General features: G+C 66.7%; 49 protein-coding genes, 1 tRNA gene and 1 other RNA gene (2 of these 51 running past the window's edge). 31 read left to right on the top strand and 20 right to left on the bottom strand.

All coding sequences use genetic code 11. The features are described from left to right. Both C0541_RS09260 and C0541_RS09255 read right to left on the bottom strand, forming a co-directional pair. Positions 1 to 1115, bottom strand: the 5' portion of a protein-coding gene (locus C0541_RS09260; protein WP_193725902.1) for an endonuclease/exonuclease/phosphatase family protein. 115 nt of this gene lie to the left of the window's left edge; 1115 of the gene's 1230 nt are visible here — the first part of the coding sequence; its start codon is at positions 1113 to 1115; the stop codon falls past the left edge of the window. Positions 1116 to 1167: 52 nt separating this feature from the next. Then, the gene (locus C0541_RS09255; protein WP_161960005.1) at positions 1168 to 2082 is read right to left on the bottom strand and encodes an arginyltransferase; all 915 of its coding nucleotides are present in this window, start codon (positions 2080 to 2082) and stop codon (positions 1168 to 1170) included. Between C0541_RS09255 and C0541_RS09250 the strand changes: the two genes are divergently transcribed. Next, positions 1973 to 2710, top strand: a complete 738-nt coding sequence (locus C0541_RS09250) for an EF-hand domain-containing protein (protein WP_429001340.1) — start codon at positions 1973 to 1975, stop codon at positions 2708 to 2710. The two genes, C0541_RS09255 and C0541_RS09250, sit on opposite strands and share 110 nt — an antisense overlap. Positions 2711 to 2906: 196 nt before the next feature. On the opposite strand, the gene C0541_RS09245 is transcribed toward C0541_RS09250, so the two are convergent. From C0541_RS09245 to C0541_RS09230, 4 genes are all read right to left on the bottom strand, one after another. After that, a complete protein-coding gene (locus C0541_RS09245; RefSeq protein ID WP_115047785.1) occupies positions 2907 to 4100 on the bottom strand; it encodes an RNA polymerase sigma factor in 1194 nt (397 codons plus the stop codon). A gap of 120 nt (positions 4101 to 4220) precedes the next feature. Next, positions 4221 to 4733 carry a pathogenicity-like protein gene (locus tag C0541_RS09240; protein ID WP_115047783.1) on the bottom strand — a complete coding sequence of 171 codons (513 nt, stop codon included), beginning with the start codon at positions 4731 to 4733 and terminating at the stop codon, positions 4221 to 4223. Between the two features lie 145 nt (positions 4734 to 4878). After that, positions 4879 to 5793, bottom strand: coding sequence for an acyl-CoA thioesterase II (gene tesB, locus C0541_RS09235; protein ID WP_115047781.1), 915 nt, complete (start codon positions 5791 to 5793; stop codon positions 4879 to 4881). A gap of 71 nt (positions 5794 to 5864) precedes the next feature. After that, positions 5865 to 6635, bottom strand: a complete 771-nt coding sequence (locus C0541_RS09230; protein WP_115047779.1) for an enoyl-CoA hydratase/isomerase family protein — start codon at positions 6633 to 6635, stop codon at positions 5865 to 5867. 65 nt (positions 6636 to 6700) lie between these two features. On the opposite strand from C0541_RS09230, the gene C0541_RS09225 reads away from it, so the two are divergent. Next, positions 6701 to 7129 (top strand): copper chaperone PCu(A)C, encoded by a 429-nt coding sequence (locus tag C0541_RS09225; protein ID WP_115048179.1) that lies wholly within the window; start codon positions 6701 to 6703, stop codon positions 7127 to 7129. A 251-nt stretch (positions 7130 to 7380) separates the two neighbouring features. Here C0541_RS09225 and C0541_RS09220 read toward each other — a convergent pair whose 3' ends face one another. Both C0541_RS09220 and uvrA read right to left on the bottom strand, forming a co-directional pair. Further along, positions 7381 to 7788, bottom strand: coding sequence for an acyl-CoA thioesterase (locus C0541_RS09220; protein ID WP_115047777.1), 408 nt, complete (start codon positions 7786 to 7788; stop codon positions 7381 to 7383). Next, positions 7788 to 10754 carry an excinuclease ABC subunit UvrA gene (gene uvrA, locus C0541_RS09215; RefSeq protein ID WP_115047776.1) on the bottom strand — a complete coding sequence of 989 codons (2967 nt, stop codon included), beginning with the start codon at positions 10752 to 10754 and terminating at the stop codon, positions 7788 to 7790. Before uvrA ends, C0541_RS09220 begins: the two co-directional genes overlap by 1 nt. Positions 10755 to 11091: 337 nt before the next feature. On the opposite strand from uvrA, the gene rplU reads away from it, so the two are divergent. The 3 genes from rplU (at position 11092) to obgE (ending at position 12977) form a co-directional block, all read left to right on the top strand. Beyond that, positions 11092 to 11412, top strand: a complete 321-nt coding sequence (rplU, locus tag C0541_RS09210; RefSeq protein ID WP_104563208.1) for a 50S ribosomal protein L21 — start codon at positions 11092 to 11094, stop codon at positions 11410 to 11412. 12 nt (positions 11413 to 11424) lie between these two features. Beyond that, a complete protein-coding gene (gene rpmA / locus C0541_RS09205; protein WP_003484326.1) occupies positions 11425 to 11685 on the top strand; it encodes a 50S ribosomal protein L27 in 261 nt (86 codons plus the stop codon). Between the two features lie 242 nt (positions 11686 to 11927). Further along, positions 11928 to 12977 carry a GTPase ObgE gene (gene obgE, locus C0541_RS09200; protein WP_104582439.1) on the top strand — a complete coding sequence of 350 codons (1050 nt, stop codon included), beginning with the start codon at positions 11928 to 11930 and terminating at the stop codon, positions 12975 to 12977. A gap of 91 nt (positions 12978 to 13068) precedes the next feature. On the opposite strand, the gene rpsT is transcribed toward obgE, so the two are convergent. Next, positions 13069 to 13338: a 30S ribosomal protein S20 gene (gene rpsT, locus C0541_RS09195; RefSeq protein ID WP_002807888.1), complete on the bottom strand. Its 270-nt coding sequence runs from the start codon at positions 13336 to 13338 to the stop codon at positions 13069 to 13071. A 116-nt stretch (positions 13339 to 13454) separates the two neighbouring features. Between rpsT and murJ the strand changes: the two genes are divergently transcribed. The 13 genes from murJ (at position 13455) to C0541_RS09130 (ending at position 29932) form a co-directional block, all read left to right on the top strand. Further along, a complete protein-coding gene (gene murJ, locus C0541_RS09190; protein ID WP_115047774.1) occupies positions 13455 to 15047 on the top strand; it encodes a murein biosynthesis integral membrane protein MurJ in 1593 nt (530 codons plus the stop codon). Between the two features lie 218 nt (positions 15048 to 15265). Continuing rightward, the gene (locus tag C0541_RS09185; RefSeq protein WP_115047772.1) at positions 15266 to 16276 is read left to right on the top strand and encodes a bifunctional riboflavin kinase/FAD synthetase; all 1011 of its coding nucleotides are present in this window, start codon (positions 15266 to 15268) and stop codon (positions 16274 to 16276) included. A gap of 6 nt (positions 16277 to 16282) precedes the next feature. Next, positions 16283 to 19114 (top strand): isoleucine--tRNA ligase, encoded by a 2832-nt coding sequence (gene ileS / locus C0541_RS09180; protein WP_115047770.1) that lies wholly within the window; start codon positions 16283 to 16285, stop codon positions 19112 to 19114. A 308-nt stretch (positions 19115 to 19422) separates the two neighbouring features. Beyond that, complete coding sequence (gene lspA, locus C0541_RS09175; protein WP_115047768.1) at positions 19423 to 19935, top strand: signal peptidase II; 513 nt, start codon at positions 19423 to 19425, stop codon at positions 19933 to 19935. A gap of 77 nt (positions 19936 to 20012) precedes the next feature. Beyond that, entirely contained in the window at positions 20013 to 20963 is a 951-nt protein-coding gene (gene ispH, locus C0541_RS09170; protein WP_115047766.1) for a 4-hydroxy-3-methylbut-2-enyl diphosphate reductase, read from the top strand. 168 nt (positions 20964 to 21131) lie between these two features. Beyond that, positions 21132 to 21207: transfer RNA gene (locus tag C0541_RS09165), tRNA-Thr, on the top strand. Positions 21208 to 21552: 345 nt separating this feature from the next. After that, complete coding sequence (gene cyoA, locus C0541_RS09160; RefSeq protein ID WP_115047764.1) at positions 21553 to 22488, top strand: ubiquinol oxidase subunit II; 936 nt, start codon at positions 21553 to 21555, stop codon at positions 22486 to 22488. Continuing rightward, positions 22488 to 24488, top strand: coding sequence for a cytochrome o ubiquinol oxidase subunit I (cyoB, locus tag C0541_RS09155; protein ID WP_115047762.1), 2001 nt, complete (start codon positions 22488 to 22490; stop codon positions 24486 to 24488). The genes cyoA and cyoB overlap by 1 nt, the downstream gene beginning before the upstream one ends. Then, the gene (gene cyoC, locus C0541_RS09150; RefSeq protein ID WP_193725901.1) at positions 24485 to 25117 is read left to right on the top strand and encodes a cytochrome o ubiquinol oxidase subunit III; all 633 of its coding nucleotides are present in this window, start codon (positions 24485 to 24487) and stop codon (positions 25115 to 25117) included. The genes cyoB and cyoC overlap by 4 nt, the downstream gene beginning before the upstream one ends. Further along, a complete protein-coding gene (cyoD, locus tag C0541_RS09145) occupies positions 25117 to 25452 on the top strand; it encodes a cytochrome o ubiquinol oxidase subunit IV (RefSeq protein ID WP_029219432.1) in 336 nt (111 codons plus the stop codon). Before cyoC ends, cyoD begins: the two co-directional genes overlap by 1 nt. A 187-nt stretch (positions 25453 to 25639) precedes the next feature. Further along, positions 25640 to 27520: a M61 family metallopeptidase gene (locus C0541_RS09140; protein WP_161959983.1), complete on the top strand. Its 1881-nt coding sequence runs from the start codon at positions 25640 to 25642 to the stop codon at positions 27518 to 27520. Positions 27521 to 27852: 332 nt separating this feature from the next. Next, entirely contained in the window at positions 27853 to 29244 is a 1392-nt protein-coding gene (gene radA, locus C0541_RS09135; protein WP_115047760.1) for a DNA repair protein RadA, read from the top strand. A gap of 301 nt (positions 29245 to 29545) precedes the next feature. Continuing rightward, positions 29546 to 29932, top strand: a complete 387-nt coding sequence (locus C0541_RS09130; RefSeq protein ID WP_115047758.1) for a DUF805 domain-containing protein — start codon at positions 29546 to 29548, stop codon at positions 29930 to 29932. Positions 29933 to 30345: 413 nt separating this feature from the next. Here the strand turns inward: C0541_RS09130 and C0541_RS09125 are convergent, their stop codons facing one another. After that, positions 30346 to 31131 (bottom strand): response regulator transcription factor, encoded by a 786-nt coding sequence (locus tag C0541_RS09125; RefSeq protein ID WP_115048172.1) that lies wholly within the window; start codon positions 31129 to 31131, stop codon positions 30346 to 30348. A gap of 469 nt (positions 31132 to 31600) precedes the next feature. Further along, positions 31601 to 31933, bottom strand: a complete 333-nt coding sequence (locus tag C0541_RS20720; protein WP_153064975.1) for a hypothetical protein — start codon at positions 31931 to 31933, stop codon at positions 31601 to 31603. A 96-nt stretch (positions 31934 to 32029) separates the two neighbouring features. On the opposite strand from C0541_RS20720, the gene C0541_RS09120 reads away from it, so the two are divergent. The 10 genes from C0541_RS09120 to C0541_RS09075 all read left to right on the top strand — a co-directional run bounded on the left by C0541_RS09120 (position 32030) and on the right by C0541_RS09075 (position 46802). Next, positions 32030 to 33385, top strand: a complete 1356-nt coding sequence (locus tag C0541_RS09120) for a helix-turn-helix transcriptional regulator (protein ID WP_193725910.1) — start codon at positions 32030 to 32032, stop codon at positions 33383 to 33385. 211 nt (positions 33386 to 33596) lie between these two features. Next, the gene (locus C0541_RS09115) at positions 33597 to 35465 is read left to right on the top strand and encodes an ATP-binding protein (RefSeq protein ID WP_161959982.1); all 1869 of its coding nucleotides are present in this window, start codon (positions 33597 to 33599) and stop codon (positions 35463 to 35465) included. A gap of 24 nt (positions 35466 to 35489) precedes the next feature. Continuing rightward, positions 35490 to 37814 (top strand): tetratricopeptide repeat protein, encoded by a 2325-nt coding sequence (locus C0541_RS09110; protein ID WP_115047752.1) that lies wholly within the window; start codon positions 35490 to 35492, stop codon positions 37812 to 37814. 801 nt (positions 37815 to 38615) lie between these two features. Continuing rightward, complete coding sequence (locus tag C0541_RS09105) at positions 38616 to 39458, top strand: STAS domain-containing protein (protein ID WP_115047750.1); 843 nt, start codon at positions 38616 to 38618, stop codon at positions 39456 to 39458. A gap of 1 nt (position 39459) precedes the next feature. Next, the gene (locus tag C0541_RS09100; protein WP_115047748.1) at positions 39460 to 39822 is read left to right on the top strand and encodes an STAS domain-containing protein; all 363 of its coding nucleotides are present in this window, start codon (positions 39460 to 39462) and stop codon (positions 39820 to 39822) included. Continuing rightward, the gene (locus tag C0541_RS09095; RefSeq protein WP_104538234.1) at positions 39819 to 40214 is read left to right on the top strand and encodes an ATP-binding protein; all 396 of its coding nucleotides are present in this window, start codon (positions 39819 to 39821) and stop codon (positions 40212 to 40214) included. The genes C0541_RS09100 and C0541_RS09095 overlap by 4 nt, the downstream gene beginning before the upstream one ends. After that, on the top strand, positions 40205 to 41221 hold the full coding sequence (locus tag C0541_RS09090; protein ID WP_115047747.1) for an ATP-binding protein: 1017 nt from the start codon (positions 40205 to 40207) through the stop codon (positions 41219 to 41221). The genes C0541_RS09095 and C0541_RS09090 overlap by 10 nt, the downstream gene beginning before the upstream one ends. Continuing rightward, the gene (locus C0541_RS09085; RefSeq protein WP_115047745.1) at positions 41218 to 42093 is read left to right on the top strand and encodes a sensor histidine kinase; all 876 of its coding nucleotides are present in this window, start codon (positions 41218 to 41220) and stop codon (positions 42091 to 42093) included. Before C0541_RS09090 ends, C0541_RS09085 begins: the two co-directional genes overlap by 4 nt. Beyond that, positions 42083 to 44041, top strand: coding sequence for a response regulator (locus C0541_RS09080; protein WP_193725900.1), 1959 nt, complete (start codon positions 42083 to 42085; stop codon positions 44039 to 44041). Before C0541_RS09085 ends, C0541_RS09080 begins: the two co-directional genes overlap by 11 nt. Positions 44042 to 44432: 391 nt before the next feature. Next, on the top strand, positions 44433 to 46802 hold the full coding sequence (locus C0541_RS09075) for a TonB-dependent receptor (RefSeq protein ID WP_115047740.1): 2370 nt from the start codon (positions 44433 to 44435) through the stop codon (positions 46800 to 46802). A gap of 4 nt (positions 46803 to 46806) precedes the next feature. Here the strand turns inward: C0541_RS09075 and C0541_RS09070 are convergent. From C0541_RS09070 to C0541_RS09040, 7 genes are all read right to left on the bottom strand, one after another. Beyond that, positions 46807 to 46882, bottom strand: a non-coding RNA gene (locus tag C0541_RS09070) — sX9 sRNA. A 215-nt stretch (positions 46883 to 47097) separates the two neighbouring features. After that, the gene (trxC, locus tag C0541_RS09065) at positions 47098 to 47544 is read right to left on the bottom strand and encodes a thioredoxin TrxC (protein ID WP_115047738.1); all 447 of its coding nucleotides are present in this window, start codon (positions 47542 to 47544) and stop codon (positions 47098 to 47100) included. Positions 47545 to 47721: 177 nt separating this feature from the next. Continuing rightward, positions 47722 to 48087 (bottom strand): DUF1428 domain-containing protein, encoded by a 366-nt coding sequence (locus C0541_RS09060; RefSeq protein ID WP_115047736.1) that lies wholly within the window; start codon positions 48085 to 48087, stop codon positions 47722 to 47724. Between the two features lie 390 nt (positions 48088 to 48477). Beyond that, a complete protein-coding gene (locus tag C0541_RS09055; RefSeq protein WP_115047734.1) occupies positions 48478 to 49608 on the bottom strand; it encodes a hybrid sensor histidine kinase/response regulator in 1131 nt (376 codons plus the stop codon). Continuing rightward, a complete protein-coding gene (locus C0541_RS09050; RefSeq protein ID WP_115047733.1) occupies positions 49605 to 50192 on the bottom strand; it encodes a chemotaxis protein CheB in 588 nt (195 codons plus the stop codon). Before C0541_RS09050 ends, C0541_RS09055 begins: the two co-directional genes overlap by 4 nt. Beyond that, positions 50189 to 51040 carry a CheR family methyltransferase gene (locus C0541_RS09045; RefSeq protein ID WP_193725899.1) on the bottom strand — a complete coding sequence of 284 codons (852 nt, stop codon included), beginning with the start codon at positions 51038 to 51040 and terminating at the stop codon, positions 50189 to 50191. Before C0541_RS09045 ends, C0541_RS09050 begins: the two co-directional genes overlap by 4 nt. Next, positions 51013 to 54177: a response regulator gene (locus C0541_RS09040; RefSeq protein WP_115047729.1), complete on the bottom strand. Its 3165-nt coding sequence runs from the start codon at positions 54175 to 54177 to the stop codon at positions 51013 to 51015. Before C0541_RS09040 ends, C0541_RS09045 begins: the two co-directional genes overlap by 28 nt. A gap of 156 nt (positions 54178 to 54333) precedes the next feature. Between C0541_RS09040 and C0541_RS09035 the strand changes: the two genes are divergently transcribed. Both C0541_RS09035 and C0541_RS09030 read left to right on the top strand, forming a co-directional pair. Continuing rightward, on the top strand, positions 54334 to 55497 hold the full coding sequence (locus tag C0541_RS09035; RefSeq protein WP_115047727.1) for an ATP-binding protein: 1164 nt from the start codon (positions 54334 to 54336) through the stop codon (positions 55495 to 55497). Continuing rightward, positions 55490 to 55858, top strand: coding sequence for a response regulator (locus C0541_RS09030; RefSeq protein ID WP_115047725.1), 369 nt, complete (start codon positions 55490 to 55492; stop codon positions 55856 to 55858). Before C0541_RS09035 ends, C0541_RS09030 begins: the two co-directional genes overlap by 8 nt. An 86-nt stretch (positions 55859 to 55944) precedes the next feature. Here the strand turns inward: C0541_RS09030 and C0541_RS09025 are convergent, their stop codons facing one another. After that, on the bottom strand, positions 55945 to 56220 hold the full coding sequence (locus C0541_RS09025; RefSeq protein ID WP_115047723.1) for a DUF2798 domain-containing protein: 276 nt from the start codon (positions 56218 to 56220) through the stop codon (positions 55945 to 55947). A 135-nt stretch (positions 56221 to 56355) separates the two neighbouring features. On the opposite strand from C0541_RS09025, the gene C0541_RS09020 reads away from it, so the two are divergent. Continuing rightward, a complete protein-coding gene (locus tag C0541_RS09020) occupies positions 56356 to 57327 on the top strand; it encodes a LysR family transcriptional regulator (protein WP_115047721.1) in 972 nt (323 codons plus the stop codon). Positions 57328 to 57556: 229 nt separating this feature from the next. Here C0541_RS09020 and C0541_RS09015 read toward each other — a convergent pair whose 3' ends face one another. Further along, positions 57557 to 57671, bottom strand: the 3' end of a protein-coding gene (locus tag C0541_RS09015; protein ID WP_161959981.1) for an alpha-N-arabinofuranosidase. The gene runs 1475 nt beyond the window's last position; 115 of the gene's 1590 nt are visible here — the last part of the coding sequence; its start codon lies off the right edge, out of view — the gene reads right to left on this strand; the stop codon is at positions 57557 to 57559.

Genomic DNA, 57671 nt, shown 5'->3' with positions numbered 1-57671 from the left:
TGGCGCGAGGGCAGCACGTAGTCCAGCCGCATCGTGCCCGCCTGCGGCCCGAAGTCGCCGGTGACCTGGTGCGCATCGCCCTTGTGCGCGATGCCGTGCGCGGCGTACTCGGCGGTTTTCTCCGGGCCGCCCGCACTGTGCGGCGCCGGGTACTGCAGCACCCGCGGGTGCGTGACCAATGCACGGATCGCATCGTGCCGGCCGGCACCATCGACCGGATCGTTATTGAGATCGCCGAGAATGACGAAGCGCGCATCGGCGGGAAGTCCGCCGCAGCGGCCCTGGTCGTCGCACAGCCAGCTGGCGTCCTTGGGATTGTCCAGGTACTCGCGCCATAGCCGCAGCTCGTCATGGTTGCGTGCGACGTTGCGCTTTTCGGCGCCATCGAAGACCGGCGGGGTGGGATGCGACACCAGCGCATGCACCACTCCCAGCGGCGTGCGCACCGGCACGTCCCAATGCGATTTGGACGACAGCCGCAGCTGCGCCCAGACCGCATCGCGATGGAACGCCTGTTTGCTGGATGGGTCGATCGGCCGCAGCGCACCCGGCAGCGCGCTCCATTTCAGCAACTGGAAACTGCGCACCGCCTGCGCATCGATCGGGTAGCGCGACAGCACCAGCATGCCGTACTGGCCGGGATGCAATCCGTAGCCCCAGGCATCATTGCCCTGGCGGCGGCCGGCGCCGCCGACGCTGCCGTTGTTGTCCAGATCCAGGCCGCTCGGCACGCCGGTGTTGACCGGGGCCAGATAGCGGTACGGATAGCGCAGCGCCTCGCCGCCGCCCGGCTGGGCAACCTGCAGATAGCGCTGCTGGAACAGGTCGGCGGCGCGGTGCTCGGGGTCGAAGTCGAACTCGTTGAGCAGCACCAGATCCGGGCGTACCCGCTGCAGCACCGCGGCGATCTTGCGCGCATGTGCGCTGTCGCCCTGCAGCTCGCGGACCAGGCCGCCGGCCTGGTCCGAATACAGCGAGGTGTTGTAGGTGGCGATGCGCAGCCGGGCCGGCGCGGAGGTGGCAGTTGCTCCGGCGCTGGTCTCGGTGGAGGTCGCGTGCTGTGCGCATGCGGCGCACAGCGCGGCTAGCGCAAGCAGGAAAAGAGGTTTGATCATCGCGGCATTCTCGCATGTGCAAGACGACAGGCCGATGTCGCCCTGGCGTGTTTCAACGCTCCGCCGCGGGGGCGGGGAGCCCGCGCCATTGGCGGCCGTCGTAGGCTTCCAGCGCGCTGAAGCGCCGCTTGTAGTTCATCTTGGCATGGCCGTCGATCCAGTAGCCCAGATACACATGCGCGCGGCGCTCGCGTTGCGCCCACTGGATCTGCTGCAGGATCGCGAAGGTGCCCAGGCTGCGCGCAGTGGCATCCGCTGCGTAGAACGTATACACCGCCGACAACGCATGCTCGGTGACGTCGGTGACCGCCACGGCGAGCAGTCGCCCCGGCGCGTGCGCCACGGCGGGTTCGCGAATTTCCAGGAAGCGTCCATGCGACCAGCCGCCGATCAGGAACTGGTCGAATTCGGTGGCGCCATGTTCGTCCATGCCGCCGCCGGGGTGGCGGTGCCTGAGGTATTGCCGATATAGCGCGAGTTGTTCGTCGGTGCGTTCGGCGGCAACCACGCGCACCACCAGGTCCTGGTTGCGCGCCAGGCAACGGCGCTGGCTGCGATCGGGGCGGAACGCATCCACCGCGATGCGCACCGGCACGCAGGCGCGGCAATGTTCGCAATGCGGGCGGTAGACCAGATCGCCGGAGCGGCGGAATCCCCATGCCAGTGCCTGCGGATAGATCGCGCCCAGGCGCGGATCGTGCGGATCCAGCACCAGGTCGCGCGCGCGGCGGTCGGACCAGTAGCCACAGGCATGCTCGCCGGTCTGGAACAGGCGCAGGTCGTCATGGGTGTCGGCGTGGATGGCCATGGCGTCAGGATAGCGCCTGCGCGTCGCAACAGCGGCGACTGTCCGCCGGATGAATACGCCCGGTCGCCACGTCAACGCATGCGCCGATGGCTCGTTGATGTGGGTGTTGGTGGCAGCGCACGGTGGATCCGGATGCGCCACCCACGCGATGCGGCCCATGCAGGTGCCGCGTGTGGTTCCCACATCCCAGGAGTTTCTCATGACGTCTCGCAAACCGTTTCTCGCACTGGCCGTGCTGGCTGCCCTGTCCACCGGCGCGGTGTTCGCCGCCCCGCCTGCCGCCGGCGATGCGCCGCGTCCTGCCAGGCTGGACAAGAACGGCGATGGCGTGATCGATCGCAGCGAAGCCGCCGCCGACCCCAAGCTGGCCGCCCAGTTCGACACGCTGGATACCAACAAGGACGGCAAGCTGTCGCGCGATGAGCGCCCGCATCATCGTGGTCCGGGCCGTGCTGGGCGCGGCGAATGGCTGAGCAAGTTCGACACCAACAAGGATGGCCGTATCAGCCGCGAAGAAGCCAAGGCCGACCCCAAGTTCGCTGCCCGCTTCGATGAGATGGACGTCAACAAGGACGGCTTTATCGATAAGGCCGACCGTGAACTGCGCATGCAGCAGCATCGCGACGCGTGGTTTGCCAAGGTCGACACCGACAAGGACGGCAAGCTGAGCAAGGCCGAGTTCGATGCCGCATCCAGGCAGCGTGGCGAGCATGGCCCGCGTGGTCCGGGCGAGCATGGCGAGCACGGCAAGCGTCCGATGCCGGCCAAGCCTGCTGCGGGCAACTGAGTTCATCCCGTCGCGGCAGCGTTATCCGGTCGCAGTGCTGCGACCGGGGGCAGTACCCGCGTCATCTGCAGCATGTAGACAGCATCACGCAACAAGGCGCCGATCGACCGACGGCCTCCTGCGCAAGCAGGGGGCCGTTTTTTGTTGATTGGAGATGTTCGCCATTGGTGCCTGCGGTGGTGACCTCATGCCGGGATCAAAGCATCCCCAGCTGCATGTAGTGCCGCACGATGGGCAGCATGACGGCCGCCGTGCTCACCAGCATCGCACCCGGGCTGAACATGCAGCGATACAGCAGCGGTGCCCGCGTGGCGCCGCGTCGTTGCGCATCGCGTTCCAGCATCGGGCGCATGACGCGTGGCAGCACCCGGATGGATTGATAGTTGAGTACCGCCATGCCTGCGCAGAGCATCAGCAGCGATGCCCAGATGCCCGCGTCCAGATGTTTCAACAGCAGCGTGCTACCCACCACCAGCACCGAGGTCAGCGTGGTGACGTGCAGGTAACGCCGAATCGCGGCGGCCTCGGCGGCGGTCTGCGCAAAGCGCAGCAGATACCAGCACGACCAGTACGTGCCGACGCCGGCAACCAGCACGGCGCCAGCGGCGAACAGCGCCGGCATGCCCAGCCAGAGGCTCAGCGCACCGGCAGCGCTGCCTCCACCCAATGCCGAGCCGGTCAGCCCGCTCACGCCTAACTTGCCCGCGCCACCCATGCCGGTCATCACCATGGCCGCGCTCGCCGTCCCCGGCGCGGCCAGCAGGGTCGCCGAGGTCACCGCAGTGGCAAAGGCCACACTGGGCGCGCTGCCACGCGCGAATTCGCCGAACCGGCGCAGCAGCTCGCCGCGCACGCTGGCACGTGCCCGCGACAGGCGCTTGCGCACGGCCGCATCGCTCAGGCCAAGCAGCGAGGCAACCTGCTGCGAACTCTGGCCTTCGCGGTAGAACAGCAGCAGCGTCTCGCGGCTTTCCTCGGGCAATGCCGAAATGATGTCGAGCGCGGCGACTTCTTCTTCCACCTGCAGCAACTGGTCGGCGGGCGAGGGGGCCGGGTCGGCGGCCATGGCGATCGCAAGCTCGGCCGCTTCACCGCTGAGCGCGCGATGCCGGTTGGCGCGCAGCCAGTCGCGCGCCAGGTTGCGGGTGATCTGCCGCAGCCAGGGCAGGAAACTGGCTGGCTGATGCAATTGCGCCAGTCGCTGCCAGGCGCGCAGGAAGGCTTCCTGGGCGATGTCTTCGCTGGCGGCGATATCGCGGGTGATCGCCAGCGCGATTGCGGTCACCGTGTTCTGGCAGGCGCGCACGATGCGGCCGTACGCCTGCTGGCAGCCGGCGGCGGCGACCGGCAATTCGCGTTGCAGCATCAACTCCAGCGTGTCGGTGTGCATCGGCGTAATCCATGTCCTGGTCCCGGCATGACGCATGCCGGCGCCGGATGTGACCGGAGGGATGGGGGGGCGCGCCGACTGCAGCGTCGGCTGCCCGCGTTGTACCCCGGCTGGCTGCGCTCAGCGCGCCGGCTGGATCCGCACGCGCACTTCTTCGTCCTCTGCGGCTGGCGGCGCCGTGTTGCCGGCAGGCGCCTGCTGCGCTGCCGGCTGTGCCACCGGCCTGGCTGCATCGGGCGCATTGCGATGGCGCAGCACCACGAACATGGCGACCGCGCCGATCACCAGCAGCAGTACCAGCCGGATGCGCCAGGCCCAGCTGCGCGCGTTGGTGCTGGAGCCGTTTTCGCCGTCGCGGAAGGTGTATTCCACATTCGGCAGATCGCGGCGGGTGGTGTCGAGCAGGCGTGCGTCGCGCAGCAGATCGCGGGCGCGCGGCTGATCGTCGGCATGCACGATCCACACCGTGGGGTAGGCCTGCGCGTTGCCCTGTTCGAGGTAGCTGAACTGGCCGCTGCGTTTGCTCTCGTAGGAGCGGCCGTTGCTCATGCGCACGTCGATGCCGGCGTTGCGCAGGAGATCGGCCACGCCTTCGGCGGTTTCGATACGTTGACTGCTGAAGATCTTGCGCATGCTTAAGGGGTGCCGGCGATCGCCGAACAGGGCGCACTGCGAAGGCGCGTGTCCGAGCGGAAGAAGAAAGGTGGGGGCATCGATCCACCCCGCAAGGTGGAAACGGCAATCGGCATGCCGGCGCGCGGCGAACCCGGTGAAGACATCAACATGGCGTGTCGTTTGCCGGCACGGCGATCGCGCTGCCCTCGGGCACCACGCGGATCAGGCCTTCCTGCGTGGTGCTGGCGACCAGCACGCCATCGCGGGTGAAGAACTGCCCGCGCGCCAGGCCACGCGAGCCCTGTGCGGTGGGGCTGTCGAGCGAATACAGCAGCCAGTCGTCGGTGCGGAACGGGCGGTGGAACCACAGCGCGTGATCGAGCGAGGCCATCTGCACGTTCGGCGTGTAGTAGCTGATGCCGTGCGGAAACGTGGAGGTGCCCAGCAGCTGAAAATCCGAGGCGTACGCCAGCAAGGCCTGGTGCAGGCCGACGTCATCGCCGACCGGGTCGCTCAGGCGCAGCCACATCTGCTGGAACGGCGGCCGCTTGGGCGGCCTGAGTTCGTCGCGCGGGAAGACGTGGCGGAACTCGAACGGGCCGCCACGCGACAGCCAGCGCTGCACCTTGGCAGGCAGTTTCTCCAGCACCTCCGCGGCCAGCGGCCGGGTCGGCTCGATGTCCTCGGGCGGCGGCACCACCGGCATCACCGACTGATGCTCGGCGCCGTCCTCGCACTGCTGGAACGAGGCCGCGCAGAAAAAGATCACCTTGCCGTGCTGGATCGCAGTGACCCGGCGCACCGAGAAGCTGCCGCCATCGCGGGTGCGGTCGACATCGTAGACGATCGGGTGGTCGATATTGCCGGCGCGCAGGAAGTAGGCGTGCAGCGAGTGCGCCTGGCGGCCGTTGTCCACGGTGGCCTGCGCGGCCGCCAGCGCCTGGCCCAGCACCTGCCCGCCGAACACGTACTTGGTGCCGATATCGCGGCTCTGGCCGCGAAACAGGTTGTCTTCCAGGCGCTCCAGCGACAGCAGGCTGATCAGTTCGGAGACGACGGGTTCGGCAGTGGCGGACAAGGGGCTGGCCTGGGCGTGCGACGGAACGCGATTATAGCGGCCGCCCCGTGCGCGCCGTGCCGGGAGCCGGCTCAGGCCTTCTGCAGCCGCGCGACCAGGCCCTGCAGGGCAGCCTGCGCATCGGGTGCGTACCAGCCGTCGACAAAGCGCTCCAGCTGGATCAGCTCCGGCGCCAGCGCCGCGCGCAGATCGGCGCGTGCAATCGCGCGCGTGGTCAGCATCGGCTGGCGCGGCAGCTGCTGCAGCTCCTGCAGCCAAGCCACCGCGCGGGCGGTGACCAGGTCGCCATCGACCAGTTCGTCGACCAGGCCGAGCGTGACCGCCTGTTCGGCAGGCAGCAACTGGCCGGAGATCAGCAGGCGCTCGGCGCGGTGCGCACCGACCACGCGGCGCAACAGGCGCTGGATGCCTTCCGGTGCGGCCAGGCCCACCTGCACCTCGTTCAAGCCGATCGCATAGGGCCTGGCGGTATCGGCGCTGCGCGCCATCACCCGGTAGTCGCAGCACAGCGCCAGCACGCAGCCGCCGGCCGGCGCATGCCCGCCGATGGCCGCCACCACCGGCACGCGGCTGTTGGCCAGCGCCTGCGCGGCCTCGAAGAACGCCGTCCAGCTGGCCAGCAACGCGGCGCGGTCGGTGCCGTGCGCCAGCAGGTGCGGCACGTCCATGCCACCGGAAAAGATCCGCTCGCTGCCCGACAGCACGATACCGTCGGTCTCCTCGCCGGCCTGCTGCACCGCAACGCTCAGCGCCTGGCACAGCGCGCTGTCCAGCGCGTTGACCGGCGGGCGCGCCAGACGGATTTCGCGGAGACGGCCATGGTCTAAGATCTGGATGCTCATTCGGGGCTCCTGGAGGTTGGGTCATGATAGACGGCAGTCGAGGCAGGCGGCGCATGCAGGGGCGCCTGCTGCTGGGTGCGTTGCTGATGCTGGCAGGTGCGGGCGCCGGCGCGCAGTGCCTGCCCGAGTTCAAGGACGGCTGGATCCGCATTCCGCCGCCGGGTGGCATGGGCATGGCAGCGGGATTCGGGCAGTTCCACAACGGCTGTGCGCAGCCATTGAAGGTGACCGCGGCCAGCAGCAGTGCGTTTGCCGATGTGTCCATCCACGAGACCACGCAGACCAATGGTGTCAGCCGCATGCGCGCGGTGCCGGAGCTGGCATTGCCGGCCGGCAGGTCGGTGCCGCTTGCACCGGGCGGCCTGCATCTGATGCTGATGGAAGCGCGTGCGCCGCTGCAGGAAGGCGCGCAGGTGCCGGTAACCTTCATCCTGCAGGATGGCCGCCAGATCAAGACGACGCTGCAGGCGCGCAAGCGCGCGCCGGGGGCGTAACCGCGCGCGGTGCGTGGCTGAGTCGGGGCTGCAGGTCCTTGCGCGCCCACCGCGCGATGTTGCCGATCAAGCGCGATGCGTCGTGGCAAGCAGGGCTGCCACTTCACTGTGTCGGTCCGGTCCCGATCGCGCTGCCTGTCGGTGGTATCGCGCAGCGGCATGACAGGATCGCCGCAAACAAAAACGGCGGCTCCCGTAAGAGCCGCCGCCATCGTCCGGCGCTGGGAGATCCAGCGCGTCACTGCCAATCCTCAGCTGCTGGCAGCGCGTACCGCATCCGGCAGCGACGCGCTCTTGCCGGTCTGCGTGTCGATCCACACCACCACCACGTTGCCGTCCGAATACAGCACGCTCGCGTCCTTCTGGTCGAGGATGCGATGACCGATGGTGATGCTGCTGCTGCCCAGGCGTTCGACGAACAGTTCCACCAGGATGTCGTTCGGCCACACCAGCGGGCGCTTGTAGCTGACATTGGTGGCCGCAACCACCGGCGCGATGCGGTCGGTCATCGCCACGCCTTCAACGCCCAGCATCCAGCGCACGCGCGCTTCCTCCAGGTACGAAATGTACTTGGCGTTGTTGACATGGCCCATGCTGTCCATGTCGCGCCAGCGCACGCTGATCGGGATGCGTGCCAATACCTTGTGCTCTTCGCTCATCAGCTTGCCTTCTTCTTCGCGGTGTTCTTGGTGGCGGACTTGGCGACTTTCGCCACCTTCTCCGGTTTGACCTTGCGTGGCGGACGCGCATCGGGCTTGTTGGCCATCGCCGCCGGCCGGGTCTCGCGCGCCTTCACCGACGGCAGCATCTTGGCCAGGAACTGTCCGGTGTAGGACGCCTTGTGCGCAGCCACGTCTTCCGGCGTGCCGGAGACCAGGATGCTGCCGCCGCGATGGCCGCCTTCCGGGCCCAGGTCCACGATCCAGTCGGCGGTCTTGATCACGTCCAGGTTGTGTTCGATCACCACCACCGTGTTGCCTTCGTCGCGCAGCTTGTGCAGCACGCCGAGCAGCGCTTCGATGTCGTGGAAGTGCAGGCCGGTGGTCGGCTCGTCGAGGATGTACAGGGTGCGTCCGGTATCGCGACGCGACAGCTCCTTGGACAACTTGACGCGTTGCGCCTCACCGCCGGACAGCGTGGTCGCGCTTTGCCCCAGTTTGATGTAACTCAGGCCCACATCCACCAGCGTTTCCAGCTTGCGTGCGATCGACGGCACCGGCTCGAACAGCCGCAGCGCATCTTCGACGGTCATCTGCAGCACGTCGCTGATGTTGAAGCCCTTGTAGCGGATCTCCAGCGTCTCGCGGTTGTAGCGCTTGCCGTGGCAGACATCGCAGGGCACGTAGACGTCGGGCAGGAAGTGCATCTCCACCTTGATCAGGCCATCGCCCTGGCAGGCCTCGCAGCGCCCGCCGCGCACGTTGAAGCTGAAGCGGCCCGGCGAATAGCCGCGCGCGCGCGCTTCCGGCACCTGCGCGAACAACTCGCGCAACGGCGTGAACATGCCGGTGTAGGTGGCCGGATTGGAACGCGGCGTGCGTCCGATCGGCGACTGGTCGATATCCACGACCTTGTCGAACAGATCCAGGTTCTCCACTTCGCGATGCGGTGCCACCGCATGCGAGGCGCCGTTGATCTCGTTGGCGGCCAGCGTGAACAGGGTGTCGTTGATCAGCGTGGACTTGCCCGAGCCGGACACGCCGGTGATGCAGGTCAGCAGCCCGGCCGGAATGTCCAGGTCGACATTCTTCAGGTTGTTGCCGGTGGCCCCGCGCAGATGCAGCATCATCTTCGGGTTGGGCTTGTGGCGCTGCTTGGGGATCTCGATGCGGCGCTTGCCGGACAGGTACTGGCCGGTCAGCGAGCCGGGCGCATCCAGGATGTCCTGCAGCGTGCCCTGCGCGCAGATTTCGCCGCCGTGCACGCCGGCACCGGGGCCGATATCCAGCACGTAATCGGCCAGGCGGATCGCATCCTCGTCATGCTCGACGACGATGACGGTATTGCCCAGGTCGCGCAGCCGCGTCAGCGTGCCGAGCAGGCGTTCGTTGTCGCGCTGATGCAGGCCGATCGACGGCTCGTCCAGCACGTACATCACCCCGACCAGGCCGGCACCGATCTGGCTGGCCAGGCGAATGCGCTGCGCCTCGCCGCCGGACAGGGTGTCGGCCTTGCGTTCCAGGGTCAGGTAATCCAGGCCGACATCGACCAGGAAGCCCAGCCGCTCGCCGATCTCCTTGACGATCTTGCCGGCGATCTCGCCGCGCCAGCCCGGCAGCGACAAGCCACGGAAAAAGCTCAGTGCCTCGTTGACCGGCAGCACCACCAGTTCGGGCAGCGGGCGGTCGGCGACGAACACGTTGCGCGCGGCACGATTCAGCCGCGTGCCGTTGCAGGCCGGGCAGGGCTGCTGGCTGACGTACTTGCTCAGCTCCTCGCGCACGGCCGGCGATTCGGTTTCGCGGTAACGGCGTTCCAGGTTCGGCAGGATGCCTTCGAAACGGTGCTTGCGCGTGGTGCGTCCGCCCGCGTCGGTGAAGTAGGTAAAGCTGATCACCTCATCGCCACTGCCGAACAGCACCGCCTGGCGCACCTTGGCCGGCAGCGAATTCCACACCGCATCCACGTCGAACTTGTAGTGCTTGGCCAGCGAGGCGATCAGCTGGAAATAATAGGCGTTGCGTCGATCCCAGCCACGCACCGCGCCGGCCGACAGCGACAGCTCCGGATGCACCACGACGCGATCCGGGTCGAAGAACTCGGCCACGCCCAGGCCATCGCAGCTCGGGCAGGCGCCCACCGGTGCGTTGAACGAAAACAGCCGCGGCTCCAGCTCCGGCAGCGAGTAATCGCAGACCGGGCAGCTGTACTTGGACGAGAACAGATGCGGCGCGGCGGCCGCATCGTCCAGCGACTGCACCGCGACCATGCCTTCGCCGAGCTTGAGCGCGGTCTCGAAGCTTTCCGCCAGCCGTTGCTTGATGTCCTCGCGCGGCCGGAAGCGGTCGATCACCGCCTCGATGGTGTGCTTCTGGCGCAGCGCCAACGGTGGCACCGCATCGATCTCGTACAGCTCGCCATCCACGCGCACCCGCACGAAGCCCTGCGCGCGCAGTTGCTCGAACACCTGCGCATGCTCGCCCTTGCGGTCGCGGATCACCGGCGCCAGCAGCATGTAGCGCTGCTCCTGGTCCTGGGTGAGCATGTGGTCGACCATCTGGCTGACGGTCTGCGCCTCCAGCGGGAAACCATGATCGGGGCAACGCGGCTGGCCGACACGCGCGTACAGCAGGCGCAGGTAGTCGTAGATCTCGGTGATGGTGCCGACGGTGGAGCGCGGGTTGTGCGAGGTCGATTTCTGTTCGATCGAAATCGCCGGGGACAGGCCTTCGATGTGGTCCAGGTCCGGCTTTTCCATCACGCTGAGGAACTGGCGCGCATACGCCGACAGCGACTCGACGTAGCGGCGCTGGCCCTCCGCATAGATGGTGTCGAACGCCAGCGACGACTTGCCCGAGCCGGACAGGCCGGTGATCACGATCAGTTTGTCGCGAGGCAGGTCGAGGTCGATGTTCTTGAGGTTGTGCGTCCGCGCGCCGCGGATGCGGATGAAATCCATCGCCATGGGGGATCCGATGTCGGGCCGGCGAACCGGCAGTGGTGCGAGCGTGCTCAGCAGGAATGAGTGGCAGTCGATCAGCCTACCCGCCGACCTAGGTGAGGGCAATTGCCCCAAATGCCAGTCTGACCGGGCGCCTGTGGCGGCCGGATGATGCGTTGCACGGATGGATCGGCGATGTGCTGCGCGCCCCTGCCGCCCGCGGAGAGGCGCGGGGGCTGAGGGCCGTCACCGGCCGGCAGCCACAGGTTGACCCCGGACCCGGCCAGCCCGTACAATCCCGCTCCTGTCTGCCCTAGGGCACGTCAGTGCGACCATAATAACTACAGAGGAAAACCTGGTCATGTACGCAGTTCTGGTAACCGGCGGTAAGCAATACCGCGTCGCGCAGGGCGAAACGCTCCGCGTGGAAAAGCTCGAAGTCGAAGCAGGCAACGAGATCACCTTCGACACCGTCCTGATGCTGGGCGATAGCGATGGCATCAAGCTGGGCGATGCGCTGAAGGGCGCCTCGGTCACCGCCAAGGTCGTGGCCCATGGCCGCGCCGACAAGGTGCGCATCATCAAGTTCCGTCGCCGCAAGCACCACATGAAGCGTCAGGGACACCGTCAGCACTACACCGAAATCGAGATCACCGGCATCGCCGGTGGCGACAAGAAGTAAGGAGAACCAGTCATGGCACATAAAAAGGGCGTAGGTTCCTCGCGCAACGGTCGCGATTCCAACCCGAAGTACCTCGGCGTGAAGATCTTCGGTGGCCAGGCCATCGACGCCGGCAACATCATCGTGCGTCAGCGCGGCACCCAGTTCCACCCGGGCGCCGGCGTCGGCCTGGGTCGTGACCACACGCTGTTCGCGCTGGTCGACGGCAAGGTGGAGTTCTCCACCAAGGGCCCGAAGAAGCGTCGCACCGTCAGCGTGGTTGCCGAGGCGTAATCGCCCGCTCCATGCAGGCCAGTCCGCCAGGCATCGCTGCCCGGCGGACGAGACGGAAAGCCCCGCTTTTGCGGGGTTTTTCGTTTGACGGCCGGGAGTGGGGAATCGGGAATCGGAAGGCCGGCTCCAGGTTTCTTCTCGCTCTTTGCTGTCTTGCTGGTGAGTGCGCTCGCCGGCAGGGGGTAGGCTGGTTTCTTTGGCCGATTCCCTATTCCCCATTCCCAATTCCCGGTTGCAAGCTCATGAAGTTAGTCGACGAAGCAGAAATCCTGGTCAGTGCCGGCAATGGCGGCAATGGCTGTGTCGGCTTTCGCCGCGAGAAGTTCATCCCGCTCGGCGGGCCCGATGGCGGCGACGGCGGTAACGGCGGCAGCGTATGGATCGTGGCCGACGAAAACGTCAATACGCTGGTCGACTTCCGGCATGAGCGCACCTTCAAGGCGCAGCGCGGCGAGAACGGCATGGGTCGCCAGGCCTACGGCAAGGGCGGCGAAGACCGCATCATCGTGGTGCCGGTCGGCACCGTGGTGATGAACGTGCAGACCGACGAAGTCATCGGCGACCTGACCCAGCATGGCGATCGCCTGCTGGTGGCCAAGGGTGGCAAGGGTGGCCTGGGCAACATGCATTTCAAGAGCTCGGTCAACCGTGCGCCGCGCCAGTCCACCACCGGTGAAGAGGGCGAGGAGCGCCTGCTCAAGCTGGAGCTGAAGCTGCTGGCCGACGTCGGACTGCTGGGCTTTCCCAACGCGGGCAAGAGCACGCTGATCCGTGCGGTGTCCTCGGCGACCCCGAAGGTGGCCGATTACCCGTTCACCACCCTGTATCCGAATCTGGGCGTGGTCAGTGTCGAGGCATATCGCAGCTTCGTCATTGCCGACGTGCCGGGCCTGATCGAGGGCGCGGCCGACGGTGCCGGGCTGGGGACGCAGTTCCTGCGCCACCTGCAGCGCACCCGTCTGCTGCTGCATCTGGTGGACATCTCGCCGATGGATGGTGGTGTGGAGGCCTCGCCGGTGGATCAGGTGCGCACCATCGAGCGCGAGCTGGAACGTCACGATCCCGAACTGCTGAAGAAGCCGCGCTGGCTGGTGCTCAACAAGGCCGACCTGATGTTCGAGGACGAGGCGCGCGCCGCAGCCGAGACGATCGTGGCCGAACTGGGCTGGACCGCGCCGTGGTATCTGGTCTCGGCGCTGGGTCGCGATGGCACCTTCCCGATCATGAAGGACGTCATGGCGTTCTTCGACCGTCAGCGCGAGGACGAGCTCGAGGCACGCAATGCCGGCTGAGCGCCTGCGCAGGCACACAAAAAACCCGGCCAAGGCCGGGTTTTTCTATGCCACCGCAGGCCAGGCCTGCGGTGATGCCGACACGGCGCGCTTACGCGGCCTTGATGGCCTTGATGCGAGCGGTCAGACGGCTCTTGTGACGCGCAGCCTTGTTCTTGTGAATCAGGCCACGGGCGCTGAAACGGTCGAGGATGGGCTGGGCAACGGCGAAAGCAGCTTCGGCGCCTGCAGCATCGTTGGCGTCAAGGGCCTTGATCACCTTCTTGACGGCGGTGCGCAGCATCGAACGCTGGCCCGTGTTGCGCTCATTGCGCACAACGGTCTGCTTGGCGCGCTTCTTGGCGGACTTGATATTGGCCACGGTGGTGGGTTCCTGAAAAATCGGTGTAGTGGAAAAAGCAAGCGGGAAAGTATGATGGGCTTAGTTATGTACGTCAAGTCAGTTGTCAAGAGGGAGGCTGCGTGAGCAAGCCCGGCATGTTGAGAGGCCTGCTCTCATTCAGCAGTATGACCATGGTGTCGCGGGTATTGGGGCTGATCCGCGACCAGGCGATCTCCACCACCTTCGGCGCCAATGCAGTCACCGACGCGTTCTGGGTGGCGTTCCGGATCCCCAATTTCCTGCGTCGGCTGTTTGCCGAGGGCTCGTTCGCCACCGCCTTCGTGCCGGTGTTCACCGAAGTCAAGGAAACCCGCCCGCATGCGGACCTGCGCGAGCTGATGGCGCGGGTGTCCGGCACGCTTGGGGGCATGCTGCTGGTGATCACCGCGCTGGGGCTGATCTTCACCCCGCAGCTGGCATCGGTGTTTTCCGATGGCGCGGCCACCGATCCGGACAAGTACGGCCTGTTGGTGGATCTGCTGCGGCTGACGTTTCCGTTTCTGCTGTTCGTGTCGTTGACCGCGCTGGCGGGCGGGGCGCTCAACAGCTTCCAGCGATTTGCGATTCCGGCACTGACGCCGGTGATCCTCAACCTGTGCATGATCGCCGGTGCCCTGTGGCTGGCGCCGCGGCTGGAAGTACCGATCCTGGCGTTGGGCTGGGCGGTGCTGGTGGCCGGTGCGCTGCAGTTGCTGTTTCAGCTGCCGGCCCTGAAGGGCATCGACCTGCTGACACTGCCGCGCTGGGGCTGGACGCATCCGGACGTGCGCAAGGTGCTGACCCTGATGATCCCGACCCTGTTCGGCTCGTCGATCGCGCAGATCAACCTGATGCTGGACACGGTCATCGCCGCGCGCCTGGCCGACGGCTCGCAGTCGTGGCTGTCACTGGCCGACCGCTTTCTGGAGCTGCCGCTGGGCGTGTTCGGGGTGGCATTGGGCACGGTGATCCTGCCGGCGCTGGCGCGCCATCACGTCAAGACCGACCGCAGCGCGTTTTCCGGCGCGCTGGACTGGGGGTTCCGCACCACGCTGTTGATCGCAGTGCCGGCGATGCTCGGCTTGCTGCTGCTGGCCGAGCCGCTGGTGGCGACCTTGTTCCAGTACCGCCAGTTCACTGCCTTCGACACGCGGATGACCGCGATGTCGGTCTATGGCCTGAGCTTCGGCCTGCCGGCCTACGCCATGCTCAAGGTGCTGCTGCCGGCGTTCTACGCCCGCCAGGACACCCGTACCCCGGTGCGGGCCGGCGTGGCGGCGTTGATCGCCAACATGGTGTTCAACTTCGCGTTGCTGGCGGTGGTCTACCAGGTCATGGTGCCGCCCGAGCTCAAGGCGCAGGGCGTGATGCAGGCGCTGGGCAAGCAGCCGGGCCTGCATCTGGCGCTGGGCATTGCCAGCGCGCTGTCGAGTTACCTCAACCTGGGCTTGCTGTGGTACTGGCTGGGCAAGTCCGGCGTCTACCAGCGCCGGCCGGGGTGGACCGGCTATGCGCTGCGCCTGCTGCTGGCGTGCGCGGCGATGGTGGCGGTGCTGTTGAGCCTGCTGTGGTGGCTGCCATCGTTCACCGTGATGGACAAGTGGGATCGCATCGGCTGGCTGGCGGTGCTGGTCGGTAGCGGCGGGGCGACCTATCTGATGGCGCAGGTGGCGCTGGGGTTGCGGCCGCGGCATCTGCGCGAAGGCTAGTCGCCCGCCAGGCCGGCCGGGCGGGTGCAGAGCCATTGGTCAGACGGTGGGAGTTGACGCCAGGCCGGGCGGGCGCGCAATCGCCTGCCCGCTTCCGGGACGCAGCTGGCGCGGCACCGGCCGGGCGGCGCCCATGCGGGTTGACAGGCACGGCTATACTTGCGCGTTATGCATCAACGAGGGCCGGCCGGCAGGCCGGCATCTGTTTGGATCGAGGAATGAGCAGGCTGTTTAGAGACGTCGAGGGCGGGGCGCTGTTCCCGCACGGAAGCGTGGTCTGCATCGGCGCCTTCGATGGCCTGCACCTGGGGCATCGGGCATTGGTGCAGCACGCGGTCGCGCGCGCGCGCGCGCTGGGCGTGCCGGCGGTGGCGGTGAGCTTCGAGCCGCTGCCGCGCGAATTTTTCGCCCCGGCCGCGCCGCCGCCGCGGTTGACCCTGGCCCGCGCCAAGATCGAAGGGCTGCACGGCTTCGGTGCCGACAGCGTGGGCATGATCCGGTTCGACGGCCGCCTGTCGGCGATGAGCGCCGAGGACTTCGTGCGGCTGGGCCTGGTCGGCCGGTTGTGCGCCAGGGAGGTCTGGATCGGCCCGGAGTTCCGTTTCGGCCATCGGCGTGGTGGCGATATCGGTCTGCTGCGCACGCTCGGTGCGCACTACGGGTTTGAAGCAGGCGAAATCGCGCCGGTGCATCTGCATGGCGAGCGCATCTCGGCCACGCGCATCCGCGAGCTGCTGGGTGCCGGCGAGTTCGCCCACGCCGGGCAATTGCTTGGCCGGCCATATGCCATCGGCGGGCGAGTGGTGCGCGGCAAGCAGCTTGGACGCACGCTGGGCTATCCGACCGCCAATCTGCGGTTTCCGCGCACGCCGGCGCTGTCGGGCATTTACGCGACCTGGGTGCATGGTGTGGCCGAGCGGCCGTGGCCGTCGGTCTCCAGCTTCGGCACGCGGCCGACGGTGGCCGGCGTGGAGCCGCTGCTGGAAGCGCACCTGTTCGACTTCCAGGGCGATCTGTATGGCCGGCATATCGCGGTCGAATTCGTCGCCAAGCTGCGCGACGAAGAAAAGTTCGACGGCCTGGACGCGTTGACCGTTCAGATGCATCGCGATGCCGAACAGGCACGCGACGTATTGAACAATCACGCGGGCTCGGCACAACCTGCGAGTCCCTCGCACCTGTCTGCATACGTCCATGCAGGCACCTCAGACAACGCAGCGCAACGGTAGAGACCTGTGACCCAAGACTACAAAGCCACGCTCCATCTGCCCGCGACGGACTTCCCGATGCGCGGCGACCTGCCCAAGCGCGAGCCGGCGATGCTGGAGCGCTGGGAGCGCGAGGGGCTGTATGCGCAGCTGCGCGCCAATGCGGCCGGGCGCCCGCTGTTCGTGCTGCACGACGGCCCGCCGTATGCCAATGGCCAGATCCATCTGGGCCATGCGGTCAACAAGATCCTCAAGGACATCATCGTCAAGTCCAAGTACCTGGCTGGCTTCGATGCGCCCTACATCCCGGGTTGGGACTGCCACGGCCTGCCGATCGAGATCGCGATCGAGAAGAAGTACGGCAAGGTCGGCGTCAAGCTGGACGCTGCCGAGTTTCGCCAGAAGTGCCGCGAATACGCCACCGAGCAGATCGACCTGCAGCGGCGCGACTTCAAGCGCCTGGGCGTGATCGGCGACTGGGACAACCCGTACAGGACGCTGGATTTCCGCTTCGAAGCCAACGAGATCCGCGCGCTGGCCAAGGTGGTCGACAACGGCCATCTGACCCGTGGCGTCAAGCCGGTGCACTGGTGCTTCGACTGTGGCTCGGCGCTGGCCGAGGCCGAGATCGAATACGCCGACAAGGTGTCGCCGACGGTGGATATCGCCTATTCGGCGCGCGATCCGGCGGCCGTGGCTGCTGCATTCGGCGCGAGCCTGCCGGCGGGCGTGGGCGTGGCGGTGCCGATCTGGACCACCACCCCGTGGACGCTGCCGGCGTCGCTGGCGGTGAGCCTGGGCGCGGACCTGGACTACGTGCTGGTCGAAGGCCCGGCCGATCGCGGCCAGCCGCGCTGGCTGGTGGTGGCCGAGGCCCTGGCCGGCAAGGCGCTGGCGCGCTACGGCGTGGACACGGTGGTGGTGCACGGGCATGCCAAGGGTGCGGCGCTGGAGCAGATGCTGCTGAACCACCCGTTCTATGCCGAGCGCGAAATCCCGCTGTTGCTGGGCGACCACGTGTCGGCCGAGGACGGTACCGGCGCGGTGCACACCGCACCGGGCCACGGCCAGGAGGACTACCAGGTCTCCAGGCAGTACGGCCTGCTCGAGCGTTACGGCGCTGCGCAGATCAACCCGGTGGACGGGCGCGGTGTGTACCTGCCGTCGACGCCGCCGCTGGGCGAGACCGTGCTGGCCGGGCTGCACATCTGGAAGGCCAACGACATCCTCATCGAGGCGCTGCGCGACACCGGCGTGCTGCTGGCGGCCAGCAAGATGGAGCACAGCTATCCGCATTGCTGGCGCCACAAGACGCCGATCGCATTCCGCGCCACGCCGCAGTGGTTCATCTCGATGGAGCAGGCCAACCTGCGCGCCGATGCGCTCAAGGCGATCGACAACGTGCACTGGTATCCGTCCTGGGGCCAGGCACGCATCGCCGGCATGGTCGACGGGCGTCCGGACTGGACGATTTCGCGCCAGCGCACCTGGGGCGTGCCGATCGCCTTGTTCGTGCATCGCGAAACCGGCGAGCCGCATCCGCGCAGCACCGAGTTGCTGCGCCAGGTCGCCGACCGGGTGGAACTGGGCGGCGTGGACGTGTGGTACACGCTGGACGCGGCCGAATTGCTGGGTGACGAGGCCGCCGACTACGACAAGATCACCGACATCCTGGATGTGTGGTTCGACTCCGGCGTGACCCATGAGGCAGTGCTGGTGGATCGCGGCCTGCCCAAGCCGGCCGACCTGTACCTGGAAGGCTCGGATCAGCACCGTGGCTGGTTCCAGTCCTCGCTGCTGACCGGCGTGGCGATGGACAAGGCGGCACCGTACAGGCAGTGCCTGACCCACGGCTTCACCGTGGACGAGCACGGCCGCAAGATGTCCAAGTCGTTGGGCAACGGCATCGAGCCGCAGGACATCATGAAGACCCTGGGCGCGGACATCCTGCGCCTGTGGATCGCCTCGGCCGATTACAGCAACGAGATGTCGCTGTCGCAGGAGATCCTCAAGCGCAATGCCGACGCGTACCGTCGCCTGCGCAATACCGCGCGCTTTTTGCTCGGCAACCTGCATGGCTTCGATCCGCTGCAGCATCTGGTGGCGCTGGACGAGATGGTGCTACTGGACCGCTGGATCGTGCATCGCGCGCACGAACTGCAGGAGAAGATCGTCGCCGCGTACGCGCGCTACGACTTTGCCGAGATCGTGCAGACGCTGCTGAATTTCTGCAGCGTGGACCTGGGTTCGCTGTATCTGGACGTGACCAAGGACCGTCTGTACACGATGGCCGAGGATGCACGCGGCCGCCGTTCGGCGCAGAGCGCGATGTACCACGTGGCCGAGGCGTTCGTGCGCTGGATCGCACCGGTGCTGAGCTTCACCGCCGAAGAGCTGTGGGGCTATCTGCCAGGCAAGCATGCCGACAACGTGCTGTTCGCCACCTGGTACGACGGCCTGGCGCCGCTGCCGGCCGATGCCGCGCTGACCGGTGCGGATGTGGACAAGCTGCTGGCCTTGCGCGAGCAGGTGGCCAAGGTGCTGGAGCCGATGCGTGCCAATGGCGCGATCGGTGCGGCGCTGGAAGCGGAGATCACCGTGGCTGCCGATGCACAGACTGCCGCGCGTTGGCAGCCGCTGGCCGAGGAGCTGCGTTTCCTGTTCATCAGTGGCGATGTCACCGTCACTGCGGCTAGCACCGACGACATCTTCGTCAGCGCGCAGCCGACCAGCAAGGCCAAGTGCGTGCGCTGCTGGCACCACCAGGCCAGCGTGGGCAGCGATCCGCGTCATCCGGAACTGTGCAGCCGCTGCGTCAGCAATATCGAAGGCCCCGGCGAGGAGCGTCGCTGGTTCTGATGGGGTACGCATGATCGCGCGTGGCGGGCCGGTCCTGCCACGCGTGATCGAGACCCGGATGGGCCGGGCGTGCGCCTGCGCGCGACCTCATCGGCAGGCACCGCTGCCGTAGATGGCCCTGGCGCCGCACTCCCTGGCTTGCTGAAGCGTGGCGCACGCGGCAATGCGGGGCAGGGCGGCCGGCTCGGACGTCCATGCCATCCTTGCCCGCCTGTCTTCCAGCTTTTGTTCTGCCAACCGCCATCCCAACGCCATCCAGGCATCTTCTCCGGCGTCGGAGAAGTCACCACCAACTGCGATCTTTCGACATGAGTCAACGTCCCAAACCCTCCGCCCTGATCTGGTTGCTGCTGTCGGCACTGGTGGTCGGGCTGGACCAGTGGAGCAAGGCCTGGGTGCTGTCCAGCCTGCCCGAGTACACCCCGGTGCCGGTGGTCGACGGTTTCTGGAACTGGTACCGCACCTACAACACCGGCGCCGCCTTCAGCTTCCTGAGCGATGCCGGCGGCTGGCAGCTGTGGTTCTTCACTGCGCTGGCGATAGGTATCAGTGGGCTGCTGGCGTTCTGGCTGTCGCGCACCGCGCGCGGCGAGTGGCGCAGCGCGCTGCCGTATGCACTGGTGATCGGCGGGGCGATCGGCAACGTGATCGACCGCCTGATGCACGGCCACGTGGTCGATTTCATCCAGTGGTACATCGGCAGCCACACCTGGCCGGCGTTCAACATTGCCGACTCGGCGATCGTCGGCGGCGCCATTGGCATCGCGGTGTTCGGCCTGTTCGACAGGTCCGGCAAGCGGGAGGCAGGGATCCGCAAGTAGGAATCGACGCTGAAGTCGCGGCGTACCGGCATCGCCCGGTCCCGTCCTCCATTCCCCATTCCCGTAGAATGCCCGCCATGGATGTCCTGCTCGCCAATCCCCGTGGTTTCTGTGCCGGTGTCGACCGTGCGATCGAGATCGTCAAGCGCGCGATCGAAACGCTGGGCGCGCCGATCTACGTGCGCCATGAAGTGGTGCACAACCGTTTCGTGGTCGACGACCTCAAGCAGCGCGGCGCGGTCTTCGTCGAAGAACTGGACGAGGTGCCCGACAACGCCACGGTGATCTTCAGCGCACACGGCGTCTCGCAGGCAGTGCGCCAGGAGGCCGAGCGTCGCGGGCTGAAGGTGTTCGACGCGACCTGCCCGCTGGTGACCAAGGTGCATTTCGAGGTGGCGCGGCACTGCCGGGCCGGCCGCGACGTGGTGCTGATCGGCCATGCCGGGCATCCGGAAGTGGAAGGCACGATGGGGCAGTGGAGCCGCGAGCGCGGGTCGGGCACGATCTATCTGGTCGAGGACATCGAGCAGGTCGCCACGCTGCAGATCCGCCAGCCGGACAATCTTGCCTACACCACCCAGACCACGCTGTCGGTGGACGACACCATGGGCATCATCGAGGCGCTGCGCGCACGCTATCCGGCCATGCAGGGGCCGCGCCACGACGACATCTGCTACGCCACCCAGAACCGCCAGGACGCGGTGCGCGACCTGGCGCGCCAATGCGATCTGGTGCTGGTGGTCGGTTCGCCCAACAGCTCCAATTCCAATCGCCTGAGCGAGCTGGCCCGGCGTGACGGGGTGGAGTCCTACCTGATCGACAACGCCAGCGAGATCGACCCGGCCTGGATCGTCGGCAAGCAGCACATCGGCCTGACCGCCGGCGCCTCCGCGCCGCAGGTGCTGGTCGATGGCGTGCTGGCGCGGTTGCACGAGCTGGGCGCCGACGGTGTGTCCGAGCTGGAAGGCGAGCCGGAATCGATGGTGTTCGCGCTGCCCAAGGAACTGCGGTTGCGCCTGGTCAGCTGAAGCGGGCGCTCCGGCCTGGTTGAGCCGGCGTCGGGTGCCTGCGGCATGGCTGGACGTTTCGCACACCTGCAGTTGGACGTCCGCCGGCCGCCGCCCCGGCCCGACGCGCAGTCCGCCACCCGCTGGCGATTGACCGGGCACCGGCTCCACTCCTACAATTCACGGCTCGCCGGAATAGCTCAGTTGGTAGAGCGGCGCATTCGTAATGCGTAGGTCGTAGGTTCGATTCCTATTTCCGGCACCATCGCTTCAGCACTGGGTCGACCATTGGTCGGCCCAGTTGCGTTTTGGGCCGATGCCCGCGCGCTGCGGCGCCGGCGCAGCCACGCGCCGCAGATCACGCCGGCCGCCGCTGCCGCCATCTCGCCCTGCGCGGCGCTGCGACAACATGTCGCACAGTTTTGCGCGCATTAATTGCGGCAGATCATTGCCGATGGGTTTCGTGCAGGTGCAGCAAAGTCTAAAATCAGGGAGCTAACTCGTGTCTTCGGTCTGCGTGGCCGCCTTCCGTCAGGAAGCGTGCCGTCAGGACGCGTCCCACCTGGATACGACGAACGAGGCTGGCGTTCCTTCGCACTTGGATCGACCGATGATTCCGTTGAAACATCTCGGGCGTGTACTTCGTCCAGGCCTGATGCTGCCGTTCCTGCTGTTGGCAGGCTGCAACTCGGCCATTCTCAATCCGAAAGGCCAGATCGGCCACGACGAGAAGCAGCTGCTGATCACCTCGGTGGTGCTGATGCTGATCGTGGTCATCCCGGTGATCGTGATGACGATTGCGTTCGCGTGGAAGTACCGCGCGTCCAACACGAAGGCGCGCTACGAGCCGGACTGGTCGCACTCCACCGCCATCGAAGTGGTGGTGTGGTCGATTCCGTGCGTGATCATCCTGGTGCTGGCGGTGCTGACCTGGCGCTCCTCGCACGCGCTGGACCCGTACCGGCCGCTGGATTCTGAGGTCAAGCCGATCACCATCGAGGCGGTGTCGCTGGACTGGAAGTGGATGTTCATCTACCCGGACCAGAACATCGCCACGGTCAACGAGATCGCCTTCCCGGTACATACGCCGCTGAACTTCAAGATCACCTCCGACACGGTGATGAACTCGTTCTTCATCCCGCACCTGGGCACGATGATCTACGCGATGGCCGGCATGGAAACCAAGCTGCATCTGGTGGCCAACGAGCCGGGCGAATACTTCGGCCTGTCGACCAACTACAGCGGTCACGGCTTCTCGAAGATGAGCTTCAAGGCGCATGCCGTCGACCAGGCCGGCTTCGAGGCATGGGTGGCCAAGGTCAAGGCATCGCCGACCGCGTTGAACGCCGCCGAGTACCAGGTGCTGGCCGCCAACCGCAACGACAAGGAACAGTATCCGGTCACCTACTACTCGTCGGTGCAGGACGGCATGTTCCGCTCGCTCGTCGACAAATACATGAATGGTCCGGGCCATAACAAAGGCCACGGCGACCATCAGGCAACGGCTGCCGAGCCGGTTGCCATGTGCACTTCTGGAGACAAGTGATGCTAGGCAAACTTACGATCGAGGCGGTTCCGTACCACGAGCCGATCATCATGGTCGCACTCGGTGGCGCCGGCCTGCTCGGCCTGCTCATCGCGGGCGCCATCACCAAGTACAAGCTGTGGAGCTACCTGTGGAACGAGTGGTTCACCTCGGTGGACCACAAGCGCATCGGTGTGATGTACATCATCGTGGCGCTGGTCATGTTGCTGCGCGGCTTTGCCGATGCGGCGATGATGCGCACCCAGCAGGCGTTGGCAGGTAACGGCGGCGAAGGTGTGCTGCCGCCGCACCATTACGACCAGATCTTCACCGCGCACGGCGTGATCATGATCTTCTTCATGGCCATGCCGTTCATGACCGGCCTGTTGAACCTGATCGTGCCGCTGCAGATCGGTGCGCGCGACGTGGCGTTCCCGTTCCTGAACTCGCTGAGCTTCTGGCTGTTCGTGGGCGGTGCGGCGCTGATCAACATCTCGCTGGGCGTCGGCGAATTCGCGCAGACCGGCTGGCTGGCCTATCCGCCGTTGTCGGGGCTGGAATACAGTCCGGGCGTCGGCGTGGACTACTACATCTGGGCGTTGCAGATCTCCGGATTGGGCACGTTGCTGACCGGCGTGAACTTCTTCGTGACGATCATGCGGATGCGCGCGCCGGGCATGACCCTGATGCGCATGCCGATCTTCACCTGGACCGCGTTGATCACCAACATCCTGATCATCGCGGCGTTCCCGATCCTGACCGTGGCGCTGGCGCTGCTGGGTGCCGACCGTTACCTGGGCACGCACTTCTTCACCAACGACGGTGGCGGCAACGCCATGATGTACGTCAACCTGATCTGGATCTGGGGTCACCCGGAAGTCTATATCCTGATCCTGCCGGCGTTCGGCATCTTCTCCGAATTGATCGCTACCTACAGCCGCAAGCGCCTGTTCGGCTACACCTCGATGGTCTACGCCACCTCGTGCATCGGCGTGCTGTCGTTCGTGGTGTGGTTGCACCACTTCTTCACCATGGGCTCGGGTGCCAACGTCAATGCCTTCTTCGGCATCACGACGATGATCATCTCGATCCCGACCGGCGTGAAGATCTTCAACTGGCTGTTCACCATGTTCCGCGGTCGCGTGCACATGACCTCGCCGGTGCTGTGGACGATCGGCTTCATCATCACCTTTACCATCGGTGGCATGACCGGCGTGATGCTGGCGATCCCGGCCGTGGACTTCGTGCTGCACAACAGCCTGTTCCTGATCGCCCACTTCCATAACGTGATCATCGGCGGCGTGGTGTTCGGCTACCTGGCCGGCCTGACCTACTGGTTCCCGAAGGCGTTCGGCTTCAAGCTCAACGAGAAGCTGGGCAAGGCCTCGTTCTGGTGCTGGATCATCGGTTTCTTCGTGGCCTTCATGCCGCTGTACGTGCTCGGCTTCATGGGCATGACCCGTCGCATGAACACCTACAACCATCCTGAGTGGGCGCCGTGGCTGTACGTCGCCGCGGTGGGCGCTGCGATCATCGGCCTGGGCATCTTCCTGAACCTGGTGCAGATCGGCTACAGCGTGTGGAAGCGCAAGGAGCACATGGACCACACCGGCGATCCGTGGGATGGCCGTACGCTGGAATGGGCCACCTCGTCGCCGCCGCCGTTCTACAACTTCGCCGTGCTGCCGCACATCGACGACCGCGACCAGTTCTGGGCCGACAAGCAGAACGGCAAGGGCTGGGTGCGTCCGTCCAAGTACGAGCCGATCCACATGCCGCGCAACACCGGTGCAGGCGTCTACATGGGTGCTTTCAGCGTGCTGCTGGGCTTTGGCCTGATCTGGCACATCTGGTGGCTGGCCATCGTCGGCCTGGTCGGCATGATCGGCAGCTTCATCGCACGGACCTTCGATAACGACATCGACTACTGGGTGCCGGCCGAAGAAGTGGAGCGCATCGAGAACGCGCGCTTTGCCCTGCTCGAACAGCAACAGGCGGCGCAGGCCGCGAAGGTGGTATGACCATGGCTTCCTCGACCACGCTTGACCACGCCGCCCACGCGGGCGGCCACGATCACGACCACGCGCATCACGACGCCGGTGGCAACACCGTCTTCGGGTTCTGGGTCTACCTGATGAGCGACTGCCTGCTGTTCGCCGGCCTGTTCGCCACCTATGCGGTGCTGTCCGGCGCCACGGTGGACGGGCCGACCGCCAAGGAGCTGTTCGACCTGAAGTTCGTGCTGGTGGAAACCTTCCTGCTGTTGTTCAGCAGCCTGAGCTTCGGCTTCGCGATGATTGCCGCGCACAAGCGCAAGATGGGCGGCCTGTACGGCTGGCTGGCGGTCACCGCGCTGCTGGGTATCGGCTTTCTGTGCATGGAAATCTGGGAGTTCAACCACCTGATCCACGAAGGCGCGGGCCCGGGACGCAGCGCGTTCCTGTCGGCCTTCTTCACCCTGGTCGGTACCCACGGTCTGCACGTGGCCTCGGGTCTGCTGTGGATGGCGGTGCTGGTGATCCAGATCTCCAAGCACGGCCTGACCGCACGCAACAGCACCCGTCTGGCCTGCCTGAGCCTGTTCTGGCACTTCCTGGACATCATCTGGATCGGTGTGTTCACCGTCGTCTATCTGTTGGGAGCGCTGTAATGGCCAATCACCACCACACCGAAAACGCTGCCGATGCGCATGCCGGCGGCCTGAAGTCCTACCTGATCGGCTTCGTCATGGCCGTGATCCTCACCGTCATCCCGTTCGCGATGGTGATGAGCGGGGCGTTCTCCAAGGGCGTCACCGTCATCGTGATCTCGCTGATGGCCGCAGTGCAGATGCTGGTGCACATGGTGTACTTCCTGCACATGGATCGCTCGCCCGAACAGCGCTCCAACGTGCAGGTGGGCCTGTTCTCGCTGCTGATCATCGGCATCGTGATCGTCGGTTCGCTGTGGGTGCTGCACAACATGAACGTCAACATGATGCATTGAGGCGGCTGGGGGCCCAGCGCGGCACCCCGGATCGCTGCATGCCGGAGACAAACAACGCCGCCAGGTCACTGGCGGCTTTTTTTTTGACTGGGAATCGGTGCGCAGCATGACCTATGGCATACGGGGGAAGCGCGCGCAGGCGCTTAGCATCGTGGGCTTGCCTGTTCCAGGTCCCTGCGGAGTTGCAATGAAGATCCCCACCTTGTTGTCCGTGTCGCTGCTGGCGGCACTGTCGTTGCCTGCGGCCGCACAAACCGCTGCGCCGCAGGACGTGCCGTTCGACGGCAGCTTGAAGATCGCCGTCGATGCCACCGATCTGGCCCACCGCATCTTCAAGGTCAAGACCACCATGCCGGCCAAGCCTGGCCCGATGACGCTGCTGTATCCGCAGTGGATTCCCGGCAATCACTCGCCGACCGGGCCGATCGACAAGCTGGCCGGTCTGGTGATCAAGGTCGATGGCAAGGTGGTGCCATGGACGCGTGACCAGTTCGACGTCTACGCCTTCAAGGTGGACGTGCCCCAGGGGGCCACCGAGCTGGTGGCCGAGTTCAAGTTCCTCTCGCCGCAGGCACCCAACCAGGGCCGGGTGATGATGACCCCGGAGATGCTCAACCTGCAGTGGAACACCACCGCGCTGTATCCGGCCGGCGTGTTCGCACGCAACATCAAGGCCCAGGCCAGCGTCACCCTGCCAGCCGGCTGGAGCTATGCCACGGCACTGGAAACCGACCGCCGCGTCGGCGACACGGTGACCTTCAAGCCGATCGATTTCGATGACCTGGTCGACTCGCCGATGTTTGCCGGCAAGTACTACAAGCGCGTTGAGCTGAGCGCCGGCAAGCAGCCGGTCTACCTCAACGTGTTCGCCGACGAAGCCAAGTCGCTGGAGGCCAAGCCCGAGCAGATCAAGGCGCATGCAGCGCTGGTGCAGCAGATGGACAAGCTCTACGGCGCGCGCCATTTCGATCATTACGAATTCCTGCTGGCGCTGACCAAGAAGCTGGGTGGCATCGGCCTGGAGCATCACCGCTCCAGCGAAAACAGCGGCGTGCCGACCTACTTCACCGAGTGGGACAAGAGCTGGACCGGGCGCGACCTGCTCGCGCATGAGTTCAATCATTCCTGGAACGGCAAGTACCGTCGCGGTGCCGACCTGGCCACGCCGAACTTCAATGTGCCGATGGGCGACAGCCTGCTGTGGCTGTACGAGGGCCAGACCCAGTTCTGGGGCGAGGTAATGGCTGCGCGGTCGGGGCTGTGGACGCAGGACCAGGCGCGCGAGATGCTGGCCGGCGTGGCGGCAAGCTATGAGCGCGGGCGCCCCGGCATGGCTTGGCGCACCGTGCAGGACACCACCAACGACCCGACCATGTCGATGCGCCGGCCCAAGGCGTACCGCAGCTATCAGATGAGCGAGGACTACTATTCCGGCGGCCAGATGATGTGGCTGGAAGTGGACAGCAAGTTGCGCGCGCTGACCAACAACAAGCGCTCCATCGACGATTTCGGCAAGGCGTTCTTCGGCATGAATAACGGCGACTGGGACGTCAACCCGTACACCTTCGACGACATCGTCGCCACGCTCAACGGCATTGCCGCCTACGACTGGGCCAGCCTGTTGCGCAGCCGCATGGACGGGCATGGCTCGTTGAACGGGGGCATCGAGGCCAATGGCTGGAAGCTGGTCTACAACGACGAGCCCAATCTGGCCACCAAGGCCGACGAGAGCGACGACAAGAACGCCAACCTGGCCTATTCGCTTGGTGTGTCCCTGAGCGCCTCTGGCGAGATCAGTGATGTGCTGTGGGACGGCCCGGCCTTCAATGCCGGCCTGATCGCCGGCAACACCATCGTGGCGGTCAACGGCCGCGCCTTCAGCAGCGAGGTGATCAAGGACGCGATCAAGGCGGCCAAGGGCACCACCGCGCCGATCGAACTGCTGGTCAAGCGCCTGGACCGCTACGACACCGTGCGCATTGATTACCACGGTGGCCTGCTGTATCCGCATCTGGAGCGTATCCCCGGCAAGCCGGATCGCCTGAGCGAGTTGTACAAGCCGCGCTGAGCGGCCGCCGCGCGCCAGCAGCCCTCCGAGCGGGCTGTGCACAATGCTCTGGAGCCGCATGACCGATTGCGATCGCTCATGCGGCTCCAGACGGATTCGTCGATGCCGATGATGTTGCCGGCTGCTCGAACATATCGCACCAGCCAGATACCCGGCCTCATCAGTGCGTCCAGGTGAGCACGCCGCAGCAGCAACGGGTGCTTGCATCCATCGCTGCTGGCGTCAGCCTTGACGATTCCCGATTCCCGATTCCCGATTCCCGAGCCAGCGTCGCGCATCCTGAGACCGACGCCGACTATCCTGTCGCTCCAGAACCGATGGGCTAATTGACGATGGCGAAGGCGAAAACGGCCTATGTCTGCGGCGAGTGTGGCGCCGAGTACACCAAGTGGCAGGGGCAGTGCACCGAGTGCGGGGTATGGAACACGCTCAGCGAGATCGTGCTCGAAAGCGCCACGCCCGGCGGCAAGGCCTCGCCTGCGGCCTCGCGACGTAGCGGCTGGGCCGGCAAGGCCGAGGCGCCCAAGATCACCGCGCTCAAGGATGTGCAGCAGTCCGAGCAGGCGCGTGTGTCCACCGGCATCGGCGAGTTCGATCGGGTACTGGGCGGCGGGCTGGTCGAGGGCGCGGTGGTGCTGATCGGTGGCGACCCCGGCATCGGCAAGTCGACCTTGTTGCTGCAGGCGCTGGCGAGCATGGCCAGCACGCTGCCGGTGCTGTACGTGACCGGTGAGGAATCGCTGGCGCAGGTGGCCGGGCGCGCGGTGCGGCTGGATCTGCCGTTGGAAGGCTTGAATGCGCTGGCCGAAACCGGCATCGAAAACATCCTGCAGCATGCCAGCGTGGCGCGGCCGAAGCTGATCGTGGCCGACTCGGTACAGACGTTGTGGACCGAATCGCTGACCGCGGCGCCGGGCTCGGTCAGCCAGGTGCGCGAGAGCGCGGCGCGGCTGGTGCGTTATGCCAAGGAGACCGGCACCGCCGTGTTCCTGGTCGGCCATGTAACCAAGGAAGGCGGCATCGCCGGCCCGCGCGTGCTGGAACACATGGTCGATGCGGTGCTGTACTTCGAAGGCGAGAGCGGTAGCCGGTTCCGGCTGTTGCGCGCGTTCAAGAACCGCTTCGGTGCGGTCAACGAGCTGGGCGTGTTCGCGATGGGCGAGAAGGGCCTCAAGGAGGTCTCCAACCCGTCGGCGATCTTCCTGTCCGGCGGCAGCACCCAGCAGCCGGGCAGTTGCGTGATGGTCACCCGCGAAGGCACCCGGCCGCTGATGGTGGAGGTGCAGGCGCTGGTGGACGCCTCGCCGCTTTCCAATCCGCGCCGGGTGGCGGTGGGGCTGGAGCAGAACCGCTTGGCGATGCTGCTGGCGGTGCTGCATCGCCATGGCGGCATCGTGGTGGGCGACCAGGACGTGTTCGTCAACGTGGTCGGCGGCATCCGCGTGCAGGAAACCGCCGCCGACCTGCCGGTGCTGCTGGCGGTGCTGTCCTCGCTGCGCGACCGGCCGCTGTCGGAGAAGACGATTGCCTTTGGCGAGGTGGGGCTGTCCGGCGAGATCCGGCCGGTGCCCAACGGCGAGGATCGTCTGAAAGAGGCCGCCACCCACGGCTTCAAGCGCGCGATCGTGCCCAAGGCCAACGCGCCCAAGGTCGCCAGCATCAAGGGCATGGAGATCGTCGCAGTGGAGCGGCTGAGCCAGGCGCTGGAAGCGGCGGCCGAGTAATGCCTCCGCGGCGTGGCGACGGCTGCCTGCACAGGTGCCTGCGCAGTGCGTCGGCCTGCACGCGCTGAGTCGATCGCGCACCGCCGTGCAGGGCAGGACAGCGGGGCGCCGTGTCATGCCGGAACTGCCTGAGTGACGCTGTCGGACCGGGTCGCTCGTGACGGTGGCCGCCTGTCGCGATATGCGGCCAGCCGGTCAGAAACCGTTTTCAGCGGAGGGCGGCTATGGCACCATGCGCGGCCCGTTGCACGGTGCACCGGATCACGGACAGCGCTCACTGCGCGTCACCAGGAGAAACACGATGGAATGGATGTTGTTGCCCCTCAAGCGCTATGCCGACTTCACGGGCCGCTCGCGCCGCAAGGAATACTGGATGTTCATGCTGCTGCAGGCGATCGTCCTGGTGGTATTGGGCAGCCTTTTCGGCATCGCAGTGGCCCTGATGGGCGGCGAGAACGGTCCCGGTGCATTGGCCTGGCTGGTCGCCGCGGTCGTGGTGATCGTCGTGCTGGCGTTGATCGTGCCGAGCATTGCAGTGACCGTGCGTCGGCTGCACGACCAGGGCAAGTCCGGCTGGTTCTATCTGATCAGCCTGGTGCCCTATGTCGGTGGGTTCATCGTGCTGGTCTTCATGTGCCTGGAAGGCACGCCCGGCCCGAACGAGTACGGCGAGAATCCCAAGCAGTAACCGGGCGCAAGGCCTGATCGAACAATGGCGCGGGGGAATGCTCCGCGCCATTGTCGTTTCTGGAGACCGCCGCCCGGCCGGGGGGGCAAAACACGCCTGTGTTCGAGTGCCGACTCCGGCCTGCCTGCTGCGTGCCCCGATTGCCGGAAAAGAAGCTATACGTTCTGCCATTGCGCAGGACGCAGGCGGTCGGTCATGCGGCAACGGTCCGCTGGTGCATCCACTACATGACCGAATGAGGAAGTGGGAACGCTGCCACTCGATGCGGGAGCTGGCAAAGATAGCCAGTCAATGCCCGACCAGGTCACGCACGCGACAGTGGCCAAGCCACTGCAACGCCGACGCCGATGGCGATCGGCAGGTGCGGGTCGCTGCCAATCGCTATCGGCGCCGCCAGTGCGAGGCTGCAGCGCTCAACAGGCCGCAGCATGATGGGCGGTGCTGGGGCTGACGGCCTTGCCTGGCGTCGGTGCATCCTTGTCCTGCAGGGCGAGTTCCAGCTTGTAACCATGTGAATACACGGTCCTGATGCGCACCACGCCGCTGTGATTGCACAGCTGCAGCTTCTTGCGCAGCTTGTAGATGTGCTGCTCCATCGTGCGGTCGGTGAATTCGGTGTGGCTGCCCCACACCGCCTTGGCCAGCTGGCAGCGGCGAAAACACACGCCGGGGCTGGAAAACAACAGCCAGGCGATCGAGAACTCGCGCGCGGTCAGCACGATCGGCTTGCCGTGCAGATACACGGTGTTCTCGTCGCGGATCAAGTGGTACGGACCAACCTTCAACTGCTGGCTCTCCGAGCAGGCCTCTGCCACCGGCGAAAGCGCCAAGGCCGCGCGCACGTGCAGTTCGTGGGAATTGAACGGCAGGGCGAGCACGTCATGCGCGCCGGCGCGGTACCAGGCCAGAATGTCGTGGGCACAGTCGAAGCGCCCCAGCACGATCAGCGGCGTGGGATGTCCGCTGTGGCAGCGTTGCCAGGCCAGCAGCGAGCTGTCGTCCGATGCGACGCAGGTCGCGTCGAAGAGCAGCAGCTCGCAAGGGGAATGCCGCAGCGAGCGCAGGAGTTCCAGTTCGTCGGAAAACACCGCAAAGCTTGGCGCGAGCGGGGCCAGGCTCGCATTGACCTGCGATGCCAGACGCGCGTCCTGCGTCAACAGGAAAGCGGATCCCTGCTTGCCGGGAGGGTTGCCGTGCATCAGCCGGCCTTCCCATGTCTGCACACGTGCCAGTCGTCGGTTGGATGCCTGTTGCGGACAGCAGGCGCCAATACAAAACCCACATGTAGAGATAAGTGCATCGCCATCGCCTTTGGCTACCAGGGGATCCGGCCTGATGCCGGACGAATGGTATGTACCATTGCGGGGGCAGAAAGTTTCACTGCTGCGTACTTTTCTTCGGCTTCGGGTCGGCCGGCTTTAACGTACGCTCATTTATGCGCAACGCAGCTCTTACACCCAGGGTATGCGTGGTCGGTAACTAACATCATTCCGACATCGCAGGCCGATCGGCCATAAAACGCGTGCGATGGCCGGGGCCATCCACCTGCATCCACAGGTCTATACCAGGGTATTGCGATTTACCTGCGTCCCAGGCGCGCTTGGAATATCAGGGCAGTGCGGCGGTGCGATTGGAACAAATGGCGATCGTTTGAAGCAGATCTTTCATTTACTGAAGCACCGCACTGGCAGCCATGGCCATGTCATGTCGGGACAAAGGTCGCGCCGCGCGCAGGCCGGGTGTCTGAGTGGGCCCGGCGATTTCTCCGATGACTGCGGTCTTGTCTTCAATACGGCGTCGCATGGCGTGCAATGTCCTATGCGTGACATCGTTGGCGGTATGCAAAAAGTGCCCTTTATCTGCACGCTGCTTAACTGGCTTGGCGGGGCACAGAGTGAGGTTTTTTGATTTTCTTGGTGCCCGCGAGTGAGAAATTCCTTTGGATCCGCTGCATACAATCGTTTGCGCCAGCCAGACCGGCGCATTGTTGTTTTTGCTCATCCCCCTATGAGAGAGCCCGGCATGATCCTTTCAACCTACTTCGCGGCGATCTCTGCGTTGTCGTACGCAGACCGTCTTCCTACCTATACGAGCAGGATGCTGGTTGGTGCCTGGCCGCAAGGTCTGCAACATCTTCAACAACGCCGCGACGGCCAGGCTGCCGCGGATGGCGCCGACGACGAAGTCAGCCTGCTCGGCGCCAGCGGCGATGCCTTGTTGATCCTGGAGTACCAGGAGGAGGCTGAAGATGCCTACCGCAATGCCTTGAAGGCGATGCGCGGGCATCAGCGCCAGCTGCGGCTGCTGTCCTGCCGCAATACCGCCTGGTTGATGCTGAGCCAGCGCCGCCTGAGCGCTGCGTTGAACTGCTTCGCGCAGCTGGCGATGGACCGCGAGACGCCGCCCAGCCTGTGCGGGGAAAGCCTGCTGGGCAAGGCGCTGACCCACTTCCACCTGGGCCAGAGCACCTTGGCGCTGCAGACCCTGGAGCGCGCCAACGAAGCGCTGGCGGAACTGGATAGCGGCGCAGCCGAATGGCAGCGCATCGCCAATGCGCTGCGCCTGGACATGATTGCGCAGTTGCGCATCCGGCGTGCCGACCGGATGAGCGACCACGTGTTCTGGCAGGCGACGTTGCGGCAGGAGGATGCGGCGCACGCGTTCGAGCCCAACGAGCTGCGCGCCTGCATCGCCGACCTGGCCGAAAGCATGCCGGTCCTGGCGCAGCGCATGCGCCATGTGCGCAACCTGCTGCGCATTGCCGGTGGCGACACCTTCGGTTTCGACGCGCAGATCGATGCGCTGCCGGCTGCCGCCACCGGTTGCCCGCCCTGCGCCCGGCAGGACGCGCAGGTGGAGCTGGCGCTGGCCGCGTTGGCGGTGGGGCGCGCGGACCTGGCGGAGCGTGCCCTGGCCGGTGCCGGCCGGCACCACGCACCGCGCTGGAATCTGGAGTTCGAGTATTGCCAGGCCAAGATCAGCCAGGCGCTGGGCAGGACCGAGCAGGCGCTGCTGCTGTACAACCGCTATGCGTTGGGCGCGGTGCAGTGCCTGCGCAGCGAGGTGCAGGCGCCACGGCTGCTGGAAAGCGGCGCGCCGGCACATGTCAGCGACGATATTTCCGCGCGGCTGCCGGCCAAGTATCGGCGCGCCTACGCCTACATGATCACCAATGCGCACCGCTCGGATCTGTCGATCAACGAGGTGGCCGCGCAGATCGGGGTGACCGGGCGCGCGTTGCAGCAGGCGTTCAAGTCCGCCACCGGGCTGTCGCCGACCCAGGTGCTGCGTCGCTACCGGATGCAGAGCATTCGCGCCGAACTGCTGGCCGAAGGCGGCTGCGGCAGCGTGCTGCAGGCGGCCAGCCGCTGGGGCGTGGGTAGCCGTTCGGCCCTGGCCAAGGGCTATCGCCAGCATTTCAATGAGGCGCCGATGGAAACCCTGCAGCGGTAAGCCGGTGTGCGCCACGGCCTGCGTCGACGCAGGCCGTGGCGTGTCGTTTCCGACGTGGCGTGCGTGGGCGGTCAGCCACGTGCCGGGACGCCGCCAGAGTGTGACGTGCGTGCGTGCAGCGTGGCTTGCGGCTATCCTGTTCGGCTCGCACTGCCACCCAGGAAGGCGCGTCCGAGGATGGGCGTGGCTGCCAAGGAAACGACCAACGATCATGCAAGATCACACTTCCGAGGCGACGGACGCCTCCCAGATCCGCCGTGCAGGCGTCGATCTCAACGGACTGATGTCCGTGCTCAGCAAGCATCTGTATTCCACGCCGGTGGTCGCGCTGCGCGAGCTGGTGCAGAACGCGCACGACTCGATCCTGCGTCGCCGTCTGGAACAACCCGACTGGCAAGGCCAATCGCGCATCGAGGTGCATGCCGACGCGGCCCAGGGCATCGTGCGCATCATCGATACCGGCGCCGGGCTGACCCAGCAGGAAATCCACGATTACCTGGCCACGGTCGGCGTGGGGTATACGCGCGGCCTGCGTCAGGGCGGGCATGAGGACAGCGGCCTGATCGGCATGTTCGGGCTGGGCTTTTTGTCGGCCTTCGTGCTGGCGCGCCGCGTCACCGTGCGCACCACCTCCTACCAGAGCCCGACGCTGGGGCATTGCTACATCTCCAGCAATGCCGAGCAGTACACGGTGAGCCCGGTCCCGGCACGCGCGCAGGTCGGCACCGAAGTGGTGCTGGAACTGCACGAGGACTATCTGCCGTTGGCCCAGGACGCACGGCTGCGCGAGATCCTGTCGCGTTATTGCGCGCTGTTGCGCGAGCCGATCTGGATCGGCGGCGATACCCAGGCGATCAATCCCGAACCGCCGCCGTGGCGCATGCACGATGCGCTGCCGTTGCATCCGGTGCAGGCCTGGCGGCGCCAACGCGAGTTTGCCGCGCGTTTCGAGCGCAACTTCGAGCCCTTGTGCTGCATGCCGGTGCGCGCGGAAGAGGGCAGCGACGCGGTCGGCCTGCTGTGGGTGCAGGACGGGGCCACTTACGGCACCAGCGACAACCGCAACCTGTCGGTGTTCCTGCGCGGCATGCTGCTGGACGACAACGCACGCGAACTATTGCCGCCGTGGGCGGGCTTTATCGGCGGCGTGATCGAGTCCAATCGCCTGACGCCCACCGCCAGCCGCGAGGATCTGCAACGCGATGCCACCTACACGGCGGTGCAGCACGCGCTGTCCGAAGCGCTGGTGCAGGGCCTGGCCGATGTGGCGCGTCAGCAGCCGGAAGCCTGGCGACGCATCCTGCTGCGCCACAACGAGGCATTGCTGGGCGCGGCGCTGTGCGACGAGCGTTTGTTCGCGCTGCTGATGGAACACGTGCGGGTGCCGACCTCGCAGGGCGACCTGCCCGCACAGCAATTGCCGGCACGCGGCGCGGTACATGTGATCCTGGACAGCGACAGCGGCTTCGAGGAAATGCTGTTCCGCGCGATGGGCGTGCCGGTGGCCTACGGAAACCGCTATGCGGTGGTGCCGTTCCTGCGCCGCTGGGCGCAGGCCAAGGGCGTGCGTCTGGTCGAGCTGGGTACCGAGCAGGGCAACCGGCAGTTGTTCCAGCTGGACACGCTGCCGGCCGACGAACTGGCCTGGCTGGAACAGCACCTGGGCGATGGCGAAGCATTGGTGCCGGCGCGTTTCAGCCCGGAGGCACTGCCGTTGGTGGTGGTGCCCGACCGCGAGGCCGAACTCAAGCGCCGGCTGGAGCAGGACGAGAACGACAAGCGCGTGTCCACCGCTGCGTTGCGGCTGGCCCGGCAGTTCACGGCGGGGATCCAGGCGCGGCAGACCCAACGGTTGTATCTGAATCTCGACAACGCGGCCTTGCAGGCGTTGCTGGCGGCGCAGCGCGCCGGTAATCCGCAGGCAGCGGTGGCGGCGCGGCTGCTGCGCTCGCTCAAGGTGATCGTGTCGGCGCAGGGGCGCAGCCAGCCGCAGCCCGGTGCCGACGCAGCGGGTGGATCGGATCTGAATCGGGCCTTCGGCGATCTCGCCCAGGCCGTGACCCAATTGCTGGCGCGCTGAGCGCCGCATCGAAGGAGCGAGACGATGGAAATCTGGAACTGGGTGGAGAAGCTGCAGGAGGATCTGGGCGAAGCCGGGCAGCCGCAGAATGCGCAGCTGCTGACCCGCCTGACCGACCATATCTGCGACCTGCAGATCGAACGCGCCGAAGCACTGCTGCCCGAGGCGCGTGCGCTGGGCAAGACGCTGGCCAATCCGTGGCTGGAGGTGTTCGTCGGGCATTGGGAAATGCGCAACCGGGTCGGCAACCTGTGCGAAGGCGAGCGTGCGCTCAGCGATGCAGTGACGCTCTTCGAACGCGCGCACCGCGCCGATGCGGTGGAGTGCCCGCAGTCGGTGTGCGTGACCCAGGATCTGGCCGCCTGCTACGCCAACATCGACGGTCCGGGCTGGGTGGAAGAACGCATCGAGGTGTGCGAGGAGACGCTGGGCCGCATCGATCCGAGCTGGTCGTGCTACCAGTGCCTGAGCTGCGAAAAAGCCGATGCCCTGCTCGACGATGGACGCGGCGAGGCGGCATTGAGTTACCTGGACCAGCAGTCGCAGACCATCGTTGCGCACGGCGGCCAGATCTACGACGGCGTGCCGGACATGCGCATCTCGATCCTGCTCTCGCTGGGCCGCGCGCAGGAGGCGCTGGCGCTGATCGAGCAGCGCGAACGCGAGGCCGCGCGCGAGGGGGCCGAATGGGCCAACTGCAGTCAGCCGCGGCGCCTGCAGAAAGCCCGTGCCCTGGCGCTGTTGAATCGCGACGACGAAGCACTGGAGGCCTTCCTGCCGTGGCGCGAGGTGGCGCCGCGCTACCGCCTGCACTGGTTGCGTGCGGTGGTGGTGCTGGTATCGCGCCAGCCCGAGCGCAACACCTGGGATCTGGGCAGCCGCCTGCAGGTGATGCTCGATCATTACGCGCAGGTCGGCGCGCACCGCATCCTGATCGACGCGGCCGAGATGGCGATAGAGCTGGCGTTGCAGCGTGGTGCGGTGTGGACGGCACGCCGGCACCTGGCGCTTGCGCGCGCGCATGTGCCCAAGCTGCGCCAGGACCGTGGCGCCACCCAACTGCTGGACGGCCTGGCCGAGCGCATCGAGACCGCACCGGCGGGCGAGCCGGCACCGGTGCCGGCCGGGCAGTTGCTGCAGTGGCTGGATGCGCAGGCCGAAGACGTGGCACGGAATCCCGAGCGCGAGGCGCAGTGGTTGCTGCAGGCAGTGGCCGAGCGACCGGACGACGCCGAGTTGGTGGACACCACGGCGTCGGCATTGAGCGCGTGTGCGGCCGACGACGAGGCGATCGCGCTGCTGTGGGCATTCGTGCAGCGGCATGCCGACCGCGAAACCAGCCCGACCTTCCGGCTGATGAACCTGTTGCTGGGCGGTGGCGACGAAGCCGGCCTGCGCCGGCTGGCGCAGCTGTATCGCCCGCTGGTGCCGGTGGCGGCGCTGTGGTGCGAGGCGCAGCTGGCCCAGCGGCTGGCCGATTGGCCGGCGCTGGAGCAGGCCTGCACCGCGCTGCTGGAATTGTCGCCCGGTTCGCATGGCGCGCGCGGCTTGCTGGCGCGCATGTATCTCGACACCGGCCGCTTCGCCGAGGCTGCCGAGGTGTATCGCCAGCTGACCGAGTTGATGGAAGAGCCGCGCTCGGCGCATTGGGATCGGATGACCGCGGCCAGTGCGGCGCAGCAGTGGGACGCGGTGCGCGCCTCGGCGCTGGCGCTCGGCATGGAGCTGAGCGGCACCCGTGGCGTGGTCGAAGAAACCTGGGGCTGGGTGATCGTGCGTTGCGTGGACGACGGTGAGGCAGCCGAGTACTACGCACGGCGCACCGGCCCGGTCACCGCGCGTATCGTCGAAAATGCACCGGCGCATCGGCGCCAGCATGTCGGCGACTGGGTGGTCTTCGATGCGGAGTTGCTGTATCCGCCACCGGACGACGAGGCCGAGCGCGAGCGGTTCGTGCCGACCTATGCGCAGGTGCATGTGCTGGAGGCGGGTGGTTACGGCAGCAGCTGGCTGGTGGATGGCGTGCATCCTGGCGAGCAGGCGATCGAGGCCTTGCGGCAGGACATCGAAGCGCGCGGCTGGAAGCTGTGGTTGCACAGCCGCGACGATTACCGCGTGGTCGATCCGGCACACGCGGACGCATTCGACCCGGAAGATGCAGGCACGGGTCTGCCGGGCGTGCTGTTCACCGTGGCGCTGCCGGAAGCGGCGGCGCCGCTGGAACTGCATCGCGTCCTGCTGGCCGCCACCGCGCAGTGGGCGCACCCGATGTGCTGGCTGCGCCTGGCCGAGGCCTGCGACCAGGATCCGCGCCCGCACCTGGAGGCGGTGGAGCGCTACGGGCTGTAGGGCGGCGAGCAAGCTCGCGCGCAGCGGCTGCTGATGCGGTCGCCGCTGCCGCCGCGATCGGGGATCGGGCATTCGGGATTGGCATGCGTGGTTTGCGTGCCAACTGCTGGTATGTCGCCAGGAATGGTGACGCTCGGAAGAACGTGCAGCCCACCTGGGTTTTCTCATTTTTTTTCCGCAACCGATAGCAATCGGTGGTGCTTGCGCGGGTGCCGGCGTGGGACCTTGAGCGGCATCCATGCCGCCACACGGTCCCGCCCGGATGCTTCACCACGCTCCCGGTATTGCTATTGCCGATCGGCAGGCGATGCCCTCGGTACGCACCGCAGACCGACGCCGCAGCGGCGTGACCCGGCGCGTGCATGCGGCGCCGGGCGTGGGCAAACCGGCCTGCCGGCACATCGAGCGCGTCCGCCGCCATGGGATGGGCGTCGCGATCGGTCCGGGCCGGTGTCAGGCGGTTTTCCCGCAAGTCGGGCCACCGTTGCGCAGCGGTCGGTGACCGCATCACGGCCGGTGCGGCGGCAGTCTGTAACCGGCGCCGTCAAGCCCGAGAGCAGGATGGCGGGCCGGCGGCAAGCGCATCTGCCCAGGCGTGGTCGCGCTCACGTTCGCCGCGTGCGCCGCAATGTCAAACTCCGTACGGACGTTCCTCTGACCGCTACAGGTTCGTCGCTGGTTGCCGAAACTGAATTGCTTTACTCTGCAGCGCTTCGGCGTGGGGGCGCCGCGCCAGACAAGGGGGGCGCAATCGCCCCGCATGCCCAGCCTTCTCTCTTCTAACTCTTGGCGGGTGATCTCATGGTGGCATTGCAGCAGCGCTCGATCGACGCAATTCGTGGCCAGGAAGCTGCGTTGTTGGCGGCATGGCTGGGCTCCAGCCTGGGCAGCGATGGACGGATTTCCCGGCAGGACATCGAAACCCAGAGTGCGGACTTCCTGCATCTGCTGGTCGCCTCGCTGAAGGACGGCGGCAGCAGCCTGGACAGCGCCGACTGGAGCGAGGTGCGTCGCTTCCTGGAAACCCTGTCGCGCGACCGCGCCACCCGTGGCTTCGATTCGCAGGAAACCGCCAACTTCATCTTCTCGCTCAAGCGCGTGCTGTTTGCGCTGGTGCAGCGCGAGTATGCCGATGCGCCGGAGGATCTGGGCCAGCAGCTGTGGGCGCTGTCCGAGCTGCTGGATCGCCTGGGCCTGTACACCGTCAAGGCGTTCCAGAAGACCCGCGAAGACATCATCGTGCGCCAGCAGGAAGAAATGCTGGAGCTGTCCACCCCGGTGGTCAAACTGTGGGACGGTGTATTGGCACTGCCGATGATCGGCACGCTGGATTCACAGCGCACCCAGGTGGTGATGGAGTCGCTGCTGCAGCGCATCGTCGATACCGGCTCGGAAATCGCCATCATCGACATCACCGGCGTGCCCACGGTGGACACCCTGGTCGCGCAGCACCTGCTCAAGACCGTCACCGCGATCCGCCTGATGGGCGCCGATGCCATCATCAGCGGCGTGCGCCCGCAGATCGCGCAGACCATCGTGCACCTGGGGCTGGACCTGCAGGGCATCGTCACCAAGGCCAACCTGTCCGATGCGCTGGCGCTGGCGCTCAAGCGCATCGGCATGACCGTGACCAAGGCGGGCTGACATGGAGCGCATCCCGATCCTGCGGATGGGCGACCTGCTGCTGGTCACCATCCAGGTGGACATGCACGACCAGTTGGCGATGACGCTGCAGGAAGACCTGTCGGAAAGGATCAGCGCCACCTCCGCGCGCGGCGTGCTGATCGACATTTCCGCACTGGACATCGTCGACTCGTTCATCGGCCGCATGATCAGCACCATTTCCGGGCTGGCGGCGATCATGGATGCCAGGACCGTGGTGGTGGGCATGCAGCCGGCCGTGGCGATCACGCTGGTCGAGCTCGGGCTGACCCTGCCATCGGTGCGCACCGCGCTCGATGTCGAACGCGGCATGCGCCTGTTGCAGCAGCCTGATCGCACGTCATGACCACCGGTTCGCAATCGGTGCGCACCGAACAGGATGTGGTGCTGGCCCGGCAGACGGTGCGCAAGCTGGTGGTGCAGTGCGGCCTGCGCCTGGTCGACCAGACCAAGCTGGTCACTGCAGCCAGCGAACTGGCGCGCAACACCGTGATCTATGGCGGCGGCGGCGAGATGGATTGGGCGCTGGTGGAAAGCGGCATCCGCAAGGGCGTGCAGCTGACCTTCCGCGACGAAGGCCCCGGCATACCCGACCTGGACCTGGCGCTCACCGATGGCTGGACCTCCGGCAGCGGGCTGGGACTGGGCCTGTCCGGCAGCCGGCGGCTGGTGGACGATTTCGTGCTGGACACCGCTGCCGGCAAGGGCACGCGCATCACCATCACCAAATGGAAGTAACGCTTGCCGGCGAGGTCACGCGCGCGTTTCGCGTCGACGAAACCAGCCAGGTCGGGCAGGCGCGTCGCGAGGCGGCCGGGTTGGCACAGGCACTGGGTTTCGACGAGGCGGCCTGCGGGCGGGTGGCGCTGGTGGCCACCGAGCTTGCCACCAACGTGGTCAAGCATGGACATGGCGGTTACCTGCAGCTGGCCACGGTGGCCGGCCGCCAGGGCATGGGCGTGGAGATCTGCGCCATCGACGGCGGCCCCGGCTTCGCACTCGTGGACGGCCTGCGCGACGGCTATTCCACCGCCGGGACGCCGGGCACCGGACTGGGCGCGATCCAGCGCCAGGCGCAGGTACTGGACGCCTATTCCGATGCCAAGGGCGCGGTCGTGATGGCACGCCTGTTTGCGCAGCAACGCGCCGACCTGGACCTGGACCTGGCGTACGGCGCCATCCGCCTGCCGCTGCACAACGAAACGGTATGCGGCGATGCCTGGCATCTGGCCATCGGCGAGCAGCGGGCGACCGTCACCGTGATCGATGGCCTGGGTCATGGTCCGGGCGCCGCCGACGCTGCCGACGCCGGCGCGCGCGCTGCAGCCACGGCCAGCGGCGAGCCGGGCGAGCGCATCGCGCAGCTGCATGCCGGCATGTCCGGCACCCGCGGCGGCGCGGCGGCGGTGATGCAATTCGACAGCAGCACCGGCCGGGTACGCTTTGCCGGCGTGGGCAATATCGTCGCATCGCTGTGCGATGGCGACGGCGTGCGTGGCATGCCCTCGCATCCGGGCATCGTCGGGGTGCAGTTCCGCAAGGCGCAACCGTTCGATTTTCCGGACGCGGCCGGCAAGCTGCTGGTCATGCACAGCGATGGCCTGCAATCACGCTGGAACCTGCGCGATCATCCGGGTCTACTGTCGCGCCATCCGCGTCTGATTGCGGCGGTGCTGCTGCGCGATTACACGCGGGGCCGCGACGACTGCGGCGTGTTTGTCATGCGGCTGGGAGGCCTGCAATGAATGCTTCCGGGGCGACATCGCCCATCGATCCGCTGGCCGAACTCGACGCGCTGCGGCAGCAGAACCAGGCCCTGCGCGAAGAGCTGGAAGAAACCAACCAGGGCGTGCTGGCGCTGTATGCCGAGCTCGATCAACAGGCCGAGCAGCTGCGCGATGTATCCGAGCTCAAGAGCCGGTTCCTGTCGTACATGAGCCATGAGTTCCGCACCCCGCTCAGTTCGATCCTGAGCATCACGCGGCTGCTCGAGGACGGCATGGACGGGCCGCTCACGGCCGAGCAGTCCAAGCAGGTGCGCTTTGTCAGCGCCTCGGCGCGCGAGCTCACCGAGATGGTCGACGACCTGCTGGACCTGGCCAAGATCGAAGCCGGGCGCATCACCATCTCGCCGGGCTGGTTCGACCTGATGGACCTGTTTGCGGCTTTGCGCGGCATGTTCCGCCCGCTCACCGATGTCAGCGGCACCACCTTGATCTTCGAGGATCCGCCGGTGCTGCCGATGCTCTATACCGACGACAAGAAGCTGGCGCAGATCCTGCGCAACTTCATTTCCAACGCGCTCAAGTTCACCCCGCAAGGCCATGTGCGCGTGTTCGCGCAGCTGGAAGGCGAGAGCCATGTGCGCTTCGGCGTGCAGGACACCGGCATCGGTATTCCGGCAGAGCTTCACGACGCCTTGTTCGAGGATTTTGTACAGGTGGATTCGCCGTTGCAGAAACGCCTCACCGGCACCGGCCTGGGGCTGTCGATCTGCAAGCGTTTCGCCGAGTTGCTGGGCGGCAGGGTGGGCATCAACAGCGTGGTCGGGCAGGGCTCGGAATTTTTCGTGGTGCTGCCGGTCACGCTGGCGGCGGAGGATGCACTTGGGCAGTAAGCCTCACATTCTGGTCGTGGACGACAACGCGGTGACGCGTTATTCGGTGCGGCGCGTGCTCGAACATCATCAGTTCGTGGTCGAGGAAGCGGGCACCGGCACCGACGGCCTGGCCAGGCTGGCCGAGCAGGCGTTTTCCGCGGTGGTGCTGGACGTCAATCTGCCGGACATGAGCGGCTTCGACATCGTGCGCACGCTACGCGCCGAGCCGCGCACTGCGTTGCTGCCGGTGGTGCACGTGTCGGCGGCCTCGATCGCCACCGGCGACATGATCACCGGCCTGGAAGCCGGCGCCGACGCCTACCTGATTCACCCGGTCGACCCCAGCGTGCTGGTCGCCACCTTGCGCACCCTGCTGCGCGCGCGCCAGGCCGAGGAGGCCCTGCGCATCAGCGAGGCCCGCTTCCGCGAGATCTTCGAGCACATCAGTGCGCCGATCGCGGTGGTCGATGCCGGGCTGCGCGCGCATGACGCCAATGCCGCGTTCCAGCGCCTGATCGGCGCCGCCACGCCTGGCCAGGCGCTTGCCGTGCCCGGCGTGGACCAGGCCGCCACCGTGCAGGCGCTGACCGACGCGCTGGCGCGGCGCGAGCGCTGGAGCGGCGCCTTGTCGATCCTGCGCGAGGGCAAGGTATGCGAAACCGAGTGGCGCGTGTCGCCGTATCGCGAGCCGGACCTGGGCCTGCTGCTGGTCGAGGATGTCACCGAGCAGCGCCTGCGCGAGCGCGAGCAGCGCCAGGAACTGGATACCGCCACCACCGAACTGGCCCACCAGATCGCCGAGCGCCAGCGCACCGAGATCCAGCTGCTGCAGGCGCAGAAGATGGAAGCGCTGGGCAAGCTCACCGGCGGCATCGCGCACGACTTCAACAACCTGCTGACCAGCATCATTTCCGGCCTGGACATGATCCAGCTGGCGGTCGAGTCCAATCGCATCGAGCGCGTGCCGCGGCTGGCCGAGATCGCCACCGGCTCGGCGCATCGCGCCGCCGCGCTGACCCAGCGCATGCTTGCCTTCGCACGCAAGCAGTCGCTGGATGCGCAGGCCTTCGACATCAACGCGCGCGTACGCTCGCTGGAAGACATGCTGCGCCGCTCGATCGGCGAGAACATCGTGCTGGAGCTGGACCTGGCGGACACGCCGCTGGTGGCGGTGGCTGATGCCAACCAGCTCGAAAACGTGGTGCTCAACCTGGTGATCAATGCGCGCGACGCGTTGAAGGGCAGGGGCACCATCCGCATCCAGAGCGTGGCCCATACCGCGCACGGCGACCCGGAACTGGACGATGGCGACTACGTGGCGGTGAACGTCATCGACAACGGCAGCGGCATCGAGCCGGCCATCCTCAATCAGGTCTTCGAGCCGTTCTTCACCACCAAGCCGATCGGCGAGGGCACCGGCCTGGGCTTGTCGATGACCTACGGCTTTGCGCGCCAGTCCGGCGGCACCGCGCGCATCGCCAGCGCAGTGGGGCGCGGGACCACGGTGGCCTTGCTGCTGCCGCGCGGGCTCACTGCCAGCGCCGTGCCGCCGGCACCGGCACCGAATTCGCCGCGTGTACGCAGCGAGCGCATCCTGCTGGTGGACGATACCGACGTGGTACGCATCATGGTGAGCGAGGTGCTCAGCGATGCCGGCTACCACGTGGTCGAAGCCGAAGACGCCAACGGCGCGCTGGCCCAGTTGCGGGCCGGCGTGGAGATCGACCTGGTGGTGTCCGACGTCGGCCTGCCCGGCATGAACGGGCGCGACATGGCCGACGTGGCGCGCGCGCTGCGCCCCGGCCTGCCGATCCTGTTCATCACCGGCTACGCCGAAAACGCCGCCACCCGCCAGGAATTCCTGGCCGACGGCATGGCGCTGCTGCCCAAGCCCTTCAGCCTCAACGATCTGTTGAACATGGTCGGGCAGATGCTTGACAGCAGCGTGCTGGTCGCCCGCGCCTGACGCGTGGTTGCGCGCGCAGGGTCGGCCAGCGGTGGCGGCCTGCCGCGCGCCGATGGCGATGGCTTGGCGACGCCGCATGCGTCGAAAGCGCCACCGCGGATGCGGCCGCCATGTGCGTGGCGGCACGCTTGCCATAGAGCTGCAACATTGCTGACATATCGTGCGCGCGGCGCCACCCCGCGCCGTCGGCCGGCATGCCCGGTGCCGACGGACGCTGGAGTGGCCGACACCACGTGGCGAGCGGCGCGGACGGCGGGGAGGAGCCGGCGTGTACGCGCGCTACACCCGTTCCGAGCACCGGCCGCGCGCGCCTGATCGCCGCGCAGTCAGGTCGATCGCCACGCTCGCCCCTGTCTCACCCCTCGCGTCACCTACCCAAGGATCATCCCGCATGTCGTTGTCTTCGTCTGTCTCCGCGTCGCTGACGCCCGCCGCCACACACGCCCCTGCAGGCCGTCGCGTGGCATTGCAGCGCACGCCGCTGGCGCGTGCCTGCGCCGGCCTGCTGCTTGCCTCGCTGGCGGCAGCGGCCGCTGCGCAGCAGGTGCCGACGCGCCAGGGCGAGGGCAGCCCGACCGCGCTGGATGCGGTCACCGTCACTGCCGAGCACCGCGAGCAGAACCTGCAGGAGGTGCCGGTGTCGGTGGGCGTGGTGCAGGGCGCAGCAATGCGCGAGTTCACCGCCGGTGGCGACGACACGCTGCTGGCGCTGTCCGGCCGCGTGCCGGGCTTCTACGCCGAGACCACCACCGGGCGCATCTTCCCGCGCTTCTATATCCGTGGCCTGGGCAACATCGATTTCTATCTCGGCGCCTCGCAGCCGGTGTCCATCATCCAGGACGACGTGGTACTGGAACACGTGGTGCTCAAGTCCAACCCGGTCTACGACGTGGACCAGGTCGAGGTGCTGCGCGGCCCGCAGGGCACCTTGTTCGGCCGCAACACCACCGCCGGCATCGTCAAGTTCGACACGGTCAAGCCCAGCGAGACCTATACCGGCCGCGTCGATGCCAGCTACGGCAGCTACAACACGTTGTCGCTGGATGGCGGCTTCGGTGGCCCGATCAACGACGTGCTGTCCTTCCGCGTCTCTGCCTTGTACCAACACCGCGACGATTGGGTGGACAACACCTTTGCCGGCAGCAGTGCCGACGGCACGCGCACGCCGCGCGAGGACGCGATGGGCGGCTACAGCGATCGCAATGCGCGCCTGCAGCTGCTGCTCAAGCCCAACGACGCATTCTCGCTGCTGGGCTCGCTGCATACGCGCGACTACGACGGCACCTCCACGTTGTTCCTGCGCAACGCAGTGACGCGCGGCAGCGACAAGGTCGACGTGCCGCGCGATCGCGTGGCCTACGACGAAGCCAATGACAACCCGCAGGCCTACAAGACCGACGGCGGCTCGATCAAGGCGATCTACGACTTCGGCGGCGTGGCGCTGACCTCCATCACCGCCTACGAAACCACCTCCGGCTACAGCCGTGGCGACACCGATGGCGGTGCGGCGGCCAACTACCCGGTCAACGGCGTGCCGAACGGCTTCGGCCAGTCGATGGGGCAGATCCGCGACCTGGACCAGTACACCCAGGAACTGCGTCTGGCCAGCGAAGGCGACGACGCATTGCAGTGGCAGGTCGGTGCGTTCTACTTCGACGGGCGCGACACCACCGATTTCTACCAGCGTGCATATTTCCTGCGCACCGCCGCGCGCAACCCGAACAACTGGGTGCGCCTGCGCAACACCAACACCTCCTGGGCCGGCTTCGGGCAGCTCAGCTACAAGGCCACCGATACGCTCACCTTGACCGCCGGTATCCGCCAGACCAGGGACACCAAGGAAACCCGCCTGCTCAAGACCGCCGATACCGCCGCGGGCGCGGTGACCTATCGCGGCCGTCGCGATGTGCGCATGTCCGACACCCAGCCCAGCTGGGACCTCAGCGCGATGTATGAAATCAATCCGGAGCTGAGCGTCTACGCGCGCGTGGCACGCGGCTTCCGCGGCCCGACCATCCAGGGCCGCAGCGCGGTGTTCAATTCGGATTTCACCACTGCCGATTCGGAAACCATCCTGTCCTGGGAAGCCGGCATCAAGAGCAGCCTGTTCGACAATCGCCTGCGTCTGAATGTCAGCGGCTTCACCTACACGGTGGACGACATCCAGCTCAACGGCAACGATTCGGACGGCAACGGCGTGCTGTTCAATGCCGACAAGGCCAAGGCCTACGGTCTGGAAGCGGATCTGGACTGGCGCCCGATCTCCAACCTGTCGCTGACCGCCGGCCTGAGCCTGCTGCATAGCGAAATCCACGACGATCGCGTCTACGCGCAGGCCTGCGCGCTCAATGGCGTGGTGGTGTGCACGGTCAACGACCCGACCATCCGCGTCGGTGCCAACACCTTTGCGCAGATCGACGGCAACCCGTTGCCCAACGCGCCCAAGTACAACCTCAACCTGGCGGCGCGCTACGACATTCCGGTGGGCACCGATGGCGCCTTCTTCGTCTCCACCGACTGGAACAAGCAGGGCGAAACCAGCTTCGTGCTGTACGACTCCACCGAGTTCCGTGCCAACGGCAACGTTGAAGGCGGCCTCAAGCTCGGTTACACCGGCGGCTATGGGGCATGGGAAGTGGCGGCGTTTGCGCGCAACATCACCAACGAGAAGAACGTCAAGGGCGTGATCGAAAACTACATGGCGGCGGTGTACAACGAACCGCGTATCGTGGGTGTGTCGGTCAACGTCAACTGGCAATAACCGCGGCTGACACCACGTAGCGGACGGTCGTCAGGTGGATGCGGACGGCGTGGAGGAATCGCCGTGGACGCGTGGTCCATGCCGGTTCCGAGCGCCGGGCGCGCCCGCCTGACGGCCGCGCAGCAGGTGTGTTGGTCGCTCTGAGCGCCTTTGGAACAACAGCGAGCGACTGCACAGTGGCCTGAGCGGCCGCTACCGGTTGCGATCGATCGACCGCATCGCCACGCCTGCGTCGCGGCGATGCGTGTCGTGGCACCAGGCCCGCTGCGTGCATCAACGCAGCGGGCCGTTTGTATCAGCGGTTGGCTAGCACCGATTGCACCCAACTGACGATCTGCGCGCTGCTTACCGCGCCCGAGTGACGGCCCAGCTCACTGCCGCCGCGGATGACCAGCAAGGTCGGGATGCTGCGGATGCCAAAGCGCGTGCCCAGCGCCGGATGCAGATCGGTATCGACCTTCGCCAGCCGGACCTGCGGTTCGAGCATCGCCGCGGCTGCGGCAAAGTGCGGCGCCATGCTCAGGCACGGCCCACACCACGGCGCCCAGAAATCCACCACCAACGGCAATGCGCTGCGCACCGCATGCGTGTCGAAGTCGGCCGCCGACAGTGCCACCGGCGTGCTCGGGAACAAGGGCCTGTGGCAACTGCCACAGTTGGGCGCATCGCGCAGACGTGCCGCTGCGACACGATTCATCGCGGCACAGCTCGGGCAGGCGATCAGGAGCGGTGCATCGGTCATGCGGTGGTCTCCGGTGGCAGGCACTGCAGTCGTCGCGCTCGCCATCCTGGCGGCGAACGCGGCTGCATGCCGCCAGTGTAACGGCCATCGCCCAGCACCCGGTGCCGGAGGCGACCGCTGCCGCACCGGGTGCGGCAGCGTCGCGACGGCCATGCGCGCCGCCGCGGACTGCGCTACTCAGCCCGGTTGCCCCAGGGTCAGGATCGGAACGAAGCCGCCGTAGATCAGCCGCTTGCCATCGAATGGCATCGGGTTCACCGACGGATCCATGCGCGGGTCGTCCAACATCTTGCGCATGCCCGCATCGCGGGTGGCCTTGTCCGGCCATTCGATCCACGAAAACACCACGATTTCATCGTCGCAGGCATCGACCGCGCGATGGAAGTCGGTCAGCTGTCCATGCTGGACGTCATCGCCCCAGCACTCCACCACGCGCAGCGCACCGTACTCGATGATGATGGCATCGCCCGTGCGGGCATGTTCCAGAAACGCGGCCTTGTTGGCCGTGGGCACCGCGAGTGCAAACCCATCCACATACGACATAACCACCTCCGCAGACATGGCGCACGGCGTGCACCTGATGATGACGAACAGATATCGGTGCGATCGGAACACGTTGGAACGCTGCGCTGGGCGCGTGTCGCCCCATGCAGGTTTCACGAGCATACGGCGCATCGCGACGGCAAGCACTGGCCGCGCTCGCATGCCGATGCGCATCGGCGGCGTGCCCGGTCGAGGTTGCCGGATCGCAGGCGCGCAACGGAGCCGACACCGGGCCGATGAGCTCGTCAGGCCGGTTGCGGTGTCTGCAGATGCGGGTATGGCGACAGGCTGCCGTGCTGGCAGCGCATGGCCCCGGCCGGACGGCTGGCGCTTGCCGGGCCCGTCGCGGCGACTGTCCGGCGTGCTGCCCGACGACCGCCCTGGCCTGGATTACGCGGCCAGGTTGTGTCGCCGCAGCACGGCTTCGAACACCACCTCATCGCCGTCGTTGCGTGCCTGCAGCGTGCCGCCGTGCGCCTTGACGAACTGGTCGGCGATGAACAGGCCAAGTCCCAGGCCCTGGCTGGCATGGAAGCTGGCCTTGAACGGCTCGAACAGGCGCGGCATCAGGCTGTCGGGGATGCGCCCGACGTTGCGCACCGACAGCCGCAGCGTGTCGCGTTGGCGTCCGTCCAGGTGCACCCGCACCGGCTGGCTGCCACCATGCAGCACTGCGTTGCCGACCAGATTGGACACCACCTGGGCCAGGCGATCGCCATCGCCATCACCGTCCAGATCGCCTTCGGTACGCAGGTCGATCGGCGTGTGCGGATTGGCCTGCGCCACTTCGCGCACCACGCCATGGGTGACCTCGCCCAGGTTGCAGGGGCCGAACTGCATCGACAGCCCGTCGCTGCGCAGGCGCGAGAAATCCAGCAGCTGCTCGACCATCCGCGCCATGCGCCGCGCGCTGTTTTCCAGGTGATCGAGCGTGCGCGCGGCCGTGCCATCGGCATCCACATCCAGGCTGAGCTTGTCGGCGCACAGCAGGATCACCGACAGCGGCGTGCGCAGGTCGTGGGTGAGCACGGCCATCATGGTTTCGTTGAGCGTGAGCGCGCGTTCCAGCGAGGCGTTGCGTGCCTTGAGCAGGCGCCGCTGCTGGTACAACTCGATGAACACGTTGACCTTGCTCAGGATCACGTGCGGCTCGATCGGCTTGTGCAGGAAATCCACCGCGCCGGTTTCGTAGCCCTGGAAGGCACGCATCGGATCGTTCGGCGATGCGGTCAGGAAGATGATCGGCACATGCCGGCTGCGCTGCGAGCCGCGCATCAGCTCGGCCAGCGAAAAGCCGTCCATTTCCGGCATGTGCACATCCAGCAATGCCAGTGCCACATCGTGTTCGAGTAACAGCTCCAGCGCCTGCGCGCCGGACGCGGCGCACAGCACCTGGATGCCGTTGCGCTGCAGCAGCGCTTCCATCGCCACCAGGTTCTGCGGCACGTCGTCGACGATCAGCAGCTTGGCCGGCGCGTCGTCGTTGCTGGTTGTCGCCAGGCCGGTCGCGGTGAGGTTCATGGGTGAAAGGTTTCCAGTCGGCTGCAGATCGCCTGCAGGGTGAGCACCGCATCGGCGCCAGCATGGGCGAGCGCGGAGGCGGGCATCAGCGGTGCGGCGGCATCGTCGGGGCGCTGGATCCAGGCGCTGCCGCCGACCGCGCGCACCGCCGCCACTCCGGCGCTGCCGTCGCTGCTGGCACCGGTGAGCAGGATCGCCAGCAGGCGCTGCCCGAACACGTCGGCCGCCGATTCGAACAGGGGGTCGATCGCCGGGCGCGAGAACAGCACCGGCGCATCCATCGACAGCGCCAGGCTGTCGCGCGTTTCCACCAGCAGATGGTAGTCGGGCGGGGCGATGGTCACGCTGCCGGCGAGCAGCGGCTGCTTGTCTTCGGCCTCGCGCACCGGCAGGGCGCAGCGTGCATCCATCAGCTCGGCAAGGTGGCTGGTGCGGTCGCGCGGCAGATGCAGTACCGCCAGCACCGGCATCGGCAGATCCGCAGGCAGGCTGGACAACAGCGCCTGCAAGGCCACGACACCGCCGGCCGAGGCACCGATCACCATCGCGTCGAACTGCGCTGCCGCCGTGTGCATCACGTTCATGCCGCCGCCTTGCGGAACAGGCGCTGCTCGCGCGCCACGGTTTCGAACGCCTGCGCATGCGCGCCGAACTGCAGCGATTCCTTGCTGCCCAGGCCCAGGAACCCGCGGTGCACCAGCGCGTCGTGGAACAGGCCCACTGCACGGTCCTGCAGGCTGCGGTTGAAATAGATCAGCACGTTGCGGCACGACACCAGATGCACTTCGGAGAACACCGTATCGGTGGCCAGGCTGTGATCGGCGAAGACGATATTGCGCTTCAGCCGGCGATCGAAGACCGCGCCATCGTAGGCGGTGGTGTAGTAGTCGGACAGCGAGCCGCGGCCGCCGGCGTCCAGGTAGTTGCGGCTGAACTGCGCGATGCGGTCGATGCCGAAGGCGCCGGCTTCGGCCATGCCCAAGGCTTCGGGATTGATGTCGGTGGCGTAGATCACCGCCTTTTCCAGCAGGCCTTCTTCGTGCAGCAGGATCGCCAGCGACCAGACTTCCTCGCCGGTGCTGCAGCCGGCCACCCACAGCTTGATCGACGGATAGGTCCGCAAGACCGGCACCGCGTGGTCGCGCAGGACGCGGAAATAGGCCGGGTCGCGGAACATCTCCGACACCTGCACGGTGAAGAACTGCATCGCCTGCGCAAAGGTGTCCGGTTCGTGCAGCAGGCGGTGCTGCAGGTCGGCCACGCGCGTGCATTCCAGGCGCGCCATCGCGTGGCGCATGCGCCGGCGCAGCGAGGACACCGCGTAATCGCGGAAGTCGTAGTGATAGCGCTGGTAGACCGCCTCCAGCAGCACCCGCAGCTCCAGGTCGAACAGCTCCACCGCATTCATTGCCGCGAGCACCACACACGGCACAGCGACACCAGCTTGTCCACGTCGATGGGCTTGGCGATGTAGTCGTTGGCGCCGGCCTCCAGGCAGCGTTCGCGATCGTCGGCCATGGCCTTGGCGGTCAGCGCGATGATCGGCAGGTCCTGCCACTGGCGATTGGCGCGGATCTGGCGCATCGCGGTCAGCCCGTCCATCTCCGGCATCATGATGTCCATCAATACCAGGTCCACCTCGTGCCTGGCCAGGTGTTCCAGCGCCTCGCGGCCGTTGCGGGCGATCTGCAGCGTCACGCCGAGCGGTTCGAGCACGCTGGAGAGCGCGAAGATGTTGCGCACATCGTCTTCGGCCAGCAGCACGGTGGCGCCGTCCAGCACCGCGTCGCGGCGGCGCGCTTCGCGCAGCAGGCGTTGCTGGTCGCTGGGCAACGACGCTTCCACGCTGTGCAGGAACAGCGTCACCTCGTCGAGCAGGCGCTCGGGCGAACGCACCCCCTTGATGATGATGCTCTTGGAGTAACGGCGCAGGCGCTGTTCCTCGTCGCGGGTGAGCGCGCGCCCGGTGTAGACGATGACCGGAGGAAAGGCGACTGCGTCGTTGCCGGCCATGCGTTCGAGCAGGTCGTAGCCGCTGCCGTCGGGCAGCGCCAGATCGGTGACCATGCAGTCGAAGGTCGAGCCGGCCAGCTGCTGCATCGCGTCGGCGATGCTGCCCACCGCGATGATCTCCAGCTGGTCGCGCGCCAGCAACAATTGCAGATTCGCACGCAGGGCGCTGTCGTCTTCGACGATCAGCAGGCGGCGCACCGCGCGCGCATTGGTGTCTTCCAGTTGCCGGATCGCGCCCGCCAGCAGCTCGCGCGTGGCTGGCTTGATCAGGTAGCCCACCGCGCCCAGCTCCAGTGCGATCTGGCTGCGCTCCAGCGCCGATACCACGTGCACCGGGATATGGCGCGTGGCCGGATCGCGCTTGAGGCGTTCGAGCACGCTCAGGCCGGAGGCGTCCGGCAGGCCGAGGTCGAGCAGGATGCCGCTGGGGCGCAGTTCGGCCGCCAGGCGCAGCGCTTCTTCGGCGCTGGGCGCCACCACGCAGTCGAAATCCAGCTCGTGCGCCAGGTCGACCAGCGCCTGTGCAAAGCGTGCCTCGTCTTCCACTGCCAGGATCAGCCGGCCGGGACGGGTGCGTTGGTCGCGATCGTCGTCGGCGCGCTGCAGCGGCGCAGTGGCGGTTGCCGGAATCGGCAGCGGCATCCCCGTGGACGCAGCCGCCGCGCCTTCGCCAGGGGGCGAGGCCATCGCCGTGCCGCTGGCGGGATGCGACGCCTGCGTGGCGCCGATCGCCGCCGCGCCCGCAATGGCCTGCGCCGCAGTGACCAGCTCGGCCGGCGCACCGTCGATCGGCAGTTCCAGGGTAAAACAGCTGCCGCGCCCCGGCTGGCTGTCCACGCGGATGCTGCCGCCCATGCGCTGGGCCAGGTCGCGCGAGATCGACAACCCCAGGCCGGTGCCGCCATAGCGACGGCGTGTGCTGCCATCGGCCTGACGGAACGCTTCGAAGATGATGTCGGTCTGTTCGTGCGCGATGCCGATGCCGGTGTCGTTGACCTTGAACAGCACCCGGCCCGGCGTATGCGCCTGGATCGACAGGCTGACGCTGCCGTGCTCGGTGAACTTGATCGCGTTGGCCAGCAGGTTCTTGAGGATCTGCTGCAGGCGTTGGCTGTCGACGACCAGCTGCGTCGGTGCATCGGATTCGGCAGCCAGCTGCAGGGCCAGGCCCTTCTGGCGTGCCAGCGGCTCGAAGGGTTCGCGCAGGCGCTGCACCACCGTGCTGGTGGCGACGGTTTCGTCGGCCAGTTCCACATGCCCGGCCTCGATCTTGGACAGGTCGAGAATGTCGTTGATCAGGGCCAGCAGATCGTTGTTGGACGACAGGATCGCCTGTGCGTATTTCACCTGCTCGGGACTGAGCGTGCCGTCCTTGTTGTCGGCCAGCAGCTTGGCCAGGATCAACGCGCTGTTGAGCGGCGTGCGCAGCTCGTGCGACATGTTGGCCAGGAATTCGGATTTGTAGCGCGAGGCGGTGGACAGCTCGTTGCTGTTGCGCACCAGCTGATTCTGCGCAATCAGCAAGGCCTGCTTCTGCGCTTCCAATGCCTGGGTGCGCTCTTCCAACTGCACGTTGGTCTGTTCCAGCTCGGCCTGCTGCAGTTCCAGATCGCTCTGCGATTGCTGCAGGCTGCGGCTCTGTTCCTCCAGCTCCTCGTTGGCCACGCGCAGCTCTTCCTGCTGGGTCTGCAGTTCTTCGCTCTGGCGCTGGGTTTCTTCCAGCAGGGCCACCAGCTGGGCGCGCAGCAAAGCCGTGCGCAAGGCCAGGCCGATGTTTTCGCCGCAGCGTGCGAGCAGCTCTTCTTCGCGCGTGCGGGCAATGCCCGGCGCAGCGGCGCGGCCCAGCTCGATAATGCCGATCACCCGCCCATCGGCGATGACCGGCGCCAGCAGCAGTTCCTGGCAAGCGCTCTGGCCCAGGCCCGAGGCGATCTGCAGATGCCCGGCGTCCACACCGCGCACCCGGCGCACCGCGCCGCTACGCAAGGCCTCGCCGAGCTGGCCGGCATCGGTGGGCAGCGTCGCGGAGGCATCGGCCGGCAGTGCGGCGCCGCCGGTCAGGCGCAGGCGGTCGCCCTCGATGCGATACAACGCGCCGACCTGGGCATCCAGCGTGTCGCACAATGCGCGCACCGCGGCATTAGCCAGATCGTCCGGGCTGTGGTCGCCGCGCAGACTGGCTTCGACGGTGTTTTCGGCCTGCTGCAGCCACAGTGCCAGTTCGGCCTGGCGGCGTGCGCGGATGGCCTGCATCACCACCAGCGCCATTGCCAGAAACGACACCCCGCCGATGCTGCGGTTGATCGAGGAGAAACTCGAATTGGTACTGGCCGGCGCCAGTTCGAAACCGATCGCCAGCAGCACGCACGACAGCGCGGCGACCACCAGCGGCACCTGCACGCGATTCTGGAAGACCGTCACGCCCACCGCGACGAAATAGGTCAGCCACACCGCGTAGCCAAGCGGCGTGATCAACTCCACGCCGAGCGTTCCTGCCATCAGGGCCCCCGCGATCACCCACACCCAGCGGTCGCGTGTAGTCGAGATGTTTTGCATAAAGGCGACGGGCCGGACCAGGGGGCGGTCATGGTAGCCGATAAGTTTCACGCGCAAATCGCCGGTATTTTGACGCTTTGCAGCCGGGTTGGCTTGCACGCAACCTTCACGCACCCGTTACTATGGTCGCGCGCTTTTGCGGGGGAAAGTCGCCTGATGGATGCGGAAACGGCCGTCGACAGTGCGGGGCCGCTTTCTCACGACAGCCGGCAATGCCAGCTGTTGGTGCAGAGCGTGTCCAACTATGCGATCTACATGCTCGACACCGGTGGCCATGTCTGCAGCTGGAACCCCGGCGGCGAGCGCATCAAGGGGTACACCGCCGCCGAGGTGATCGGCTCGCATTTCTCGCGCTTCTATCTGCCCGAGGACGTGCAGCGCGGCGAACCGGCCCGCAATCTGGACACCGCCAGGCGCGACGGGCGCTTTGCCACCGAAGGCTGGCGACTGCGCAAGGATGGCAGCCGCTTCTGGGCGAGCGTGGCAATCGAGCCGGTGCTGGAGTTCGGCGTCTTGGTCGGGTTCGCCAAGGTCACCTGCGACATCGACCAGCGGCACCAGGCGCAACAGCTGTTGCAGCAGGCGCAGCAGGCACTGCTGCAGTCGCAGAAGGTGGATGCGCTGGGCCGCCTGACGCTCGGCATGGCGCACGATTTCAACAACCTGCTGACGGTCATGGTGACCAGCCTGGACCTGATCGCGCTGCGTGCCGGCGACGACGCGCGTACGCGCATGCTGGTGGAGGCCGCGCAGACCGCAGTCGATCGGGGCACCTTGCTGACGCGCCAACTGCTGTCCTTCGCACGTGGGCAGCGGTTGATTCCCGAGCGCCATGGCGCCAACGCGGTGGTGACGCGCTCGCTCGAACTGCTGCGGCGTGCCTGCCCGGCCGGCCTTGCCTTGTCGCTCGAGTTTGCCGAGCAATTGCCCGATATCCGCGTGGACCCCGGCCAACTGGAAGCGGCCTTGCTCAATCTGGTGTTCAATAGCTGCGATGCCATGCCCGGCGGCGGCACCATCGTGCTGCAAACCGCCGCGGCGTTGCGTGTTGCGCCGTCCGATCCGCATGGCCGGCCGTGCCATTACGTCGGCATTGCCGTGCGCGATGACGGCCCCGGCATGCCCGCGCATGTGGCGCAATGCGCCAGCGAGCCGTTTTTCACCACCAAGGACGTGGGCAAGGGCTCGGGCCTGGGATTGAGCCAGGTGCATGGCTTTGCATCCCAATCCGGTGGCTTCGTCGAACTGGACACCGCTCCCGGTCGCGGCACCACCGTTACCCTGTTTCTCCCGGCCATCGAGGAGGCTGAGCATGACTGAACCCCTGCGTCTGTTGATGGTGGAAGATCAACAGGAATTGCGCGAACTGATCGGTGAGGCGCTGCGCGATGCCGGCATCACCGTCGAAACCGCCGACGACGGGCATAGCGCGTTGCGCATGCTGCGCGAGCATGGCCCCTACGATGTGGTGTTCAGCGACATCCGCATGCCCAACGGCATGTCGGGCATCGAATTGAGCGAACACGTGGCGCAGCTGCTGCCGCAGGCGCGGGTGATCCTGGCTTCGGGATTCGCAAAGGCGCAGTTGCCGCCGCTGCCGGCGCAGGTGGATTTCCTGCCCAAGCCGTATCGCCTGCGTCAGCTGATCGATGTGTTGAAAGGCGCTGCGACCAGCGCCTGAGCGCTGGCTGCATGCACCGGCAGTTGCGTGGCACTGCCGGCTGCAGATGCTTGGCCGGGACCGCACAGGCAGTTGCGGTGTCCGGGTCAATGTCCCGCGTGTACCGTCCACGCCACCAGCCGTATGACCAGCGGGCGCACCACCAGCACGCAGCAGAACGCGGTGGGCATCGCAATGCGATAGGCATCCAGCACGCGCCACAGGTAGCCGGGCGCAAGGCCGGTGTTGGCACCGGTGATCACCAGGCACATCAGCAGGGCCATGATCGCGGCCATGTAGAACGCGAACACGAACGGGGTGGTACGCACGCCCAGTTTCCAGCGTGGGCGCAGCAACGGGGCGGAGGGGGGAGCTGACGACATGCAATGGCCTCGACTGGCGCGGATCGGTGCGATGGGCAGCACTGTAGAGACGCCACCAAGGGCGGGGTAGATCGCGTAGCCTTGCGGCTTACGTAAGAAAAACTTACGAATCGTTTGGTAATACTTGCCCTGCCAATGAACATTCTTCAGTCCATCCGCAGCTTTGTCAGCACCGTCGATGCCGGCAGCATTGCCGGCGGCGCCAAGTTGCTGGGGATCAGTGCCGCCGCGGTCAGCCAGAACATCGCGCGTCTGGAACAGCACCTGGGCGTGCGTCTGCTGCACCGGACCACGCGCAGCCTGGCGCTGACCGAGCGCGGCACGCTGTACTTCGAGCAGGTGCGGCAGCTGGAGCGCGACCTGGAGCGCGCGCGGCAATCGGTGGCCGGGCCGCAGCAGGCCCCGGCGGGGCGCTTGCGGGTGGCCAGCACCGCGGCCTTTGCGCGGCACGTGCTCGCCCCGATGCTGCCGGCCCTGCGTCACCAGTATCCGCAGCTGGAGATCGAGCTGCTGTGTACCGACCGGGCCGTGCAGCACGCCCAGGAAAGCGTGGATGTCAGCCTGCGCATCGAAGCGCAGCTGGAAGACGGCCTGGTGGCGCGCTGCATCGCCCAGGTGCCGCTGGTGGTCTGCGCAGCGCCCGAGTATCTGGCGCGCTGCGGGACGCCGCAGACCGCCGACGACTTGAAGTATCACGATTGCCTGCTGCTGCGGTATCCGGTCGACGGACGCTGCCTGCCGTGGAATTTCGTGCGCAATGGCGTGCGCTTCCAGCCGGAGCTGGGCAAGGCGATGGTCAGCGACGATATCGACGCGCTCGCCACCATGGCCGCTGCCGGCGGCGGTATCGCGCGCCTGGCCGCCTATGTGGTGCAGCCGTACCTGCAGCGCGGCGAGCTGCAGCCGCTGTTTGTCTCCGATCTTGGAAGCACCGCCCAGGCATTGCCGGAGCCGTTGCGGATCTACCTCTGCGTCGCCGACCGCCGCGACTTCACCCCCAAGGTGCGCGCCTTCATGGAGCACGTACTCGAACGCCTGCCCGTGCCATGGCGTGCTGCTGCGCCCGCGCTGGCGCCGGTACCGGCCCAGGCGGCAACCGTGGTGTAGCCGACAGCCGAAGACCGCCTGGCGGCCTGTTCTGCTCGACCAGGCGCACGCAGGTGCGATGTGCTGACGCGTGGGCGTGACGCGTGCCAGGTGACAACAGGTGCCAGGTGACAGGTGACAGGTGCCAGGTCCCGGTTTGCCTGAGTGCGATACGCCGTGAAGCACGCGGTTTGCGCCGCCGCCGTTCCCGAGCAACGGCGGCGGCAACGGATGCCGCCGCCGCCATCGCTCACTCCAGCTTGAGCATCACGATCGAATGCGCCGGCAGGGCCACCGTCAAGGCCTGGCCTCGCACCCGCGCGCCCTTGAATGCTTTCGGCTCCACCGCATGCGGCTGGGCGAAC

Source organism: Xanthomonas arboricola, from assembly GCF_003353015.1.
GTDB lineage: Bacteria > Pseudomonadota > Gammaproteobacteria > Xanthomonadales > Xanthomonadaceae > Xanthomonas > Xanthomonas arboricola_E.
Note: the sequence above shows the minus strand (reverse complement) of the source record. Positions and strands in the feature narration are given on the sequence as shown.

Bases quoted from the DNA above. Each gene is read 5' to 3' on its own strand.
- C0541_RS09250 (WP_429001340.1), top strand. From the start codon at position 1,973: ATGAATACGCCCGGTCGCCACGTCAACGCATGCGCCGATGGCTCGTTG.
- C0541_RS09255 (WP_161960005.1), bottom strand. From the start codon at position 2,082: ATGGGCCGCATCGCGTGGGTGGCGCATCCGGATCCACCGTGCGCTGCC.
- C0541_RS09245 (WP_115047785.1), bottom strand. From the start codon at position 4,100: ATGCACACCGACACGCTGGAGTTGATGCTGCAACGCGAATTGCCGGTC.
- C0541_RS09240 (WP_115047783.1), bottom strand. From the start codon at position 4,733: ATGCGCAAGATCTTCAGCAGTCAACGTATCGAAACCGCCGAAGGCGTG.
- C0541_RS09230 (WP_115047779.1), bottom strand. From the start codon at position 6,635: ATGAGCATCCAGATCTTAGACCATGGCCGTCTCCGCGAAATCCGTCTG.
- C0541_RS09220 (WP_115047777.1), bottom strand. From the start codon at position 7,788: ATGAGCGAAGAGCACAAGGTATTGGCACGCATCCCGATCAGCGTGCGC.
- uvrA (WP_115047776.1), bottom strand. From the start codon at position 10,754: ATGGCGATGGATTTCATCCGCATCCGCGGCGCGCGGACGCACAACCTC.
- rplU (WP_104563208.1), top strand. From the start codon at position 11,092: ATGTACGCAGTTCTGGTAACCGGCGGTAAGCAATACCGCGTCGCGCAG.
- rpmA (WP_003484326.1), top strand. From the start codon at position 11,425: ATGGCACATAAAAAGGGCGTAGGTTCCTCGCGCAACGGTCGCGATTCC.
- obgE (WP_104582439.1), top strand. From the start codon at position 11,928: ATGAAGTTAGTCGACGAAGCAGAAATCCTGGTCAGTGCCGGCAATGGC.
- murJ (WP_115047774.1), top strand. From the start codon at position 13,455: ATGTTGAGAGGCCTGCTCTCATTCAGCAGTATGACCATGGTGTCGCGG.
- C0541_RS09185 (WP_115047772.1), top strand. From the start codon at position 15,266: ATGAGCAGGCTGTTTAGAGACGTCGAGGGCGGGGCGCTGTTCCCGCAC.
- lspA (WP_115047768.1), top strand. From the start codon at position 19,423: ATGAGTCAACGTCCCAAACCCTCCGCCCTGATCTGGTTGCTGCTGTCG.
- ispH (WP_115047766.1), top strand. From the start codon at position 20,013: ATGGATGTCCTGCTCGCCAATCCCCGTGGTTTCTGTGCCGGTGTCGAC.
- cyoA (WP_115047764.1), top strand. From the start codon at position 21,553: ATGATTCCGTTGAAACATCTCGGGCGTGTACTTCGTCCAGGCCTGATG.
- cyoB (WP_115047762.1), top strand. From the start codon at position 22,488: ATGCTAGGCAAACTTACGATCGAGGCGGTTCCGTACCACGAGCCGATC.
- cyoC (WP_193725901.1), top strand. From the start codon at position 24,485: ATGACCATGGCTTCCTCGACCACGCTTGACCACGCCGCCCACGCGGGC.
- cyoD (WP_029219432.1), top strand. From the start codon at position 25,117: ATGGCCAATCACCACCACACCGAAAACGCTGCCGATGCGCATGCCGGC.
- C0541_RS09140 (WP_161959983.1), top strand. From the start codon at position 25,640: ATGAAGATCCCCACCTTGTTGTCCGTGTCGCTGCTGGCGGCACTGTCG.
- radA (WP_115047760.1), top strand. From the start codon at position 27,853: ATGGCGAAGGCGAAAACGGCCTATGTCTGCGGCGAGTGTGGCGCCGAG.
- C0541_RS09130 (WP_115047758.1), top strand. From the start codon at position 29,546: ATGGAATGGATGTTGTTGCCCCTCAAGCGCTATGCCGACTTCACGGGC.
- C0541_RS09125 (WP_115048172.1), bottom strand. From the start codon at position 31,131: ATGCACGGCAACCCTCCCGGCAAGCAGGGATCCGCTTTCCTGTTGACG.
- C0541_RS20720 (WP_153064975.1), bottom strand. From the start codon at position 31,933: ATGAGCAAAAACAACAATGCGCCGGTCTGGCTGGCGCAAACGATTGTA.
- C0541_RS09120 (WP_193725910.1), top strand. From the start codon at position 32,030: ATGCTGGTTGGTGCCTGGCCGCAAGGTCTGCAACATCTTCAACAACGC.
- C0541_RS09115 (WP_161959982.1), top strand. From the start codon at position 33,597: ATGCAAGATCACACTTCCGAGGCGACGGACGCCTCCCAGATCCGCCGT.
- C0541_RS09110 (WP_115047752.1), top strand. From the start codon at position 35,490: ATGGAAATCTGGAACTGGGTGGAGAAGCTGCAGGAGGATCTGGGCGAA.
- C0541_RS09105 (WP_115047750.1), top strand. From the start codon at position 38,616: ATGGTGGCATTGCAGCAGCGCTCGATCGACGCAATTCGTGGCCAGGAA.
- C0541_RS09100 (WP_115047748.1), top strand. From the start codon at position 39,460: ATGGAGCGCATCCCGATCCTGCGGATGGGCGACCTGCTGCTGGTCACC.
- C0541_RS09095 (WP_104538234.1), top strand. From the start codon at position 39,819: ATGACCACCGGTTCGCAATCGGTGCGCACCGAACAGGATGTGGTGCTG.
- C0541_RS09090 (WP_115047747.1), top strand. From the start codon at position 40,205: ATGGAAGTAACGCTTGCCGGCGAGGTCACGCGCGCGTTTCGCGTCGAC.
- C0541_RS09085 (WP_115047745.1), top strand. From the start codon at position 41,218: ATGAATGCTTCCGGGGCGACATCGCCCATCGATCCGCTGGCCGAACTC.
- C0541_RS09075 (WP_115047740.1), top strand. From the start codon at position 44,433: ATGTCGTTGTCTTCGTCTGTCTCCGCGTCGCTGACGCCCGCCGCCACA.
- trxC (WP_115047738.1), bottom strand. From the start codon at position 47,544: ATGACCGATGCACCGCTCCTGATCGCCTGCCCGAGCTGTGCCGCGATG.
- C0541_RS09060 (WP_115047736.1), bottom strand. From the start codon at position 48,087: ATGTCGTATGTGGATGGGTTTGCACTCGCGGTGCCCACGGCCAACAAG.
- C0541_RS09055 (WP_115047734.1), bottom strand. From the start codon at position 49,608: ATGAACCTCACCGCGACCGGCCTGGCGACAACCAGCAACGACGACGCG.
- C0541_RS09050 (WP_115047733.1), bottom strand. From the start codon at position 50,192: ATGAACGTGATGCACACGGCGGCAGCGCAGTTCGACGCGATGGTGATC.
- C0541_RS09040 (WP_115047729.1), bottom strand. From the start codon at position 54,177: ATGCAAAACATCTCGACTACACGCGACCGCTGGGTGTGGGTGATCGCG.
- C0541_RS09035 (WP_115047727.1), top strand. From the start codon at position 54,334: ATGGATGCGGAAACGGCCGTCGACAGTGCGGGGCCGCTTTCTCACGAC.
- C0541_RS09030 (WP_115047725.1), top strand. From the start codon at position 55,490: ATGACTGAACCCCTGCGTCTGTTGATGGTGGAAGATCAACAGGAATTG.
- C0541_RS09025 (WP_115047723.1), bottom strand. From the start codon at position 56,220: ATGTCGTCAGCTCCCCCCTCCGCCCCGTTGCTGCGCCCACGCTGGAAA.
- C0541_RS09020 (WP_115047721.1), top strand. From the start codon at position 56,356: ATGAACATTCTTCAGTCCATCCGCAGCTTTGTCAGCACCGTCGATGCC.